55 protein-coding genes and 1 riboswitch (1 of these 56 running past the window's edge) are annotated in these 55,364 nt (G+C 62.9%); of the genes, 27 read left to right on the forward strand and 28 right to left on the reverse strand.

Annotated features, from left to right (window positions below):
- Positions 1-115: 115 nt before the first annotated feature.
- The 4 genes from ACN0YJ_RS09540 to ACN0YJ_RS09555 all read right to left on the reverse strand — a co-directional run bounded on the left by ACN0YJ_RS09540 (position 116) and on the right by ACN0YJ_RS09555 (position 3,848).
- Positions 116-244 (reverse strand): hypothetical protein, encoded by a 129-nt coding sequence (locus ACN0YJ_RS09540; protein ID WP_417490166.1) that lies wholly within the window; start codon positions 242-244, stop codon positions 116-118.
- 2 nt (positions 245-246) lie between these two features.
- Positions 247-1,623: a hypothetical protein gene (locus ACN0YJ_RS09545; protein ID WP_417496058.1), complete on the reverse strand. Its 1,377-nt coding sequence runs from the start codon at positions 1,621-1,623 to the stop codon at positions 247-249.
- Between the two features lie 84 nt (positions 1,624-1,707).
- A complete protein-coding gene (locus ACN0YJ_RS09550; protein ID WP_417490164.1) occupies positions 1,708-2,301 on the reverse strand; it encodes a TetR/AcrR family transcriptional regulator in 594 nt (197 codons plus the stop codon).
- A gap of 47 nt (positions 2,302-2,348) precedes the next feature.
- Positions 2,349-3,848: a UbiD family decarboxylase gene (locus tag ACN0YJ_RS09555; RefSeq protein ID WP_417496059.1), complete on the reverse strand. Its 1,500-nt coding sequence runs from the start codon at positions 3,846-3,848 to the stop codon at positions 2,349-2,351.
- A gap of 262 nt (positions 3,849-4,110) precedes the next feature.
- Here ACN0YJ_RS09555 and ACN0YJ_RS09560 point away from each other — a divergent pair, with 262 nt between their 5' ends.
- Entirely contained in the window at positions 4,111-4,554 is a 444-nt protein-coding gene (locus tag ACN0YJ_RS09560; protein ID WP_417490162.1) for a BLUF domain-containing protein, read from the forward strand.
- Here ACN0YJ_RS09560 and ACN0YJ_RS09565 read toward each other — a convergent pair.
- The 5 genes from ACN0YJ_RS09565 to ubiA form a co-directional block, all read right to left on the reverse strand.
- Entirely contained in the window at positions 4,551-5,924 is a 1,374-nt protein-coding gene (locus ACN0YJ_RS09565; RefSeq protein WP_417477634.1) for a serine hydrolase domain-containing protein, read from the reverse strand. The genes ACN0YJ_RS09560 and ACN0YJ_RS09565 overlap by 4 nt on opposite strands.
- Positions 5,925-5,958: 34 nt before the next feature.
- Positions 5,959-6,729: an enoyl-CoA hydratase gene (locus ACN0YJ_RS09570; protein ID WP_417496060.1), complete on the reverse strand. Its 771-nt coding sequence runs from the start codon at positions 6,727-6,729 to the stop codon at positions 5,959-5,961.
- Between the two features lie 96 nt (positions 6,730-6,825).
- Positions 6,826-7,257 (reverse strand): MarR family winged helix-turn-helix transcriptional regulator, encoded by a 432-nt coding sequence (locus ACN0YJ_RS09575; protein ID WP_417477632.1) that lies wholly within the window; start codon positions 7,255-7,257, stop codon positions 6,826-6,828.
- Positions 7,258-7,299: 42 nt separating this feature from the next.
- Complete coding sequence (locus ACN0YJ_RS09580; protein WP_417477631.1) at positions 7,300-7,959, reverse strand: class I SAM-dependent methyltransferase; 660 nt, start codon at positions 7,957-7,959, stop codon at positions 7,300-7,302.
- On the reverse strand, positions 7,960-8,886 hold the full coding sequence (gene ubiA / locus ACN0YJ_RS09585) for a 4-hydroxybenzoate octaprenyltransferase (RefSeq protein WP_417489805.1): 927 nt from the start codon (positions 8,884-8,886) through the stop codon (positions 7,960-7,962). It lies immediately after the preceding gene.
- Between the two features lie 43 nt (positions 8,887-8,929).
- Between ubiA and ACN0YJ_RS09590 the strand changes: the two genes are divergently transcribed.
- The 3 genes from ACN0YJ_RS09590 to ACN0YJ_RS09600 all read left to right on the forward strand — a co-directional run bounded on the left by ACN0YJ_RS09590 (position 8,930) and on the right by ACN0YJ_RS09600 (position 13,163).
- Positions 8,930-9,730 carry a 16S rRNA (uracil(1498)-N(3))-methyltransferase gene (locus ACN0YJ_RS09590; protein WP_417496061.1) on the forward strand — a complete coding sequence of 267 codons (801 nt, stop codon included), beginning with the start codon at positions 8,930-8,932 and terminating at the stop codon, positions 9,728-9,730.
- A gap of 111 nt (positions 9,731-9,841) precedes the next feature.
- The gene (locus ACN0YJ_RS09595) at positions 9,842-11,218 is read left to right on the forward strand and encodes a glutamate--cysteine ligase (protein WP_417496062.1); all 1,377 of its coding nucleotides are present in this window, start codon (positions 9,842-9,844) and stop codon (positions 11,216-11,218) included.
- 229 nt (positions 11,219-11,447) lie between these two features.
- Entirely contained in the window at positions 11,448-13,163 is a 1,716-nt protein-coding gene (locus tag ACN0YJ_RS09600) for a peptide MFS transporter (RefSeq protein ID WP_417477760.1), read from the forward strand.
- 76 nt (positions 13,164-13,239) lie between these two features.
- Here the strand turns inward: ACN0YJ_RS09600 and ACN0YJ_RS09605 are convergent, their stop codons facing one another.
- The 3 genes from ACN0YJ_RS09605 to tldD all read right to left on the reverse strand — a co-directional run bounded on the left by ACN0YJ_RS09605 (position 13,240) and on the right by tldD (position 18,146).
- A complete protein-coding gene (locus ACN0YJ_RS09605; protein WP_417496063.1) occupies positions 13,240-14,223 on the reverse strand; it encodes an aspartyl protease family protein in 984 nt (327 codons plus the stop codon).
- 234 nt (positions 14,224-14,457) lie between these two features.
- Complete coding sequence (locus ACN0YJ_RS09610; RefSeq protein ID WP_417496064.1) at positions 14,458-16,575, reverse strand: TonB-dependent receptor plug domain-containing protein; 2,118 nt, start codon at positions 16,573-16,575, stop codon at positions 14,458-14,460.
- Positions 16,576-16,733: 158 nt separating this feature from the next.
- Positions 16,734-18,146 (reverse strand): metalloprotease TldD, encoded by a 1,413-nt coding sequence (gene tldD / locus ACN0YJ_RS09615; RefSeq protein ID WP_417496065.1) that lies wholly within the window; start codon positions 18,144-18,146, stop codon positions 16,734-16,736.
- A gap of 395 nt (positions 18,147-18,541) precedes the next feature.
- On the opposite strand from tldD, the gene coxB reads away from it, so the two are divergent.
- The 10 genes from coxB to ACN0YJ_RS09665 all read left to right on the forward strand — a co-directional run bounded on the left by coxB (position 18,542) and on the right by ACN0YJ_RS09665 (position 26,615).
- A complete protein-coding gene (coxB, locus tag ACN0YJ_RS09620; RefSeq protein WP_417477625.1) occupies positions 18,542-19,378 on the forward strand; it encodes a cytochrome c oxidase subunit II in 837 nt (278 codons plus the stop codon).
- A 14-nt stretch (positions 19,379-19,392) separates the two neighbouring features.
- Positions 19,393-21,021 carry a cytochrome c oxidase subunit I gene (gene ctaD, locus ACN0YJ_RS09625; RefSeq protein WP_417477624.1) on the forward strand — a complete coding sequence of 543 codons (1,629 nt, stop codon included), beginning with the start codon at positions 19,393-19,395 and terminating at the stop codon, positions 21,019-21,021.
- Between the two features lie 5 nt (positions 21,022-21,026).
- Entirely contained in the window at positions 21,027-22,022 is a 996-nt protein-coding gene (locus ACN0YJ_RS09630) for a heme o synthase (RefSeq protein ID WP_417477623.1), read from the forward strand.
- Positions 22,019-22,276, forward strand: a complete 258-nt coding sequence (locus ACN0YJ_RS09635; protein ID WP_417496066.1) for a hypothetical protein — start codon at positions 22,019-22,021, stop codon at positions 22,274-22,276. The genes ACN0YJ_RS09630 and ACN0YJ_RS09635 overlap by 4 nt, the downstream gene beginning before the upstream one ends.
- Complete coding sequence (locus ACN0YJ_RS09640) at positions 22,273-22,836, forward strand: cytochrome c oxidase assembly protein (RefSeq protein WP_417477621.1); 564 nt, start codon at positions 22,273-22,275, stop codon at positions 22,834-22,836. Before ACN0YJ_RS09635 ends, ACN0YJ_RS09640 begins: the two co-directional genes overlap by 4 nt.
- A gap of 70 nt (positions 22,837-22,906) precedes the next feature.
- On the forward strand, positions 22,907-23,746 hold the full coding sequence (locus tag ACN0YJ_RS09645) for a cytochrome c oxidase subunit 3 (RefSeq protein WP_417489800.1): 840 nt from the start codon (positions 22,907-22,909) through the stop codon (positions 23,744-23,746).
- Between the two features lie 77 nt (positions 23,747-23,823).
- Positions 23,824-24,120, forward strand: coding sequence for a DUF983 domain-containing protein (locus tag ACN0YJ_RS09650; protein ID WP_417477619.1), 297 nt, complete (start codon positions 23,824-23,826; stop codon positions 24,118-24,120).
- 48 nt (positions 24,121-24,168) lie between these two features.
- On the forward strand, positions 24,169-24,852 hold the full coding sequence (locus ACN0YJ_RS09655; RefSeq protein WP_417496067.1) for an SURF1 family protein: 684 nt from the start codon (positions 24,169-24,171) through the stop codon (positions 24,850-24,852).
- 51 nt (positions 24,853-24,903) lie between these two features.
- Positions 24,904-25,482, forward strand: a complete 579-nt coding sequence (locus tag ACN0YJ_RS09660) for a GNAT family N-acetyltransferase (RefSeq protein WP_417477617.1) — start codon at positions 24,904-24,906, stop codon at positions 25,480-25,482.
- On the forward strand, positions 25,479-26,615 hold the full coding sequence (locus ACN0YJ_RS09665; protein ID WP_417496068.1) for an EAL domain-containing protein: 1,137 nt from the start codon (positions 25,479-25,481) through the stop codon (positions 26,613-26,615). The genes ACN0YJ_RS09660 and ACN0YJ_RS09665 overlap by 4 nt, the downstream gene beginning before the upstream one ends.
- Before the next feature lie 4 nt (positions 26,616-26,619).
- On the opposite strand, the gene ACN0YJ_RS09670 is transcribed toward ACN0YJ_RS09665, so the two are convergent.
- Positions 26,620-27,207: a YqgE/AlgH family protein gene (locus tag ACN0YJ_RS09670; RefSeq protein ID WP_417477615.1), complete on the reverse strand. Its 588-nt coding sequence runs from the start codon at positions 27,205-27,207 to the stop codon at positions 26,620-26,622.
- Between the two features lie 99 nt (positions 27,208-27,306).
- Between ACN0YJ_RS09670 and ACN0YJ_RS09675 the strand changes: the two genes are divergently transcribed.
- The 4 genes from ACN0YJ_RS09675 to ACN0YJ_RS09690 all read left to right on the forward strand — a co-directional run bounded on the left by ACN0YJ_RS09675 (position 27,307) and on the right by ACN0YJ_RS09690 (position 32,732).
- Positions 27,307-27,789, forward strand: coding sequence for a peroxiredoxin (locus ACN0YJ_RS09675; protein WP_417477614.1), 483 nt, complete (start codon positions 27,307-27,309; stop codon positions 27,787-27,789).
- 63 nt (positions 27,790-27,852) lie between these two features.
- Entirely contained in the window at positions 27,853-28,785 is a 933-nt protein-coding gene (locus tag ACN0YJ_RS09680; protein ID WP_417489803.1) for an SPFH domain-containing protein, read from the forward strand.
- Between the two features lie 27 nt (positions 28,786-28,812).
- Positions 28,813-29,277 carry an NfeD family protein gene (locus ACN0YJ_RS09685; protein ID WP_417477612.1) on the forward strand — a complete coding sequence of 155 codons (465 nt, stop codon included), beginning with the start codon at positions 28,813-28,815 and terminating at the stop codon, positions 29,275-29,277.
- 98 nt (positions 29,278-29,375) lie between these two features.
- Positions 29,376-32,732 (forward strand): ATP-binding protein, encoded by a 3,357-nt coding sequence (locus tag ACN0YJ_RS09690; RefSeq protein ID WP_417496069.1) that lies wholly within the window; start codon positions 29,376-29,378, stop codon positions 32,730-32,732.
- 12 nt (positions 32,733-32,744) lie between these two features.
- On the opposite strand, the gene rnhA is transcribed toward ACN0YJ_RS09690, so the two are convergent.
- The 3 genes from rnhA to ispH are packed head-to-tail and all read right to left on the reverse strand — an operon-like array spanning position 32,745 to position 34,579.
- Positions 32,745-33,194: a ribonuclease HI gene (gene rnhA, locus ACN0YJ_RS09695; RefSeq protein WP_417477610.1), complete on the reverse strand. Its 450-nt coding sequence runs from the start codon at positions 33,192-33,194 to the stop codon at positions 32,745-32,747.
- Positions 33,195-33,201: 7 nt separating this feature from the next.
- Positions 33,202-33,627: a DUF1801 domain-containing protein gene (locus ACN0YJ_RS09700; protein WP_417477609.1), complete on the reverse strand. Its 426-nt coding sequence runs from the start codon at positions 33,625-33,627 to the stop codon at positions 33,202-33,204.
- A gap of 4 nt (positions 33,628-33,631) precedes the next feature.
- Positions 33,632-34,579 (reverse strand): 4-hydroxy-3-methylbut-2-enyl diphosphate reductase, encoded by a 948-nt coding sequence (gene ispH, locus ACN0YJ_RS09705; RefSeq protein WP_417496070.1) that lies wholly within the window; start codon positions 34,577-34,579, stop codon positions 33,632-33,634.
- Between the two features lie 122 nt (positions 34,580-34,701).
- On the opposite strand from ispH, the gene ACN0YJ_RS09710 reads away from it, so the two are divergent.
- The 8 genes from ACN0YJ_RS09710 to ACN0YJ_RS09745 all read left to right on the forward strand — a co-directional run bounded on the left by ACN0YJ_RS09710 (position 34,702) and on the right by ACN0YJ_RS09745 (position 43,132).
- Entirely contained in the window at positions 34,702-35,265 is a 564-nt protein-coding gene (locus ACN0YJ_RS09710) for a hypothetical protein (RefSeq protein ID WP_417477607.1), read from the forward strand.
- 4 nt (positions 35,266-35,269) lie between these two features.
- The gene (gene argS, locus ACN0YJ_RS09715; RefSeq protein WP_417477606.1) at positions 35,270-37,033 is read left to right on the forward strand and encodes an arginine--tRNA ligase; all 1,764 of its coding nucleotides are present in this window, start codon (positions 35,270-35,272) and stop codon (positions 37,031-37,033) included.
- 72 nt (positions 37,034-37,105) lie between these two features.
- Positions 37,106-37,495, forward strand: a complete 390-nt coding sequence (locus ACN0YJ_RS09720; protein WP_417477605.1) for a hypothetical protein — start codon at positions 37,106-37,108, stop codon at positions 37,493-37,495.
- A gap of 177 nt (positions 37,496-37,672) precedes the next feature.
- A riboswitch (glycine riboswitch) is annotated at positions 37,673-37,762 on the forward strand.
- Between the two features lie 168 nt (positions 37,763-37,930).
- Positions 37,931-39,028, forward strand: a complete 1,098-nt coding sequence (gcvT, locus tag ACN0YJ_RS09725) for a glycine cleavage system aminomethyltransferase GcvT (RefSeq protein ID WP_417477604.1) — start codon at positions 37,931-37,933, stop codon at positions 39,026-39,028.
- A gap of 38 nt (positions 39,029-39,066) precedes the next feature.
- Complete coding sequence (gene gcvH / locus ACN0YJ_RS09730; protein ID WP_417477603.1) at positions 39,067-39,432, forward strand: glycine cleavage system protein GcvH; 366 nt, start codon at positions 39,067-39,069, stop codon at positions 39,430-39,432.
- Between the two features lie 10 nt (positions 39,433-39,442).
- Positions 39,443-40,786 carry an aminomethyl-transferring glycine dehydrogenase subunit GcvPA gene (gcvPA, locus tag ACN0YJ_RS09735; protein ID WP_417496071.1) on the forward strand — a complete coding sequence of 448 codons (1,344 nt, stop codon included), beginning with the start codon at positions 39,443-39,445 and terminating at the stop codon, positions 40,784-40,786.
- Entirely contained in the window at positions 40,786-42,375 is a 1,590-nt protein-coding gene (gene gcvPB, locus ACN0YJ_RS09740; protein WP_417496072.1) for an aminomethyl-transferring glycine dehydrogenase subunit GcvPB, read from the forward strand. Before gcvPA ends, gcvPB begins: the two co-directional genes overlap by 1 nt.
- Positions 42,376-42,838: 463 nt before the next feature.
- Complete coding sequence (locus ACN0YJ_RS09745; protein ID WP_417477600.1) at positions 42,839-43,132, forward strand: hypothetical protein; 294 nt, start codon at positions 42,839-42,841, stop codon at positions 43,130-43,132.
- Between the two features lie 88 nt (positions 43,133-43,220).
- On the opposite strand, the gene ACN0YJ_RS09750 is transcribed toward ACN0YJ_RS09745, so the two are convergent.
- From ACN0YJ_RS09750 to ACN0YJ_RS09790, 9 genes are all read right to left on the reverse strand, one after another.
- Positions 43,221-43,724: a F0F1 ATP synthase subunit B gene (locus ACN0YJ_RS09750; RefSeq protein WP_417477599.1), complete on the reverse strand. Its 504-nt coding sequence runs from the start codon at positions 43,722-43,724 to the stop codon at positions 43,221-43,223.
- 12 nt (positions 43,725-43,736) lie between these two features.
- Entirely contained in the window at positions 43,737-44,336 is a 600-nt protein-coding gene (locus tag ACN0YJ_RS09755; RefSeq protein WP_417477598.1) for a F0F1 ATP synthase subunit B', read from the reverse strand.
- Between the two features lie 43 nt (positions 44,337-44,379).
- A complete protein-coding gene (locus ACN0YJ_RS09760) occupies positions 44,380-44,604 on the reverse strand; it encodes a F0F1 ATP synthase subunit C (RefSeq protein ID WP_091769191.1) in 225 nt (74 codons plus the stop codon).
- A gap of 48 nt (positions 44,605-44,652) precedes the next feature.
- Positions 44,653-45,414 carry a F0F1 ATP synthase subunit A gene (locus tag ACN0YJ_RS09765; RefSeq protein WP_417496073.1) on the reverse strand — a complete coding sequence of 254 codons (762 nt, stop codon included), beginning with the start codon at positions 45,412-45,414 and terminating at the stop codon, positions 44,653-44,655.
- The gene (locus ACN0YJ_RS09770; protein ID WP_417478137.1) at positions 45,415-45,804 is read right to left on the reverse strand and encodes an AtpZ/AtpI family protein; all 390 of its coding nucleotides are present in this window, start codon (positions 45,802-45,804) and stop codon (positions 45,415-45,417) included.
- A gap of 117 nt (positions 45,805-45,921) precedes the next feature.
- Positions 45,922-49,368 (reverse strand): chromosome segregation protein SMC, encoded by a 3,447-nt coding sequence (gene smc, locus ACN0YJ_RS09775; RefSeq protein WP_417496074.1) that lies wholly within the window; start codon positions 49,366-49,368, stop codon positions 45,922-45,924.
- 67 nt (positions 49,369-49,435) lie between these two features.
- On the reverse strand, positions 49,436-50,185 hold the full coding sequence (locus tag ACN0YJ_RS09780) for a DsbA family protein (RefSeq protein WP_417478139.1): 750 nt from the start codon (positions 50,183-50,185) through the stop codon (positions 49,436-49,438).
- A 4-nt stretch (positions 50,186-50,189) separates the two neighbouring features.
- A complete protein-coding gene (locus ACN0YJ_RS09785; RefSeq protein WP_417478140.1) occupies positions 50,190-50,963 on the reverse strand; it encodes a thioredoxin domain-containing protein in 774 nt (257 codons plus the stop codon).
- A gap of 18 nt (positions 50,964-50,981) precedes the next feature.
- The gene (locus tag ACN0YJ_RS09790; RefSeq protein WP_417478141.1) at positions 50,982-51,515 is read right to left on the reverse strand and encodes a DUF721 domain-containing protein; all 534 of its coding nucleotides are present in this window, start codon (positions 51,513-51,515) and stop codon (positions 50,982-50,984) included.
- Between the two features lie 47 nt (positions 51,516-51,562).
- Here ACN0YJ_RS09790 and mutY point away from each other — a divergent pair, with 47 nt between their 5' ends.
- Complete coding sequence (gene mutY, locus ACN0YJ_RS09795; RefSeq protein WP_417496075.1) at positions 51,563-52,627, forward strand: A/G-specific adenine glycosylase; 1,065 nt, start codon at positions 51,563-51,565, stop codon at positions 52,625-52,627.
- A gap of 13 nt (positions 52,628-52,640) precedes the next feature.
- Here the strand turns inward: mutY and ACN0YJ_RS09800 are convergent, their stop codons facing one another.
- The 3 genes from ACN0YJ_RS09800 to ACN0YJ_RS09810 all read right to left on the reverse strand — a co-directional run.
- A complete protein-coding gene (locus ACN0YJ_RS09800; protein ID WP_417496076.1) occupies positions 52,641-53,720 on the reverse strand; it encodes a site-specific DNA-methyltransferase in 1,080 nt (359 codons plus the stop codon).
- A 118-nt stretch (positions 53,721-53,838) separates the two neighbouring features.
- Positions 53,839-54,420 carry a ribonuclease HII gene (locus tag ACN0YJ_RS09805; RefSeq protein ID WP_417496077.1) on the reverse strand — a complete coding sequence of 194 codons (582 nt, stop codon included), beginning with the start codon at positions 54,418-54,420 and terminating at the stop codon, positions 53,839-53,841.
- Between the two features lie 76 nt (positions 54,421-54,496).
- Positions 54,497-55,364, reverse strand: partial view of a hypothetical protein gene (locus tag ACN0YJ_RS09810; RefSeq protein ID WP_417496078.1) — the 3' portion only. It continues 314 nt past the right edge of the window; the window shows 868 of its 1,182 coding nt (coding positions 315-1,182); its start codon lies beyond the right edge, outside the window; it ends in the stop codon at positions 54,497-54,499.

The following is a 55,364-nucleotide window of genomic DNA, read 5'->3' on the forward strand; positions in this document are numbered from 1 at the left end:
CGTGATACCGGCGGTGACAGACAAAACGGAGTAACTCGGAGCTTGACAGAAAGGGCCGCGATTAGACAACACGCACCGGCGAAGCCGGAGCATGTCCCGGGGGGGGCGGGTGTGGCTAAAGCTTCAGCCCGAGTTCCGCCCACATCGCGTCCACCTTCGCCTTCGTCGCCTCATCCATATCCAGCAATTCCCCCCATTCGCGCTGGGTCTCATTGCCCATCTTGTTGGTGGGTGCGTGTTCCATGGTCAGTGTCCTTGCAGGCTGTCGAGAACAGCGGCGAGCACGGGGTCGTGCCCGGTCCGGTAATCGGAAAAGCGGTAGGGGATGGTCACGTCCGGTGTGCGGAAGCGGCGCGTGTCGGAGGCGGCGACCGTCTGGTAGTACTCGCTGGCATGCAGGATCGGCAGATGGCTGTTGGGCGTGATGAAGATATTGGTCTCGCCATTATGATTGGGCCGGTCAGCCGTGGCCTGGCCGTAGAAACGGGCATGGGTCTGTTGTTCGAGTTTGGAGACCAGCATGATGGCGGCTGAATGGGTCATGCGGCTGGTCAGGACGAAAAGATGACCGGGCCGGTTGATCTGCGGATTGTCGCGGATCACCGCCACCAGATCGTCATTGAGCGAGCCGTCGCCGCCGAGCGATTGGCGCAGATCGATCACCAGAACCGGGTTGGCCAGGCTTTCGGCCTGATCCACCGCTGTTTGCGCCAGACCGGCATAACCGCCCGGCTCGCGCTCGGCGATCTGGTTGATCTGCAGATAAGCAGCATTGTCGAGCGTGACCGTCCAGCCCAGAGGATCGGTCGGCTCGCGCCAGAGTGGCGTCGCGGCGGCAGCGGTGTACCAGTCGAGCGCACCGTCCGGACCCGTGGGCCCGCCATCGCTGGAGAATATCCAGTCATATTGCATCGCTGCCGGCAGGGCTTCCAGCGCCAGGGTTTCGCGGCGGCCATTGATTTCCAGCGTCAGCCTGACCGGCTCTCCCGGTGTGGCGAGGCCGAGCGTGTTGAGGATTTCGCGCTGCATCAGCCATTCGGCGACAAATTCAGATGAGAGATTGACCGCATCGCGCGGCAGCATCGTCATTGCCCGATCCACAGCGGCCTGTGTGCCGGTATCGCCGATGGCGATGATGCGTGCGCCGAGAGCGGCGCGGTGTGCCTGTGTGGCGCCGACGATGAACAACCCTTCTTCGAACCATTCAAAACGCACCGGCAGGGATGAAAACGCCGGCCCTGGCGGCATGCCGTCAAAGGGCAGGGCGTGCATCGGCATCCAGGTGTGGCCATCGCCGACCAGCGCCACGATCCGGGCCAGACCGACAATGCGTTCGCTGCGGTTCATGGTCTCGAGCTCGGCCAGATAGGCCTCGAAGGCGGCGCGGAATTCCGGCTCCGGCGTGGCAAAGAACGGGTCTTCATGTTCGGCCAGCAGGACGGCGAGAAAGGCCTCCGCATCTTCGCGCCACAGGGCGGCCTCGCTCGTCGCCTCTGACGCGGCGGTCTGCGTGGTCGGTGCCGGCTGCGCTTCAACGGCGGGGACCGTCGCACAGGCCGCGATAGCGCCGAGCGTCAGGGCGATGCCAAGACGGCGGGGGCGTGAAAAAACTGAGTGTCGCATAATCGGGTCCTTGAATGTGGACTTGAGTCCAAATTGATATGACCTTTAGATGCAGCGGGTGGTGCGGTTGGATGCAGATTAATTTCAGCGCGGCGCAATTCCTTGAATCACCACATCAAATCGCGCCAACAGGCCGGCGCTTAGTGAGATGGTCTGGCCGGAATTGACCCAGGCTTGCGCCGTATTCGTCAGGATTCCGAGCAGGAATTCGGCGAGGAAGGCGGGCTCGATCTCGTGACGGATCTCGCCGCTGGCCTGCCCCTGGTCGACCGCCTCGCGCAGGAAAGTCAGCATTTCATGGTCGACCTCGCGCTCGGTTTCCCCCAGCGGTCCGCTCGGCATGGTGAGCGCGGCAATCTCGGCGATCAGCGCCTTGTCCGCTGTGGCAGCGGCGTCGAGGGCGGCGAACAGGGTTTCGACCTGCCCACGCAGCCCTGGCGCCGCGATCTCGCGTGCCGCAGCAATGACCTGGCGCGTGAAGCGGCGATAATACTCAGCTAGGAAAAGCGCTTTGCCGGGGAAATGATTGAACACGCTGGCCCGCGCCACGCCGGCAGCCCGGGCAATATCCTGCATCGTGGTCGCGCCAAACCCGTCGCGCCGGATCAGCGCGATCGCCGCCTGGTAGATTTTCTCGCGATTGGCAAGGCTGCGGCCGGTCGGGGTGGATGAGGACATGCGGCCAGTATCCGGCGGAAATGGACCGGGGTCCATATGGAGCAGTGCTAGAGCCCCAACTCCGCCCAGATCGCGTCCACGCGTGCCTTCGTTGCCTCATCCATATCCAGCTTCTCGCCCCACTCGCGGCTGGTCTCATGGCCCATCTTGTTGGTGGCATCGAGGCCGATCTTCGAGCCCAGGCCTGAGACCGGTGAGGCAAAATCCAGATAGTCGATCGGGGTGTTTTCGACGGTGACGATGTCGCGGGCCGGGTCCATGCGGGTGGAGACGGCCCACATCACGTCCTTCCAGTCGCGCGGATCGATATCCGCGTCCACCACGATGATCCATTTGGTGTACATGAACTGGCGCAGGAAGGACCAGGCGCCCATCATCACGCGCTTGGCATGGCCGGCATAGGCCTTCTTCATCTTGATGACGGCGATGCGGTAGGAGCAGCCCTCGGGCGGCAGCCAGAAATCGAGGATTTCCGGATATTGCTGCTGCAAGAGCGGGATGAAGACCTCGTTGAGGGCCTCGCCGAGCACGGAGGGCTCGTCCGGCGGGCGGCCGGTATAGGTCGACAGATAAATCGGATCGGAACGCATGGTGATGGCGCTGATCTTGAAGACCGGGAAATGCTCGACGGAATTGTAATAGCCGGTGTGGTCGCCATAGGGGCCTTCCGGGCCATATTCGTCGAGCATGACATGGCCCTCGAGCACGATCTCGGCCTGGGCGGGGACTTTCAGCGGCACGGTCTTGCAGTCGACCAGCTCGACCTTCTGGCCGCGCAGAATGCCGGCGAACTGGTATTCCGACAGCGTGTCGGGGATCGGGGTAACGGCGGCGAGAATGGTGCCCGGGTCGGCGCCGAGCACGACGGCGCAGGGCAGGGGCTCGGGCTTGGTGTCCTTCCAGCGCTGATAATGCTGCGCCCCGCCGCGATGCTTGAGCCAGCGCATCAAGGTCTTGTTCTTGCCCAGCTTCTGCATGCGGTAAATGCCGAGATTGAAATCGTCCTGTTTGTCGTTTGACGGACCCTTGGTGACCACCAGTGGCCAGGTGATCAGCGGCGCCGGTTCGCCGGGCCAGCAGGTCTGGATCGGTAGCCGGTCGAGATCGATCTCGTCGCCGGTCAACACGATGTCCTGGCAGGGCGCGCGCTTCACCGTCTTCGGCCGCATCGACATCACCGTCCTGGCCAGCGGTAACAGCTCGATTGCGCCCTTGAAATCGCGCGGCGGTTCCGGCTGGCGCAGGAAGGCGAGCAGTTCGCCGACCTCGCGCAGTTCGCCGGCTGTCGAGCGCGGCTTGCCGCCGAGCGTCACCGCCTGGGCGACGCGGCGCACCGTGCCGAACAGATTGACCAGGACGGGCATTTCGCTTTTGACGCCATGCTCATTGACGACATTCTCGAACAAGAGCGCCGGGCCGCCGGCATGCAGGGTGCGCTTGTGGATCTCGGTGATTTCCAGATCGGTCGAGACCTGGGTTGAGATGCGCACGAGATCGCCATCACGTTCGAGCTGGTCGATGAAGTCGCGCAGGGATTTACAGGCCATGTCAGGGTCTCGCTTGCACCGGGCGTGGAAACTGCAACTTCGCTGCGCAAAATGCCAGTGCGCGATGTGCCGCAACGCCAGATGTGCTGATGGGAAAAAATCGAACAGGGCCACGCATTTGCCCGCCGGCATGCCCCGCCAATCGCCGGTTTGTCTCTGTTTTTAATGGTGTTTGACTGAAATTGTCGAATTTCCGGAGACAAAGCGTTCAAGCCTTGCCGCTACTCAGCGGCGAACGGAATTCATACGGGCAGAAAACACGATGTTGCACAGGGCAGTGATGGTCTCGAAGGCCCGGGTTGATCTGGGTGTCGGTGCGCTCAACGGCGAGTTGGGCAGTGTTCTGGCCTGTTGCATGAAAGCGAGTACGGACCGCCATATGACGGGCGGTCTGATCTGGGATAGCGGCTGGTTCATGGAAGTGCTGGAGGGGCGCCATGATGCTCTGGAAGGTTTCTGGCAGCACATCATCAAGGATCCGCGCCATGCCGACCCGCAGCGTCTCGAATTTGTGCCCCTGTTGAAGCGCAGCTATGAAACCTGGTCGGTCGCCACACCGCGGCGCGGCCCGGCCAATCATTCCCTGCTTCGAAACCTCCGCAGTAATGTCCCGACCGCCGGTGAGGTGCGGACTCACGTCCGCACCGTCATCGTCACAGGTCTTGTTGCGGAATCGCCGCCGCTGGTCTGCGCCGCCGGAGCCTAGTCAGCCGGAGCGCTGGCGGGCGCTTGCAGCGCGGCGACAACTTCGCGCGCCAGCCGGCCGGAGCGTGAACTGACCCCGAGCGTGGCGCCAAAGCGCACAATCACCAATTCCTGCTCGGGCATGACATAGCCCCACTGCCCCTGGAACCCGCTCATCATGATGGTTTCAGGCGGCAAGCCCGTGGCTTCGGTCGGCAGCCAGAACCCCATGCCATAACCACCACCCGAATTCGGCGTCGGTTCGGCGACAATGCCATACCAGTCTTCCGGCAGGATGCGCCTGCCGTCCACGACGCCATTATCGAGATAGAGCTGGCAAAGGCGTGCCCAGTCCTGGGCCGTGGCATACATGTAGGACGAGCCCTGGAAGACGCCATTCTCGCCCGGCTCCAGGATGGCGGAATATATGTCCAGTGGTTCAAAGATGCGCGCCCGCAAGGCTGTGACCTGTTCGGGCAAGGTATCGCCGAGCCGGCGCTGCAGCGCGTCCGAGGCCAGGATGGTATTGCCGCTCATATATTGCCAGTGCTCGCCGGGCGCATGGAGGCGCTGCCGCGTCGCAGCGAAATGCGGCATGTCCGACTGGGTGAAGAGCATCTGAGAATTGGGGTCCGTGCCATTATTGAGCTCGGCAATCGCCAGTCCGCCGGTCATGCGCAGCAGGGCCTCGATCGTGATCGCGTCGAGGCGTGGATCACCGACCGCCGCCAGGGCCGGGATCTCGCCCTCGGCCCGGATATCAAGCCCGCCGTCCTGCGCCAGGCTGCCGGCGAGTGTGGCGATGACGCTCTTGGTCATCGACCAGCCATGGAAACGCGTCTCCCGGCTGGCACCCGAGGCGTAAAGTTCAGCAACGAGATGGCCTTGATGCAGGACGGCAATGCCAAGCGTGCCGCGGCCGTCCTCGTGGTTCTTGTCAAAGGCGCTGGCCATCGCCGCATCGAGGGCCTCGGTGTCGAAGACGGCCTCGCGGTGCTCCCAGTCGAGCTGCATCGGCATGAAGTCACGCGCAATCGGAACCTCAAGCTCCGGATCGAAGTCATGTCCGCCATGCACCAGCGTACAGCCAAGCCCGTCGCGCCAGACAGCGCGCTGGGTCCAGAACAGGCCGAGCAGGGAGGCGCTGACCTCGCGATTCTCCTCATCGATCGAATAGCTCAACACGCTGTCGGCACCGCCGAGCAGGGGGTCGAGATAGAGTGATTTGGCCCGGTCGGGGGCAAGGCCGGAGACCCAGGTCAGCGAGCACATTTGCTTGGCGACAATGCCCGTCGCGGAGGGCAGGTAGATCTGGCCGATCGGTGACAGGTTGAGTGCCACAATGGCCGCCGTCAGGACTGCGCCGCCGGCGCCGAGTATGATGCGTAACATGTCTGCTCTCCCCCAAATCCCCGATGCGTTCAGTCTAGCCGAATTTCGAGAAATCCGGCTTGCGGCGTTCCATGAAGGCCGTGGCCGCTTCGGAGAATTCTTCCGAGCGCAGCAATTCGGCGAACATGCCGCCTTCCATGGAGATGCGATCATCAAGCGCCTCGGCTGGACGGCGCATCAGTGCCTTGGCGGCGCGCAGGGAGCCGGGTGCCTTGGCGGCGAGATTGGCGGCGCTGGCGCGGGCCAGGGCCTCGACATCATCGGCGACATCATTGATCAGCCCGTGGCGGGCGGCCTTGTCGGCATCCCAGGTCGAGCCGAGCAGCAGAAGATCGGCTGCGATGACATGGCCGAACATGCGCGGCATGACCTGGCTGGAGCCGTATTCCGGTGCCAGGGCGAGATCGACGAAGGGGGTCTTGAAGCTCGCGCGCGGCGAGGCATAGACGAGGTCGCAATGCATCAGCATCGTCACGCCGATCCCGATGGCGAGACCGTCGACGGCCGCGACCACGGGCTTTTTCGCGTGCAGCAGGGCGCGCATGAAATGCTCGACCGGCGGCGTTTCACCGCCTCCGACATGCGGCGGGGCCTGCATGAAATCGACCAGATCATTGCCGGCGGTGAAAATGCCGCCGGCACCGGCGATGATGAAAACCCGGATCGCCGGGTCGGCATCGCCGCTCTCCAGCGCTTCGGCCGCGGCGGTATACATCGGCCGGGTCAGGGCGTTTTTCTTCTCGGGGCGGTTGAAGCGTATCGTGCGGACACCTTCGGCATCCTCGACCAGTACCAGCTCGCTCATCGCAGTCTCCCAATTGGTTTTGGCGCAGACTAGAGCATTGCGCGGCCGCTTGGCCAACGCTTTTGCGCTTACCTATACGTCAAGCAGGCTTGGCAATCAGGCTTCTGTGGCGAGCCGGGTGAGGACGCGGTGCAGTGTGTCGCTATCGTCCTCGCCGAGCCGGGTTTCCAGCTCGGTATTGAGGCCGCGCAGGCTGATCTCGGCGGCATCGCCCAGGGCGCGGCCCTTCTCGGTCAGGGAGACCACGGCGGAGCGGCCATCGGTCCTGGAGGCCGCCTTCTTGACCAGGTCGAGCGCTTCCATACGGCTGACCAGGCCGGTCACGGCAGGCGGGTTGAGCGATAATGTATCGCCGATCTCGCCCATGCGGCGCTCGCCGCGCCGGGCCAGCAGGAAGAGCACGGCGGCCTGGGCCGAGGTGACGCCGGCCTCGGCCTTCAGACGCGCATCGGCATCCCGGTTGAGACGCCGGGCGGCGATTTCGATCAGGAGGAAGAGCCGCCGGTCAACGGCGCGGATACGAGCCATGAAACTGAAACTGAATTGATTCTGGCCGTCAGGGGAGAGCCGTTACCGGAATTTCCAGACCTTGGCATAGCGCACTTCACGGTCTTCCAGGTCGCGGGTCACCGGAACGGTGTATTCGGCCAGTTTCTCCAGCCGGTCCTGCGGCAGGAAGGAGCGCCCGGGATCGCCGATCAGCACGGTCGCACCGCGCTGCGCGAGAGCCTGAAGCCAGCCACCGATCAGACGTGCCGGCGCGTCCTCGTAGAAGACATCCCCGGCCAGCACGACATCCCAACCCTCGTCGCTGCCGACCAGATCGCCGAGCCGGGTTTCCAGCGTGACGGCATTGACGCCCGCATTGGCCTTGATCGCGGCAATGGCGAAGGCGTCGAGCTCACAGGCCAGCACGGATGCCGCCCCGGCCTGTTTCGCGGCAATGCCCGAGACGGCGCCGCCAGCTGCAAAGTCGAGCACGCGCTGGCCGGTCACAATCCCTGGATTGTCGAGGCAATAGCGCGCCAGAGCCTGCCCCCCAGCCCAGGCAAAGGCCCAGAAGGGCGGCGGCAGGCCCATCGCGCCCAGAGCCTCTTCGGTCTGCTCCCAGATCGCCACGGTCTCGACCGCCAGGTGAAGCTGGATTTCGGGGACCAGGGGCGGCGCCATCAGGGCCGTGTGGGCACGAACGAAGGCGACGGGGTCGAGGCTAGCGCTTGCCGGGCTCATTCAGAGCAGGGCGGCGAGGGCGAAGGTCGCGACCAGCAAGAGCCCGGCCGTCCGGTTGGACTTGAAGATCGCCAGGCACTGGTCGCCATTCCCGGTATCGAGCAGGCGGACCTGGTTGAACAGGTGCGCCGTGTAGAGCGTGTAGGGGATCACCACAAAGGGCGTTGCCGAACTGAGCCAGATCGCGAGGCCGACGAGCACGGCATTGAGGCCGTAAAAGCCGGCGACCCAGAGCTGCGAATTATCGCCGAACAGGCGCGCGGTGGATTTGACCCCGACCAGGGCGTCATCCTCGACATCCTGGTGCGCATAGATGGTGTCATAGCCCAGCGTCCAGCAGACCGCCGCGGCATACAGGACCACCACGGTGAGATCGATCCGTCCGGTGGCGGCGATATAGGCGACAGGGATGCCCCAATTGAAGGTCAGCCCGAGCCAGGCCTGTGGCCACCAGGTGATGCGCTTCATGAAGGGATAGGCGGCCACCAGCAGCAGGGCTGCGAGCCCGACGCCGATCGCCGGCAGCGGCAATTGTATGAGCACAAGCAGGCCGACGAGCGCCTGGGCCGCGACGAAGAGCCAGGCCTGTTTCAGCGTCACCGTCGCGGCCGGCAGGGGCCGGTTGGCGGTGCGGGCAATGCGGGCATCGAGATCGCGGTCGACAATGTCATTATAAGTGCAGCCGGCACCGCGCATCGCCACCGCGCCGACCGCGAACAGCACGGCATACCAGAGATCGATCCAGCCCAGCCCCTGGCCGATCCGGGCCAGCATCAGGCCGTGCCAGCAGGGCAGGCCGAGCAGCCAGAAGCCGACCGGACGGTCATAGCGCGCCAGGCGCAGATAGGGGCGCAGCGCCACCGGCGCGGTATCTACCCAACTGCTTGGAAGGGAGTCTGCGACTCGCCGATCGAAATTCAATTGCATCCGCAAAGGTGTGACAAAGCCGGACGGCCAATTCAAGGCAGGCTTGACGGCAAGACGCAGTGCCGCCAAAGCCAAGGGCATGTCGACCGATCCACGCCTCTTCCTCGATTCGCCCTTTGCTGCCGCAGCCCGTCTTGCCCTGAGTCGGGAGGACACGCATTACGTCCTTAATGTGATGCGTCGCGGCGAGGGCGATGGTGTGCGTCTGTTCAATGGCCGTGATGGCGAATGGACAGCCCGGATCGCGGATGCCCATCGCAAGGGCGCGGTGCTCGAACTGGTCGCCCGGACCCGGGCGCAAACCAGCGTGCCGGATCTGTGGCTGCTCTTTGCACCGGTCAAGCGGCAGAAGACCGACCTGATTGTCGAGAAGGCCACCGAGCTCGGCGTGCGCGAAATCCATCCCGTCACCACGCGCCGTACCCAGGCCGACCGCAGCAAGCCGGAACGTTTTCACCTCATCGCCAAGGAAGCCGCCGAGCAGACCGAACGGCTCGACCTGCCGGTGATCGCGCCAATCGAGCGGCTTGAGCGCTTGCTGGAGGGCTGGGATCCGGCGCGTCTTTTGTATTATTGCGACGAGGCTGGCGATGATGGCGGCGAGCCCTGGGGCGGCGATACCGGCCGCGCCGGACCGATGCTGGACGTGCTGCGCGCCTACCCGGCCGGCCCCGCAGCCCTGCTGATCGGGCCGGAAGGTGGATTTACGCCGGAAGAACGCACCCGGCTGCGCCAACTCGATTTCGTCCGCGCCGTCTCGCTGGGGCCGCGCATTCTACGTGCCGAGACAGCTGTTATCGCGGCGCTGGCTCTGTGGCAGGCCGCGCGCGGCGACTGGGCCTGAGCCTCACGTCCGCGTGAAACGCAGACCCTCGCTCTTGTTCAATGCCTCTCACCTCCATATTTGAAACCTGAATTGTTGCACGCAGATTGTTTTGCGCTTGGGGATCTTGCTATGAGCGGCACGTATAATCAGGGCGGCGAAGGTGCCCCCATCGAACATAGCGACCAGCTGGCCGCCTATCTCGCCGCCGGTTGCAAGCCGCGCGACGCCTTTCGCATTGGCACCGAGCACGAAAAATTCGGCTTCGCCCTGAACGATCACACCCCAATTCCCTATTCTGGTGACGGGCCGAGCGTGAAAAAAATGCTCGAAGGCCTTATCCGCTTTGGCTGGGAGCGCGTTGAGGAGGACGGCAAGCTGGTCGCCCTCAAGCGCGAGTCTGGTTCAATCACGCTGGAACCCGGTGGCCAGTTCGAACTGTCCGGCGCGCCGTTGGAAACCGTGCACCAGACCTGCGCCGAGGTGAATCTCCACCTGTCCGAAGTGCGCGAAGTCGCCGACGAGATCGGTGCCGGTTTTCTCGGCCTCGGCTTTTCGCCGAAATGGTCACTGGAAGAGACGCCGATGATGCCCAAGGCCCGCTACGGGTTGATGAAGGCCTATATGCCCAAGGTCGGCACGATGGGGCATCAGATGATGTTCCGCTCCTGTACCGTCCAGACCAATCTCGATTTCTCCAGCGAAGCCGACATGGTCAAGAAATTCCGCGTCTCGCTGGCCCTGCAGCCGCTGGCGACGGCGCTGTTCGCCAATTCGCCGTTCAAGGATGGCGGGCTGAACGGCTATCTCTCCTATCGCGGCCATGTCTGGACCGATACCGACAAGCATCGCACCGGCATGCTGCCCTTCGTGTTTGAAGAGGGGATGAGTTTTCAGCGCTATGTCGACTGGGTGCTCGATGTGCCGATGTATTTCGTCAAGCGTGGCGGAAAATATCTCGACGCGACTGGCCAGAGCTTCCGCGATTTCCTTGATGGACGTCTGCCGGCCCTGCCGGGCGAAAAACCGGTGATCAGCGATTGGGAAGATCATATCGGCACCATGTTCCCCGAAGTACGCCTCAAGACTTTCCTGGAAATGCGCGGCGCCGATAGCGGGCCATGGAACACGCTCTGCGCCTTGCCGGCTTTCTGGGTCGGGCTTTTGTATGATGACAGCGCGCTCGATGCGGCCTGGGATCTGGTCAAGGGCTGGAGCGCTGATCAGCGCGAGGGCATGCGCCTGGCCGCGGCCGTCCACGGCATGCGCGCGGGTTATGATGGTGACCGGTCGATGCGGGATCTGGCGAAGGAAGTTCTGGCGATTTCGCGCGCGGGTCTCAATGCCCGGGCACGCCTGAATAATTACGGAGAGAATGAAGCCCATTTCCTCGACGATCTCGACGAAATCGCGGCCTCCGGTGTGACGCGCGCCGATCAGCTGATCGAACGCTTCAAGGGTGAGTGGAAGGGGTCGATCGAACCGGTCTTCACCGAGTGTGCCTACTAGGTTTTCGCCGGCTTCACGTAGATTTGTAATCTAGATGAATGACGCAAGCGGCAAGTGAGACTTGAGCCTGCCCCGTTGCCGTGGTCAATTGCGGCAATATTTTGACCCGCATCAAGCGGGAAAAGGGGAGGTTTGCGTGACTGATACCAATGCCACGCCGTCGACGGGGTCCGCGGACACGTCATTCTTTGGTCACCCGAGAGGGTTGGCGATTCTGTTTTTGACCGAGATGTGGGAGCGCTTTTCCTATTACGGGATGCGTGGCCTGCTGGTCATTTACCTGACTCAGCATTTCCTGTTCTCTGATGAACGCTCGACCCTGATCTATGGTGCCTATACGGCACTGGTCTATGTCATGACGATCATTGGCGGCACGCTTGCTGACCGTTATCTCGGGCAGCGAAAGGCGGTCACTTTCGGCGCGATCCTTCTTGTCTTTGGTCACGGTATGATGGCGTTCGAAGGCGAAGGCTCGCGTGAGATCTTCACCTATGAAGGCGCTGCCTACGAGTTTACGCTCGATGGCCGCGGTGGCGATGCCAATCAGTTGATCGTCTCCGAGACGGGCCAGTCCCTGATCACATTCGCGGATGAAGGCACCCGCCTGGTCATCGCTGACCCGGATGCGGTTGGTCTGCCAGCTGAATTGCCATTCTCCAGCGATATGACCCGCATCGAGCAGGATCCGCTCTACGTCAATATCCTCTATTTCGCCCTGGCCTTGATCATCGCCGGCGTCGGCTTCCTGAAAGCCAATATCTCGACCATTGTCGGCGCGCTCTACGGGCTCGGCGACACACGGCGCGATTCCGGCTTCACCCTGTTCTATATGGGCATCAATATGGGCGCCTTCCTGTCGTCGGTCACCGTCGGCATTATCGGGATCGTCTATGGCTGGGCCTGGGGCTTCGGTCTTGCCGGTATCGGCATGTTGCTCGGCCTGTTTACCTTCCTCTTCTTCCAGGGCTGGCTGGGTGGCCGCGCAGAGCCGCCAAACCCGGAAAAGCTCAAGGAAAAAGTGTTCGGACCGATCAATGTCGAGATGGCCTGCTATCTCGCCGGCCTCGGCATTATCGGCGTTGCCATGCTCGCCGTCATGAATCCGGAGTATATGGGTGGCGTTCTCGGGCCGCTGGGCGTGATCATGTTCGTCGTCCTGGTCGGCTATGCGCTGCTCAAGACCAAGGGTGCGGAACAAGGCAAGATGTTCGCGGCGATCTATTTCGTGCTGGCGCAGATCCCGTTCTGGGCCCTGTTCGAGCAGGCCGGTTCGTCACTGACCCTGTTCACCGACCGTTTGGTGGATCGCACGATGTTCGGCATTTCGGTGCCGTCGCCGGTCTTCCAGGGGCTCAATGCAGCCTTCATCTTCATCTTCGCACCGCTGATTGCCTGGCTGTGGATCTGGCTCGCCAAGCGCGGCCGCAATCCATCCACACCGGTCAAGTTCGCACTGGGTGTGTTCATGGCGGGCCTGGGCTTCTACGCCCTGGTTGGCGGCATGGGTGTCAGCGGCGGAACCGGCCTGACGGCCGTCTACTTCGTCTTCCTGATCTACTGGATTCACACCATGGGTGAGCTGATGCTCTCCCCGGTCGGATTGTCGGCGGTGACCAAGTTGGCACCACCAGCCGTCGTCGGCATGACGATGGGCGCCTGGTTCCTGTATTCGGGCCTGTCCAACTTCCTCGCCGGTGTCATCGCCTCATCGACCGGCGCGGAAACCATTGGCGGTCAATTGACCGACGTGGCAGCCGCCAAGGCGACCTATATCGAGATCTACTCCCAGGTCGGGATGATCGCGATGGCGATCGCCGTCGTGATGCTGTTGATCTCGCCAATCATCAAGAAAATGATGGGCGATGCCGACGGCACGATGACGCCGCATCCAACCGAGACTGAAGCGGGTGGTCCATCGATGGATCGTTCCTCCGGCGCCCCGTAGGCACCGGATCAATACCAATAGAAAAGGCCGCGGAGCGATTGCCCCGCGGCCTTTTTTTCTGCGCGGAAACTGGCGTCTAGCGCCGGCGGTCCGGCTCCGGTGCCTCGGCCTGCGCGCGGCCATTGCGGCAGACATCGCGCGCTTCGGCGGCGCTGATCTCGAAAACGCCCGCTTCGCGATCGACGGTGAGTGTTGCGTATCGGAGCACATCCATGCCGATCACCATGGCCGGCATCCGGCTCCAGTCGAGCGCTTCGAAAATGTCGAGATCCGCCTGCAGCGCCACGACCGAGTTCAGGCACAGCCCGCCCAGCTGGAGATTGCGCAGGAGGACGGTCTCGGCCTCGGCCACGGTTTCGTCCTGCAGCCGTCCCTCAATCCCGTTGATGCTATAGGTGATGCCGCCGGCATGGTTGTGGACCTGGTTGAGCAATTGTTCATTGACCAGTGTCCGGGCGCTGCCGGAATCGACCAGGACGCGCACGCCGCGCATTCCGCGTCGGAGATCGGCCTGACCGAGAAGCAGGTTTTGCGGATTGACCCAGCCATCGGCATGGTCCGGCGCGGCGCTGTCAAGGGTCAGCGTCGCGGCGGCGAAATCGAGCCTGTAGCGATCGGTCGGCAAGGCATCGGCCCCCAACAAACCCGCCACTGGATGGGGCTGGGTGGGGTCGACCGGGATCACGACGCTATTGAGCGAAACCGGCTCCAGGTCGCCGAAGCGCAAGTCGTGCAGCGCAAAGCGCTCCGCGGAGAAGCGGGTGGTCAAAGACTGGACATCGCCATAATTCTCCCACACCGAGTGGAAGCCGAGTTCCTCCGCGACCGGCTGGGCGATCGCGGTATTGCTGGCCCCGGTGTCGACCAGGAATGTATAGGGACCACTGTCCCCGATCTCGACCTCGACGATCAGATGCCCGCTTGGCGCGCGTTGCAATGTCACCGGCTCAGCCAGGCCGATGGCCGGGATCAACAGCGCGGCGAGGCCGGCGAGCAGGGTCTGGCGCGAGCGGCGATGGGGGCGTGCAGGAGGCTGTGTCAGGCGTTCTTTCAATGGCATCGAGCGTGTCCTCGGGTCGTGAGACGGGCCGGGGCGGCAATGCGGTCGAACTCCGGACTGGCCGCGTGCCGTGAGCGGTTGAACAGGCATGCACGTCTGCATTCGCGTCCGGATGGGCTCACGCTAGCCGTGAACGCTGCTGCGCGCCACACTTTGCCCGCCCGGCTCTCGCAGACGTGATCACCTGGCAGCCGGGCCGGGAGTGCCGCCCGGCTGCCGTGGCGAAGCTTGGCGTCAGAAGGTTCCGCGTACCCGCAGATACCAGATCGAGCCCGAGCTCTCCGTGCGGTATTCGGTGTTCGTCACCAGGCCTGCGGCGCGGGAGCCGTCATAGAAGACCCGTTCGCGCTTATCACCGGTATTGAGTACGCCATCGACGCCAAGCCGGGTCGTGACACCGCCCCATCGGGTGGTCTCGATATAGAGATCGAGATCACCATCGGTATTGTCATAGAGGCGGAATTCCTGGGCGCGGTAGACCTCGCCATCGGAGACCCAGTGATAATCCCAGCCCCAGGCGAGCTGCTGCGCCGGGAAGGTCTGGCGGTAATCAAGGCCGAGTTCCCATTCGCGGGTGCCGGAGAAGGCGCGATCCTGGCCCGTGAGCGGGTCTTCGACATTGGTATTATACCACTCGCCGAACACGTCGATCACGGCATTGCTCAGGCCGAAACGGTCGAGTGGTGTGGTCAGATTGACGGTGACGCGCAGATTGGTGCCGTCGCCAATATTGCCTGGCGCATCGAACACGCCGGTCGGCGTGGTGATCGGCACCCAGCCATCGAGATCCTCGATCCAGTCATAACCGACCTGGAGCGAGGCTGAGCCGTCATCCCCGAAACGGCGTTCCCACTCGGCCTCCAGCGTCCAGGTGCGCTGGGGGACATAATCGGGATTGCCGAGGGTGGCGTTATTGTCGGCAATATCGATCGAGCTGGCGAATTTGCCGAAATCCAGCTGATCGACATCGCGCCTTGCGGTCAGGCGCAAGCGGTTGTGCTCGTCCTGGCGCCAGTTCAGCGTCAGGCTTGGCTTGGGGTAGGCGAAGGAGCGTGACTGTTCGGAATCGCCGGTCTGCACGATCTCCGAGAATTCATAACGCAGACCGCTCTCCAGGCTGAGCCGGTCGCTGACCGTCCAGGTATGATTGACGAAAATCTCGCTGCGCGTCTCCTCGACGCGGGTATTGGCGACCGGCAGCACGATCGGCGTGACGGTCACACCATCATCCTCGAACAGGGCCAGGCCGGTCGCGCGGGCATTGACCGCGATCTCGGCACCAAATTCGAAGGCGTGGCGCTCGTCCGGGGTCCAGGCGAGGGTCTGGCGCAGGGCCGTTTCCTCGGTCTCGCCATTGGCCTCGACGATGATGGCATCGACAAAACCGGATACGGGATCATAGGTCTCATAGGCTTCCGGACCGTCATCCCAGGTCTCGCGGTCGAGCAGCGCCATCGTCTGGATCGAGATGGTGGGGCTCAGCTCGCGCGCATAACTGACCGAGCCGAGATAGGAATTGCCGTGATTGCTGGTCGCGTTCTGCTCATAGCGCAGCGGCACATGGCCAGAGCCGGACGGTGCGTCGATGAAGGAAACCTGGGTGCGCTTCCAGTCCCAGACAGTGCCCTGGAGGTCGAAGCGGAGGCTGGACCGGTCATCGATCTGCCAGTTCAGCGAGAACGAGGGCTCGGCTTCGCGGTAATGGCGCTGATCATTGTCGCGCTGGATCTCCACCAGGGTATCGCTGGCATCGAGCAGGGTGCGGCGGCGATGGATCCGGTTGCCTTCGGTGCCGACATCGAGGCCGAAGCTCAGTTCGACCGGGCCCGCGACCGTCGCGTAGGAGATGATCCCGCGCGGCCCCAGCCGGCCCGATGGCGACATCCGCAAGCGCGCGTCAAACGATCCGGAATTGCCCGCGCCCTCGACGAGGATGATATTCACCAGCCGCGAATGGCCGCGCATATTGTATTCCGGCAGGGCTTCCTGGATCAGTTCCAGCTGCGCGACATCGGCAATCGGGATGCGTTGCAGCACCGTGTCCAGCGACAGGGATTTATTGGACGGGCGGGTGCCATTGATCAGCACATTGCCGAAACTGTCGCCCAGGCCGCGCCGGCTGGTATCACCATCGGACAGGGAAAAGCCGGGAATGCGCTGCACCATGTCCAGCGCCGTGACTGGAGAGAAGGCATCGAAATAGGCCTTGCTGAAAATCGAGCGGCCGTCCTGGCTGTCGGCCTCGAGGCTTTCACCCGCGACCGTCTCTGCCTGAATGACGGCCCATGCCGGTGTGCCAAGTGTGGCGAGACAGGCTGTGCCCGCGATCGCCGATGTCAAAAAATCTCGCATATGTCCCCACAAGATGCGCCTGCCCCAAACCATGAAGCGGGAATACCAACGGACCGTTCACGAGAACACGTAATGATTGGTAATAAAGCTCACAGCGACGCGTGCGGCAGTGCGTCGCACCTGCCGTCACAGGGCTTCGCGCCAACATTGCTTTTCAGTCAGGCAGCGCCGCCGACGGTCAGACCGGCGATTTTCAGGCTTGGCTGGCCGACCCCGACCGGCACGCCCTGGCCACCCTTGCCACACATGCCAACGCCCGGATCCATCGCGAAATCATCGCCGATCATGGTGATCTGGGTCAGCGCCGTCGGGCCATCGCCGATCAGGGTTGCGCCCTTCACAGGGGCCTCGATCTTGCCATTGCGGACCCGATAGGCCTCGGTGCACTGGAAGACGAATTTGCCCGAGGTGATATCGACCTGGCCGCCGCCGAAATTGACCGCATAAATCCCGTCCGTCAGGCTGGCGACCATTTCCTCCGGCTTGTGCTGGCCGCCCAGCATATAGGTATTGGTCATGCGTGGCAGGGGTGGATAGGCGTAGGATTGCCGGCGGCCATTGCCGGTCGGTGCCTGGCCCATCAGCCGCGCATTCATCCGGTCCTGCATATAGCCGACCAGAATCCCGTCCTCGATCAGCACGGTGCGCTCGGTCGGCGTGCCCTCATCATCAATGGTGAGCGAGCCGCGACGCTTTTCCATCGTGCCGTCATCGACAATGGTGACGCCGCGCGATGCGACGCGCTCGCCCATGCGGCCGGCGAAGGCCGAGGAGCCCTTGCGGTTGAAATCGCCTTCCAGCCCGTGACCGACGGCTTCGTGCAACAGCACGGCAGGCCAGCCAGGGCCAAGCACCACATCCATCACACCGGCGGGAATATCGATGGCGTCCAGATTGACGCGCGCAATCCGCATCGCCTCATTGGCCAGGCCTTTCCAGGCGTCCGGCGCGATCCACTGATCGAACTCGGCGCGCCCGCCGGCACCGGCCGAGCCGGTCTCGCGGCGGCCATCACGCTCGACCGTGACCGAGACATTGAGGCGGACGAGCGGGCGGATATCGGTTTTCATATCGCCATCGGCGCGCAGGATGGAGATCGAGCGTGTCGAGCCGGCGATCGAGGCGCTGACCTGGACCACGGATGGATCCTTGGCGCGGCAATAGGCGTCGATCTCCTGCAACAGGGCGGATTTGACCTCGAAGGCCGGATTGGCGACCGGGTCAATCGCGTCATAGAGCTTGCGGTTGGTGCCCGCAGGCGGCGGCGCGAGGATGGCCGCCGGGCCGCGCTTCACGGCCGAGGCCGTCTCGGCGGCGCGCTTGACCGCGTCCAGTGTCGGGTCCGAGGAATGGGCATAGCCAAAGGCTTCACCGGAGACGCAGCGCAGGCCGAAGCCGCGGCTGGTGTCAAAATTGGAGGCCTTCATGCGGCCATCATCGAAGACCAGCGATTCCGAGGCCGCGGTCTCCAGAAACAATTCGCCATCATCGGCACCGGACATCGCCTCGGCGAGCACAGGCCGGACATCGTCAGCATCGAATTCGAACTGGGAGATCGGTTCGTCGGACATGATGGGCCTCACTTCTGCTTCTTCGGATGGGTTAGACATAGTTCAGCGCGTGCCCTGAGGGAATAAGCACGGGTCCGGGCAATCGCAGCGTTTCGCCGATTCGAGCCCTGCCATGCCTGCCCAGACTGAGACGATTGGACGCACGCGCGCCGCCGCCCGGCCGTGAAACCGCAAATCCGATAGTGATTTCATGTGGAAAGCCAGCCTATGACAGTCCGTAGCCGGGCCGGTAAGCGACTGAACAGCTTGAATTTTTCTGAAAATTGGACCAAGCCCTGCTCAACGCGCTACAAAAAGTGTGCTTGGTGACCTGACAGCGTCAGTGACCACCTCTATATTCCGCCGCCATCGGTGAGGGTTTCCTCACCTTCACGCCTGACTTGTATGGGGAAGCCATGCGTTTCTTGACCGCAATTGTGCTTACTTGGATCACCGCATCCACTTCCGCCCTGGCGCTGAATGTGCCGGCGGACGGGGGATTGAACCTCCCGCGCGCCGTGACGCCAATCATGGAGCGGATCGGCGAGTTCCACACCTTGCTGCTGTGGATCATCATTCCGATCACGCTCTTCGTCATGGCCCTGCTCGTCTGGTGCATGTGGCGTTACAATTCGAAGAATAACCCGGTCCCCAGCAAGAGCAGCCATAATACGATGCTCGAAGTGGTCTGGACCGCTCTGCCGGTTGTGATCCTGATCGCCATTTCGGTCTTCTCCTTCCCGCTTCTTTATTATCAAGAAGAGATTCCTGACGCCGATTTCACCATCAAGGCGACCGGAAACCAGTGGAACTGGACCTATGAGTATCCCGACCAGGGCGCGATGGAATATCTCTCCATCATGGTTCCTGAAGCGGATCTCCAGCCGGGTCAGCACCGCAATCTCTCGGTCGATTACCCGCTGGTCGTGCCGATTAATGCGGTCGTCCGTCTGCAGGTGACCGCGACCGACGTGATCCACAATTTCGCAATGCCGGCCTTCGGGACCAAGATCGACGCCATTCCTGGCCGCATCAATGAGTCCTGGTTCCAGGTCACAGAGGAAGGCACTTTCTACGGTCAGTGCTCGGAATTGTGCGGCCTCGGCCATGCCTTCATGCCGATCGAGGTTCGTGTCGTATCCCAGGACGTGTTTGACGCCTGGATCGCGGCAGAGCCGGGTACGGATGAATCGAATGCCGTAATTGCCGCATACGAAGCCGCGCGGGATACGCGCCTGGCGCAACTCGATTAGGAATGGGCTGAACCATGTCTGCTGACGCCGCAAATCACGACGCTCACATCCCAAGCATGTGGGACTGGAAGCGCTGGGTATTCTCGACCAATCACAAGGACATCGGCACGATGTACCTGATCTTCGCGATTCTCGCGGGGATTATTGGTGGCGGAATGTCCGGACTGATCCGTTGGGAACTGGCCGAGCCGGGCTTGCAGGTCTTCGACGGCATGGCGTTCGGCGGTTTCTTCGGCGATGCCCAGGGCTATAACGTCATCACCACGATGCACGGCCTGATCATGATCTTCTTCATGGTTATGCCGGCGATGATTGGCGGCTTCGGCAACTGGTTCGTGCCGCTGATGATCGGCGCGCCGGACATGGCCTTCCCGCGCATGAACAACATCTCCTTCTGGCTGCTGCCCTTCTCCTTTGCGCTGGCCCTGATGTCGATGTTCGTGCCGGGCGCGGGTGGTGCCAATGGTTTCGGTGGTGGCTGGGTCATGTATCCGCCGCTCTCGACGATGGGTCATCCGGGCCCTGCGATGGATCTTCTGATCCTGTCGCTGCACATTGCCGGTATCAGCTCCATCCTCGGTGCGATCAATTTCATCACCACGATTTTCAACATGCGCGCGCCGGGCATGACCATGCACAAGATGCCCTTGTTTGCCTGGTCGATCCTGGTCACCGTCTTCCTGCTTCTGCTCTCGCTGCCCGTGCTGGCCGGCGCCCTGACCATGCTGCTGACGGACCGTAATTTCGGCACCGCTTTCTTCGATCCCGCCGGTGGCGGCGATCCGGTGATGTATCAGCACCTGTTCTGGTTCTTCGGACACCCGGAAGTCTACATCCTGATCCTGCCCGGTTTCGGCATGGTCTCTCACATCGTCTCGACCTTCTCCAAGAAGCCGATCTTCGGCTATCTCGGCATGGCCTATGCCATGGTCTCGATCGGTGCGATCGGCTTCATTGTGTGGGCGCACCACATGTTCACCGTCGGTATGCCGGTTGACCTGAAAGCCTATTTCGTCGCCGCCACCATGGTGATCGCGGTGCCGACCGGCATCAAGATCTTCTCCTGGATTGCCACGATGTGGGGCGGTTCGATGGAATTGCGCACGCCAATGCTGTGGGCGATCGGTTTCATCTTCCTGTTCACCGTTGGTGGCGTGACCGGCGTCGTGCTGGCCAATGCCGGCATCGATGTCTCGCTTCACGACACCTATTACGTCGTCGCCCACTTCCACTATGTGCTGTCACTCGGCGCCGTGTTCGCGATCTTTGCCGGCTGGTATTACTGGTTCGAGAAGATCTGGGGCGTGAAATACAACTCCATCCTGGCCCGCTTGCAATTCCTCTTCTTCTTCGTGGGCGCCAATGTGATCTTCTTCCCGCAGCACTTCCTGGGTCTGCAGGGCATGCCGCGCCGCTATGTCGACTACGCAGACGGCTTTGCCTTCTGGAACGGCGTTTCGTCCTGGGGCTATGTGATCATGCTGGTGGGTATGGTGCTGTTCTTCGCCGTGCTGATCGAGGCGGCACTGCGCCGTCGCAAGGCTGACGCCAATCCATGGGGCGAAGGCGCCACCACGCTGGAGTGGACCTTGTCCTCACCGCCGCCTTTCCATCAGTTCAACGAGCTGCCACGGATCAAATAGGCGCCATGGCGGATACTTCCACCAACTCCGGCGTTCATCGCACTGAGGGCGGGGCCGTTTCAACGGCCTCGCCCCGCGATTATTTTGACCTGATGAAGCCGCGTGTGATGACGCTCGTCGTCTTCACCGCCTGCGCCGGTCTGGTCGCTGCTCCGGTCGATATGGATCCGGTTCTGGCAGCGATCGCGATTCTCAGCCTGGCCGTGGGTGCCGGTGCGGCCGGTGCGCTCAACATGGCCTATGACGCCGATATCGATGCCATCATGCAGCGCACCCGCAAGCGGCCCATCCCGCGCGGGGCTGTCAGCAAGGCCGATGCCTATGGCCTGGGCATTATCGCCTCCATCCTGTCGGTATTGATGATGGCGCTGGCGAGCAATTATCTTGCCGCCGGCCTTCTCGCTTTCTCGATCTTCTTCTACGCCGTCATCTATTCGATGTTTCTCAAGCGCTCGACGCCGCAGAATATCGTCATTGGCGGCGCCGCCGGCGCTTTCCCGCCGATGATTGGCTGGGTCGCCGCGACCGGCCATATCTCGCTCGATGCCTTCATTCTCTTCATGATCATCCTGCTGTGGACGCCGCCGCATACCTGGGCGCTGGCGCTCTATAAATGCGGCGATTATGCCGCCGCCGGCATTCCGATGATGCCGGTCGCCAAAGGGCCGAAATCCACCCGGCTGCAAATCCTGCTCTATTCCATCGTGCTGGTTGTCTTCGCCGGTGCACCTGTGCTGACCGGCCTTGGCGGTATCGCCTATGCCCTGACTTCGCTCGGCGGCGGGGCCCTCTTCCTGCTGCTCGCCTGGCGGGTGTTCAACTCACGCGCCGGTGAAGCCGGTTCGGCCGAGGAGGGCGCGCTCTATGCCGTCCGCGCCGGCGACAAGGCTGCGCGCGACCTGTTCGCCTATTCCATCGGTTATCTCACCGTCCTTTTTGCCGCATTGATTATTGAGCACGGATTTGGTGCCTATATGTCGGTCCCGGGAGTAGGTGGATGAGCGATATCAAGGACGACACTCTGAAGACTGACGCGCCGGCGGCGACGCCGCCTGAGCCGGCCAGCCAGTCTGTGTTCCAGGCCCATGAAGGCGTGCCGACCGGGGAATTCGTCGCGCTGACGCCCGAGCAGACCGCAGCACGCAAGCGCCGCAATATTGCGATCGGCCTGAGCCTGCTGGCTTTTTGCGCCCTGGTCTTCGTCGTCACCGTGATCCGGATCGGGCAGAATTTCGCCGAGGCGGGTGCGGTATGAAGGCGTCCCTCGACAAGAATGCGCGCGTCGCGCTGTTTGCCGGCGTCGCAGCTGTGACCATGGTCGGCGCTGCGTTCGCGTCCGTGCCACTCTACAGCCTGTTCTGCCAGGTGACCGGCTATGGCGGTACAACCCAGGTCGCGCTTGGCGAAGCGGGTGAAGTGCTCGACCGCGAAATGACCGTCCTGTTCGACGCCAATACGGGCCGCGGCCTGCCCTGGGAGTTCGAGCCGGTACAGCGCTCGCTGACCCTGAATGTCGGCGAGAGCGGCCTGGCCTACTACCGGGCGACCAATACCTCCAATCACCGTATCACCGGCGTGGCGACTTATAATGTGGCGCCATTCAAGGCGGCGACCTATTTCTCCAAGATTGAGTGTTTCTGCTTTACAGAACAAACGCTTGAGCCCGGCGAAAGCATTGATATGCCGGTCCTGTTCTTTGTCGATCCGCTGATCGCCGAAGAGCGTTTCCTGGATGATGTTCACACCATCACCCTGTCCTATACGTTTTTTGAAACCGATGAGGCTGCGTCTTCGCCAAGCGATGCCGCGCCTTAGCATTGAACCTTTGTCCCGTCGCGGTTATCACCGCCCGACAGGACTGATTTGAAGTCGCAGGAGATTCGCGATGGCTGGGCATGCCGTAAAGCACGATTACCACTTGGTCGATCCGAGCCCGTGGCCGTTTGTCGGCTCGCTGGGCGTATTCCTTCTGGCGCTTGGCGCCGTGGGCAATATGAAAGGCCTTGTCGGTCCCGATCATCCGCTCGCCATCCTCTATGCTGATGGCGGTTGGGGCGGTCTGATCCTCGGCTTCGCCGTGGTCATCTACACGATGATCGGCTGGTGGGGCGATGTGATCAAGGAATCCAACCGCGGTGATCACACGCCTGTGGTGGATATCGGCCTTCGCTACGGCATGATCATGTTCATCGCGTCTGAAGTGATGTTCTTTGTCGCCTGGTTCTGGGTCTTTTTCGAATACGCGATCTTCCATGAAGTCCGCATCGATCCGGCCCTGGCCTCCTGGCCGCCGGCCGGGATCGAGACTTTCGACCCCTGGCACATCCCGCTGATGAACACGCTGGTCCTGTTGCTCTCCGGCACGACCGTGACCTGGGCTCACCATGCCCTGCAGCATGATGATCGCAAGGGTGCCAAGCTCGGCCTCCTTTTGACCGTCATTCTCGGCCTCTGCTTCACGGCGCTGCAGGCGATCGAATACGCCGAAGCCGGCTTCTCGATTTCCGGCAATCTGTATGGTTCGGCCTTCTTCATGGCGACGGGCTTTCATGGCGCCCACGTCATTATCGGCACCATCTTCCTGGCCGTCTGCCTGTTCCGCCTGATGGCGGGCCAGATGTCCGCCAAGAAGCATTTCGGTCTCGAGGCTGCGGCCTGGTACTGGCACTTCGTTGATGTGGTCTGGCTCTTCCTGTTCACCTTCGTCTACGTCGTTTACCAGTAACCGGAACGGATATGGAAAAACCCTCCCCCTTCGCCGCCGGCCTCTCGGGTCGCTGTCCGAAGTGTGGGGAGGGGGCCATGTTCAAGGGCCTGTTGGCGCTCGCGCCGCGTTGCGATGCGTGCGGCGCCGATTTCGAGAGCGCCGATGTCGGTGATGGTGCGGCGGTGTTCGCGCTCTTCATTGTCGGTTTCCTTGCCATCGTGCTCTTCCTGCTGACGGCGGTCGCCTTCCGGGGCCTGCCCTGGTGGGGGCATATGATCATCCAGGTCCCGTTTATCTTTGGCGCGTCCATTCTGTGTCTGCGTCCGCTCAAGGGCCTGCTCTTTGCGCTGCAGTTCGAGCATGACGCACAACAGGGCCGGCTCGACGATTAGGCCAGGCTCCGGCCCTGGCTCGCACCCGGGGAGGTGAGGACGACCCTCATGCCATATTTCAGACCGCTCCCCGTCCTGACCGTCTTCAGCGCGCTCGCGCTCGCCCTGCTCCTGACACTGGGCGTGTGGCAGATGCAGCGCATGGAGTGGAAGGCGCAGCGCATCGCCGCCTATGCCGAACGCGGCGCTGTGACCTCCTTCCGCGAGGCGCTGTGTGGCGCGCATGCCGGTGTCTTCGGCCCGAGCATCACCGCCCCGGCACCCCTGGCCGGGCCGCAATTGCGCTATTACGCCCTGCGCGGCCAGCCGGGCTGGGTCCGGATCGGACGGATGCCCGCACCCGCCTGCACTCCGGACGAGCCGCAGCGCTATCTGTTTGTGGAATCGGGCTTTGAGGATCTGGACGGCACTATCATCGCCCGGCCACAAGCCTGGCGCCTGGAAGTGTTTCCCAGGCCGGGACGCTTCGCCAGCGGAAACGATCCGGATACCAATCAGTGGTATATCTTTGATCGGGACATGATGGCGCAGGCCCTCGACACGGACCCCGGCCAGGTGCTCGAAGTCTGGGCCCGGGCCGATCTGGGTCTGCCGACCAGCCTGAGCCAGACGCCGCCGTCCAAGCATCTGGGCTATGCGGTGACCTGGTTTGGATTGGCGGCGGCATTGATTGGTGTGTATCTGGCTTTGCACATCGCCCGCGGGCGATTGCGGCCAGCAGCCAGGCCGTAGCAGACGACGCGTAAACAGCCGGCAGAGAAACGGCAGGACAGGAGCAGGCGAGTGGCAGTTTGGCGCGACGTGGAAATCGAACAATCCCTGATGGCCCAGGGCATCCGCCTGAGCGCGCCGACGCTCGAGGATTATGAAAACTGGGCCAAGCTACGTGGCGCCAGCCGCAGTCATACCGAGCCGTGGGAGCCTGCCTGGACAGCCGATGAGCTCAGTCGCAGCGCGTTCAAGCGCCGCCTCGAACGCTATCAGATCGACCGTCAATCGGGGGCCGGCTACCCCTTCTTCGTTTTCCGCAGCCGCGACAATGTCCTGCTCGGCGCCTGCAATCTCAACAATGTCCGCCGCGGTGTCCAGCAGAGCGCCGATATCGGCTATTGGATCGGAACTCCTTATATTCGTCAGGGACATACGCGCATGGCCGTGCGGCGTATCATGGCCTTTGCCTTTGACAATCTCGGCCTCCACCGGGTCGAGGCGGCCTGCCGTCCGGAGAACAGGGCCTCACGCAAACTGCTCAAAAGTATCGGTTTCCAGTTCGAGGGCCGCGCGCGTGCTTTCCTCAATATTGCCGGCGAATGGCATGATCATGATCGTTTCGCGCTGCTCAATACCGATCCGAGACTATGACATCGGTTGATTTCGAGAGCGGCGCACGCGCCGCCGGAGCGGTCGCCTTTGCGATTGAACTCGATCGGGGTGGCCAGATCCGCTTTACCGGGGCACTCGAACCCTTCGGGCTGGAGCAGACCACATTCAACTGGAGCGCATTTTGCGCTCGGCTCGGCCCCGCCGACCATGCCAGGCTTGATGCGGCGCTTCGCGGCGACCAGCTCGACCTGCGTATCCGGCTGATCGGCGAGACGGGGGGCGTGGCCTATGTTCGCCTGCTCGGACGCCGCGTCGGCGGACAAAGATTTGAAGGCCTTATGACGCCCGCCGGCCTGAGCGGGGAGGGTGTATTGCGCATCCGTGAAGAACACGCCCTGGCCAATGCCGTCGCCGCCGGTGAAGTCATCGCCTGGTATCAGCCCATTATTGCCCTGGAGACCGGCCGCCTGGCAGGCTTCGAAGCGCTGGCGCGCTGGGAGCGCCCCGGCGTCGGCGTTCTGGCGCCGCAGGACTTCCTCGCCATGGCCGATGATCTCGACCTGCTCGACCGGATCAGTACCGAAGTGCGGGCCTCGGCGATCGCCGACCTGTCGCTGTGGCGAACGGTTTGCGAGGGCGGCAGCGAGCTATTCGTCGCGGCCAATGCGACGGTGAGCGAATTGGTCTCGCCGGCATTCCCCGATGCCCTGCTGGAGGCCGTGCGCCAGGCGGAATTGCCCGCCGGGGCCTTCAAGCTCGAGATCGCCGAGACCGAAATCATGCGCGACCCCGATCTCGCTGCGGGTGTTATGGCGCGTCTGTCGGCCGGGGGTATCGCGCTGGCGCTGGATGATTTCGGTACCGGCTATTCATCGCTGGCCCGGCTGGAAATGCTGCCCTTCGATGTCGTCAAGATCGACCGCTATTTCGTCCGCGCCATGGCCGCCAATGAGAGCGCCGGCACAGTGGTGCAATCCGTGATCCAGCTGGCCCGGCATTTCGGCATGAAAGTCGTCGCCGAAGGCATTGAGAGCGCCGAGAGTGGGGACGGCCTGCGGGCGATGGGGTGTGATTTTGGCCAGGGCTATCGCTATGCCGGCGCCTTGGCCCCCGATCAGGCCCTGCTCGCCGTACGTCATGGGCTGGAAGGCCGCTTCCTGCCGCCGGCCTGACGGGTCAGGCAGTGCCGGATGCACCCGACAAATGCTCGGGTGTGACGCCCAGTACAGCCAGCGCGTTTTCCCACTTCCCCTCGATATCCGTACTGAACACCAGCGCTTCATCAGCATCGGCGACCAGCCAGGCATTGGCCGCGAGCTCGTCCTCGAGCTGTCCCGAACCCCAGCCGGCATAGCCCAGCGCCAGCATCGCACAGCGCGGCGGCGTGTTCGAGGCCATCGCATCGAGCGCATCCTTGGTCGAGGACAGGCCGATATCGGCGGTCACGGCGAGCGTCGAATCAATGGTCTCGAAGTCATTGGTGTGCAGCACAAAACCGCGTTGCCGCTCGACCGGACCGCCCTGCAGGACCGGCCGGTCAATCGTGTCTTCGGTGGTCTCGACGCCGAGCTGTTTGAAGACTTCGGGCAGGCGCAATCCGTCGACGCGCTTGTTGAGCACGATGCCCATCGCGTGTTCCGCCGAGTGGTCACACATCAGGATCACCGAGTGGTCGAAGCGCGGGTCGCCAATGCCCGGGGAAGCGATCAGGAGTTTGCCGTTCAGGAAGCCGTCGGGCGGCGAATTTGAATCATCACTGCTCATAACCTCATGATGCAGCCAAAAAGGGGGATGCGTCCAGCCGCGTTCCCGCTATCTTGCCGTGCGCAATCGCGACTAGTCTTATCAGCAGGAGAAACAGCCATGACCATTTCGGTGGGAGATCGCATTCCGGACGCCAGCTTCATGACCATGACGGCGAGCGGCCCGAACCGGGTAAGTACGGACGATGTATTTGGCGGCAAGACCGTCGCGCTGTTCTCGGTGCCGGGCGCCTATACGCCGACCTGTTCGGCCAAGCACCTGCCGGGCTTTGTCGAGCACGCCGCTGAGATCAAGGGCAAGGGCGTCGACACGATTGCCTGCATGTCGGTCAATGATGTCTTTGTCATGAATGCCTGGGGCAAGGACCAGGGCGTGGGTGAAGACGTCATGATGCTGGCTGATGGCAATGGCGATTTCGCCAAGGCCCTTGGTCTGGAAATGGACGGCACCGGCTTTGGCATGGGCACGCGCGCGCAGCGCTTCTCCCTGATCGCCAGGGATGGTGTTGTCGCTGAATTGAATGTCGAGGCGCCGGGTGAATTCAAGGTGTCGTCGGCCGATCATATCCTCGGCCAGCTCTAGTCTGGGTTGAGGCATAACGGACCGGGCAATCGCCCGGTCCGAAACGGCCAAGGGAGGGCTCTCATGGAACTCATCGTCACCGGCGTATTGCTGATGCTGGCACTGGCGGTTATCGCCTCGGTCATCAAGACCGTGCCGCAGGGCAAGGAATTCACCGTCGAGCGCTTCGGGCGTTTCACGCGGACCCTCAAGCCCGGTCTCCATTTCATCATGCCGTTCATCGATGGCGTCGGCTATAAAATGAATATGCGCGAGCGCGTCCTCGACGTGCCCAACCAGGATGTCATCACCAAGGACAACGCGACCGTCTCGGTCGATGCGGTGATCTTCATCCAGGTGCTTGATGCGCCGCGCGCGGCGTATGAGGTCGACAATCTTGATTTCGCAATCCTCAACCTCTGCCTGACCAATGTCCGGACCGTGATCGGTTCGATGGATCTCGATGAGACCCTGTCGAAGCGCGATGAGATCAATGCCCGCCTGCTGATGGTGCTCGATTCAGCGACCAATCCCTGGGGCGTCAAGGCGACCCGGATAGAGATCCGCGATCTGTCGCCGCCCCATGACATCACCGAAGCGATGGCGCGGCAAATGAAGGCCGAGCGCCTGAAACGTGCCGAGATTCTCGAGGCAGAAGGGTCCAAGCAATCGGCGATCCTGCGCGCCGAGGGCGAGAAGGAAGCCGCGATCCGTGAGGCCGAAGGCCGCCGGGAAAGTGCCTTTCTGGACGCTGAAGCGCGCGAGCGTGAAGCCGAAGCCGAGGCCAAGGCGACCGAGCTGGTCTCCAACGCTATCGCTGCCGGCGATGTCTCCGCGATCAATTACTTCCTGGGCCAGAAATATATCGAGGCCTTTGGCAAGCTGGCGACCAGCGAGCAGCAACGCACCGTCATCATCCCGGCCGAATTCTCGAATATCCTCAGCACGATCACCGGGGTCGGCGAGCTCGGCAAGGCGGCACACGAAGCGATCCGCGAGACGACCCGCAAGCCGTAAGTGGCGAATTGAAAACGGAGGTCAGTGATGGATTTTTTATTATCCCTGCTTGAGCGTCTGAATCTGTGGATCTGGTGGGCCTTCGCAGGCCTCTTCCTGATCGGCGAGGTGCTGACCGGGACAACATTTCTGCTATGGCCCGCCGCGGCGGCCGTCCTGACCGGTGTGCTCGCGCTGGACATGCTCGGCACGAGCTGGCCTGTCCAGCTGAGCGTGTTCGCGATATTGACGCTTGTGCTCGTGTGGGCAGGCGATCGCTGGGTGCGCCCGGCCATGAATCGCGGCGATCAGAGCGGCCTCAATGACCGCGCTGCGCGGATGGTCGGCCAGCGCGTTGTGGTCGTCAGTGACTTCTCAACAGGCCGTGGCCGCGTGCATTTTGATGATGGCGAATGGGGGGCACAGACCCTCGACGGATCGGACCCTGTCCGCGACAGCCATGTGATTATCGACGAGGTCAGGGGAGCGACACTCATCGTCCATCCAGCCTGATCCCGCAGGCCGGTTCATGCGCCGTAAACCCTGACCATGCAGGATGAACCGTTATATCGCTGCAGGGGAATCCCGCCGCGAGGGAAAGCGGAGCGGGCATGGAGCGGATCGAAGAGGACAGGCGCGTCGCAGCGCTGCACGAACTCAACCTCCTGGATACGGGGCCGGAGGACGGATTCGATTCGATCACCAAACTGGCCGTTACCCTGACTGGCGCCTCGATGGCCGCGATTTCGCTGGTTGATCGCGAGCGCCAATGGTTCAAGTCGAGCGTCGGTCTGGATGTCAGCGAGATGCCGCGCGACATCACCTTCTGCAATCATGCGATCCGCCAGGCCAAGACGCTCTACGTACCCGATGCGCGCCTGGACGATCGGTTCAAGAATAATCCGCTGGTCGCGGGCGAGCCTCATCTGCGCGGCTATGCCGGCGTGCCGTTGCAGGTCGAAAACGGCTACCGGATCGGGACGCTTTCGGTGTTTCACGATCAGCCGTTCGAGTTTGACAGCATGATGCTGCAACAACTCAGCGTGTTGGCGCGGGTCGTGGAAGAACAGATCCGGACACGCAGCCAGAGCGCCGAGGCGCGGCGCGCCAATCAACTGCTCGCCGATATTGCCGCGATTCAGCGCGAATACATGACCGATGACTCGTCGATTGATCAGGCTTTCGACCATTTACTCGCCGCGGCGCTGGAATTCACCGACAGCACGGTGGGCTTTATTGGCGAAATCGTCGAAGACGGGAGCGGGCGCTATCTCAAGACCCAGGCCATCAGCGATATCGGGGTTGGCGCGGATGCCGGCGAAGGCCGCCCGGCGTCGCTGGAACTTCGCGATCTCGACACGATTATCGGGCACACGATCAAGACCGGGCAATTGGTGATCGCCAACGACCCGGCGCAGGATTCGCGGGGCCGGAAGATTGTCGAAGCCCTGCCGCCACTCCAGGCCTATCTGGGTGTGCCGCTGCTGGAACAGGGCAAGCTCGTCGCCATGATCGGGATCGCCAATCGACCCGGCGGCTATTGCAAAGACCTGGTCGGGGCGTGCGAGCCGCTTTTCGTCACGGCCAGCAATCTCATCCGGGCCCGCCGCACGGAAGTGGCGCGAGACCGGGCGTTGGCCGAACTGGCCTTGAGCAAGGGACGCTATGATCTCGCTATCGCTGGCAGCGCGTCGGGGATCTGGGAAATTGATTTTGAAGGGGGCAGCATGTTCGCCTCCGAGCGTTTGCGCGAACTGGTCGAACGCTCGCCGGGCGACCCGGCAGCGAGCGGCAAAGTCGATCTGCGGGACATGAATGAGTTCTTCGACCGGGTGCATGAGAAGGATCGGTCGCGGGTCCAGGCCGCGCTGCGCGCCCACCTCGTGGATCGCATACCTTACGCCCTCGAATATGATTTCCGGCACAGCGCCGGGCATTATCTGCGCGTGTTCGCGTGCGGACAGGCTGAGTGGGACGAGGCCGGACAGGCGATCCGGATGGCCGGGTCGATCGAGGACATTACCGAGCGTTCGCTCCTGATTGCTGAACGCGAAAGCACTGCGGCCCGCCTCGCCGAGGTGACCAAGCTTGGCGGTATCGGCAGCTGGGAAGTCAATCTCGATGCCGACACGGTGTTGTGGGATCCGATGACCCGAAAGATCCATGAAGTCGGGGACGACTATCTGCCCGATCTTGCCAGCGCGGTCGAATTCTATCCGCCCGCGGCCCGCGAAATCCTTGAGGCCACTATCAGTCGGGCGATCAATCTCGGTGAGGCCTGGGACCTGGAACTCCCCTTCGTCACGGCCCGGGGCAATCATGCCTGGGTGCGTGCTGTCGGACGCGCCATTGCGGTTGATGGTCACGTCACCAAACTGGTCGGCTCTTTCCAGGATATAACCCGCCGGCGGGCCCGCGAGGAAGAGGCCCAATCTCTCTCGACGCGTCTCGCGGTCGCGCTTGACGCGTCCAATCTCGGCGTCTGGGAATATGACACCCGGACCCGGATAAACACCGGCGACGAGCGCATGATGGCCCTGCTCGGGCGCTCAGGGCAGGTATCCCTGACATTTGACGAGTGGGCCGCCGCGATCCATCCCGACGACCGCGAGGCGATCATCGCCGGCACCCGTACGGCGATGGAGGTGGGAACGGAATTTTCCCACGCCTACCGGATTGTCCGTCCGGATGGCTCAGTCCGGCATGTCCGGTCACGCGGCTTGTTGTGCGAACGGCTCGATGGCAGCGCGACGGTGATCGGCGTGACCGATGATGTCACAGATGACGTCCAACGGGCCGAGGAACTCGATCGCCAGCGTGCCCTGGCGGAGTCCGCCAGCCAGGCCAAATCGCAATTCCTGACCAATATGAGCCATGAAATCCGCACGCCGCTCAATGGCGTTCTGGGCACTTCGCAATTGCTCCAGCTGACGTCCTTGTCAGATCAGCAGGCGCACTATGTCCGGACATTGCAAACATCCGGCGAAGCCTTGCTCGAACTGGTCGAGGACATTCTCGACATCTCCAAGATTGAATCCGGAACCGTACAGCTCGCTGAGGAGGCATTCGAGGTCCTGCCCGTTGTCGAATCGATCATGGACATGCTCGAGAGCCTGGCACGCCGAAAGGCGATCACGATCTGTTTCGAGCCGGCACCGGGTTTGCCGCAACGGGTTGTCGGCGACCAGAAGCGATTGCGTCAGGTTCTCATCAATATCATCGGCAATGCCGTGAAATTCACCAGCGAAGGCTCGGTCACCATTCAGGTCGAGCCCCGGGCCGACAGCCGGATCCGGTTCTGCATCACGGATACCGGCCCGGGAATCGCGGCCGATCAGCTGGAGCGGGTCTTTGATCGTTTCGCCCAGGTCGACGCCTCGCTGACCCGCCAGCACGGCGGCAGCGGGCTTGGACTGGCAATCTGCCGTGATCTCGTCCGGCTTGCCGGCGGTGAAATCGGCGTGCGCAGCCAGCTGGGCGAGGGTGCGGTATTCTGGTTCGAACTGCCGCTGCCTCCGGCTGAAGGCTCGGCTGTGGTCCCCGTGTCCGCTCCTGCCAAGCTGGCCCGGCCTGGTGTCCGACGCCCAGGGCCGGCGCGGATTCTGGTCGTTGATGACGTGATGACGAACCGTCTCGTGGCCTCAGCATTGGTCGAGAATGCCGGCCATCAGGTCAGGCTTGCAGGCAATGGACGCGAAGCGATCGATGCGCTCGACAGCGACCGGTTCGACGCCATCCTGATGGATATTCAGATGCCCGTGATGTCTGGCGATGAAGCGATCCAGTGTATCCGGGCCAGCGGCAAGCCCTACTCCACGATCCCGATCTATGCCGTGACGGCTGATGCCACCAGGGGAGCCCGCGAGCACTATCTCGAGATCGGTGCCACCGGCTATCTCTCGAAACCACTGGACATCAAGGCAATATCCGCCGCACTGGACGAGGTCTTGCGCGGCGCGATGCATTGATCCGACAGGCGCTCAGCGCTTGTTGGCCCGTGCCTCGCTCAAGCCCTGGCGTGCCAGTTCATCGGCGCGCTCATTGCCCGGATCGCCGGTATGGCCGCGCACCCAGCGCCAGTCGATCTTGTGGCTCTGTGCCAGCACATCGAGGCGTTGCCAGAGATCGACATTCTTGACCGGTTTCTTGTCAGCTGTCTTCCAGCCGCGTTTCTTCCAGCCATGGATCCATTTCATGATCCCGTCGCGCAGATAGCTGCTGTCGGTGATCAGGATGATGTCGTGATGATTGGCCTTCATCGCCTCTAGCGCCTGGATCGCCGCCATCATCTCCATGCGGTTATTCGTGGTATCGGCCTCGCCGCCGCAGATCTCCTTGCGGTGTCCATTCCATTCCAGAATCGCGCCCCAGCCGCCCGGGCCGGGATTGCCGGAACAGGCGCCGTCGGTATGGATCGTCACTGTGCTCATCTCGGGCTCATTTCGGGTATTTCCGCGCCATATCATCGAGGCCAGCCTGGATCAGCTCTTCCAGGACATCCATGTCCACATCCGCCAGCTTGGTGATGTAGAGACAGGACTTGCCCTCCTTGAACTTGCCAAGCCGGTCGAGAATGAGGGTGTAATTGGCATAACCCGGGATGATGTAGATCACCTGTCCGGACTTGCGCGGCGAGAAGCCGGTGCGCATGAAATCGCCTTCGCGCCCGCTTTCATACCGGTAGTGATACTGGCCAAACCCGATCATCGACGGCCCCCACATGCGGGGCTCTTCGCCACTCAGCCGGCGCATCATCTCCAGCAGGACTCGTGCATCAGCCTGGCGCACCTTGTGTTCCACGGTAGCGATATAGGCTTCCGGGTCGATTTCGGTCGGTTGCGTCTTGTTCTCGGAATCGCTCATCGGGTCAGGCCACCACGCGCGGAAGTTTGAAAATCACGTCTTCATCGGTCACGCGAATATCCTTCTGGTCGACGTCATAGCGCTCGCGGAAAGCGGCGATCAGGCCCTCGACCAGATCCTCCGGCGCCGAGGCACCGGCCGTGATGCCGACGGTTCCGATCGGGCCAATGGCGGCCCAGTCGACATCCTCGGCGCTGGAGATCAGTTGCGCGCGCGCGGCACCGGCGCGTTTGGCGACTTCGACCAGGCGGACCGAATTGGACGAATTGGGCGCCCCGATCACGAAAACAATATCGCAATTGGGCGCCAGCGCCTTGACGGCCGACTGACGATTGGTCGTGGCATAGCAGATATCTTCCTTGTGCGGGGCCTCGATCTGCGGGAAGCGCGTCTGCAAGGCGGCCACGATGGCAGACGTGTCATCGACCGACAGCGTCGTCTGGGTGACGAAGGCCAGGCGCGAGGCATCCTGTGGTGCGAACTGCATCGCGTCCTCGACGGTCTCGATCAGCGCGATCGCGCCGTCCGGCAATTGTCCCATCGTGCCGACGACCTCGGGATGGCCGGCATGGCCGATCAACACGATCTCGCGCCCATTGGCATGCAGCCGCTGGGCCTCGACATGAACCTTGGACACCAGCGGGCAGGTGGCATCGACATAGATGAGATTGCGTCGTGCGGCCTCTTCCGGGACCTGTTTGGGGACGCCATGAGCGGAAAACACCACCGGGCGGTCATCGGGACACTGATCGAGCTCCTCAACGAAAACCGCGCCGAGCGCTTCGAGTCGCTCCACGACATGGCGGTTGTGGACGATCTCGTGGCGCACATAGACCGGGGCGCCAAAGCGCTCCAGCGCCCGTTCAACGATCTGAATCGCGCGGTCGACACCGGCGCAAAACCCACGCGGGGCAGCCAGCAGGACAGTCAGGGGTGGGCGATTGCCGCTCATCGGGTTCAGTTCTCCATCAGCGATACCGTTGCGCACGTCTCGTACGCATCGTATGACCGTCCTAACAAAGGGGCTTGGCGCTATCCAGAGGCCGGGCGGGTATTCAAGTCAGGTAATGCACTATGCGTTCTTTTGCCATTCTCGCCGCGGCCGCCATCTTACTCAATGGCTGCCAGACCGTCAGTGATGTATTTGAGACGGAGCAGCCCAATATCGGCCCGTGCCCGTCGGCGATGTCATTGTATGATGCGCACCGCATCGTCGAGCTTGATAGCGGAGATGTCCGCTTTGAAAATGTCGGCTTTACCGGCGAAATACTCGGCGTGCGTTCGCTGTGCAGCTATTATGGCGAGCGGCCGATCATCGCCAATCTCGAGCTGGACATGGCCTTCGGCCGCGGCCCGGCTGCCCAGGGCGACACGCATGTCTACGAGTATTTCGTCGCCGTGACGCGTCGCGATATCGGTGTCATCGAAAAACAGGTCTTCCCGATCAATGTCCGGTTCCGGGCCGGCGAGGACCGGGTCTACCTGACCGAAACGATTGATGCGATTTCGATCCCGCGCGCCAATGCCGACACGTCGGGAACCAATTTCGAAATCCTGACCGGTTTCGAACTGACGGCCGAACAACTTGCTTTCAATCGCAGTGGCCAACGCTTCCGCGTGGGTGCCGGCCAGGACTGATTTCATGCCTTCAATAGCCGATCAGCTCAGTGCGAAACTGGGCGACGCGTTCGCTTCACTCCAGCTGCCGCGCGAGCTGGGCCGTGTCACGCCTGCGACCAAGTCCGGAACGGCGCCCTTTCAGTGCAATGGCGCCATGCCGGCGGCCAAGCAGGCGAAGACGAATCCCCGCGAGCTGGCGCAGAAAATCGTCGACGCGATTGCCGGCGATCCGCTGATCGCCGCCGCCGAGATTGCCGGACCGGGCTTCATCAATCTGACCCCGGCCCAGGACGCCTATGATGCGCGCGCCGCCGAGATCGCCGGCGATGATCGCGCCGGTGCCCCGGTGACGGACGCGCCGCGCAAGGTGATGATCGATTTCGGCGGTCCCAATGTCGCCAAGCCGATGCATGTCGGCCATTTGCGCTCCTCGGTGCTGGGCGACAGCCTGCAGCGTCTGCTGCGCTTTCGCGGCGATGATGTGGTGTCCGACATCCATCTTGGCGATTGGGGCCTGCAAATGGGCCATCTCATCACTGAATTGCGTGAAGAACAGCCCGGCCTTCCCTATTTCGACGCGAATTATTCCGGACCCTATCCCGACGAAGCGCCGGTCAATATTGATGATCTGGCCCGGCTCTACCCGCTTGCCTCGAAGAAGGCCAAGGATGATGCCGACCGCCTCGAACTCTCGCGCAAGGCAACAGCCGAGCTGCAGGCCGGACGTGCCGGCTACCGGGCGCTGCTGAACCATTTCATCGCGGTCTCGATCGCGGCACTGAAGCAGGATTTCGATGCGCTCGGCGTGCATTTCGACCTGTGGAAGGGCGAGAGCGATGTCGATCCGCTCATTCCGGCCATGGTCGAGGACTTCAAACAGCGTGGCGTTGCCGAGCTCAGCGATGGCGCCTGGGTGGTCCATATCGCCCGCGAGGACGACAAGAAGGAATTGCCGCCGCTCATCCTCGTCACCTCCGGCGGTGCATCGCTTTATGGCACCACGGATCTGGCGACGATCCTCGACCGCAAGGCGAGCTTCGGGCCCGATTTGACGCTCTATGTCGTCGACAGCGCCCAGGGCAATCATTTCCAGCAAGTCTTCCGTGCCGCCGAGAAAGCCGGCCTGGTCAAGGACGGCGCCCTCGAGCATGTCAATTTCGGCTCGGTCAATGGCAGTGATGGCAAGCGTTTGCGCACCCGCGATGGCGGCACATTCCGGCTCGCCGACCTGATCGCTTCCGCCATTGAACGCGCCGGGCAACGCCTCAAGGAAGCGGGTCTGGCCGCCGATGTCGGGCCAGAAGAGCATGACCGGGTGGCGCGCATGGTCGGACTGGCGGCGATCAAATTCGCCGATCTGCAAAATTACCGCACCACGAACTACGTGTTCGACCTGGACCGTTTCACCAGTTTCGAAGGCAAGACCGGTCCCTACCTCCTCTACGCGGCCGTGCGGGTAAAATCGCTCATGCGCAAGGCCGCGGACGCCGGAGTGAAGCCCGGCGCGATTTCGGTCGAGGCCGATGAGGAACGCGACCTGGTGCTGGCGCTTGATGCCTTTGGTTCCGCGATTGATCAGGCGATCGACAACCGGGCCCCCAATGCCCTGTGCGATCACGCCTTCTCGCTGGCCCAGGCCTTCTCGAAATTCTATTCCGCCTGCCCGATCCTCGGGGCTCCCGATGAGGCGACCCGGTCCTCGCGGCTGGCGCTGGCCGAAGCGACATTGAAACAGCTCGAGCTCAGCCTGCACCTGCTCGGGCTGGAAGCTCCCGAACGCATGTAGCGCTCCCCTGAACGGGGGAGGGTGAGCGCCGCGCACGCCGCTATTCTTATGCTTCAGCCTTGAGGATGAATCATGATGTTTGCCAGCCTGGTCCTATCGCTTGCCGGACTCGCCCAGCCCGTTTTTGCCGATGATCCGGCGCAGTATTCTGACTGGCTGCAACATGGTTGCCGCATTCAGCAAGTCGGGCATAGCGGCGGCGAGCCGGTGGATCACACGGCATTCTGTGCCTGTTTCGACGCCCGTGTAAGTGAGGCGGGCGGCGGCGGGATCTATCGCGCCTTCGCGCTCGGCATGCAGGGGGCGCTACGCGAGCAATCCCTGATCGAGGACTGGGAGGCGGCGCGCGATACCGCGGCGGCCGAGGCCGGCGCCATGAGTCTGGAAACCCAGACCGGCTTCTCGCAAATCCTCCAGAACTCGCTCCTCGCTTGCGTGCATCTGTCCTATCAGGGCGAGTGACGGCCCTCACAGGCGAGCCGGTCGCCAAGCCTGCCATCTGGAAGTCACGCCGAGGCCACCGCCTTTTCTGCGGGAAAAGCGAGGCGTCACCCGTCTTCGCGCATTGACTCCGGCGTCCGGGATACTAAGAGTGCGCACCAACTTCCAGGCCCGTCGCGAGACGCGCCTGGCGGGCTATATCTCCTCGCGGGAGAGACCGGCGAACAGGCCGGCGCCGAAGGCGCAACCGCCCCGGAAACGCTCAGGCAGACGGACCGCGAGAGAGACAAACGCTGGAAAGTGAGTGGGGCCGAAAGGCTTTAACTCCACCGACGGAGCAAGCGTGTCTCGCAAGGGCGGGTTCGCGCGGAATCTCTCAGGTCACGGGACAGCGGGGGCGACGACTTGCCGGCGGATCACCGCAGGCAGGATCAGCGCTCTTGTCAGGACCCGTCAATGACCGAAATTCTCCACAAAACTCCACTCCATGCCCTGCATCTCGAACTGGGCGGCAAAATGGTGCCGTTCGCGGGCTATGACATGCCGGTCCAGTATCCGCTCGGCATCATGGGTGAGCACAAGCAGACCCGCGAGAAGGCCGGCCTGTTCGATGTCTCCCATATGGGGCAGGCGCGCTATACCGGCGATGAGGCCGCGCTCGAGGCGCTGCTGACCTGTGATCTCGCCCTGCTTGGTGCCGGCGAACAGAAATACACCCTGCTCCTGAATGACGAGGGCGGGATTCGCGACGACCTGATGGTCTCGCGTCCGGATGGCGACGGGATATTCCTCGTCGTCAATGCGGCGATGAAGGACCAGGATTTCGCCCATCTCGAAGCCGGAACGGCCGGCAAGGGCAAGCTGGTCCGGCTTGAGGACCGCGCGCTTCTGGCGCTGCAGGGCCCGGCCGCGAAAGACGTGATGGCGCGGCTTTGCCCCGACGCCTGCAAGCTGGTCTTCATGCAGTGCGGCGCCTTCACCCTCGATGGCGTCCAGGTGTTGATGTCGCGTTCGGGTTATACCGGCGAGGACGGGTTCGAGATCTCCATCCCGCAAGCCGATGCGGTCCGTATTGCACGGCTCCTGCTGGCCCAGGACGAGGTTGAGGCGATTGGCCTGGGCGCGCGCGACTCGCTGCGTCTGGAAGCCGGGCTCTGCCTGTATGGCCATGACATGGACACGACGCGCACGCCGGTCGAGGCCTCGCTGATCTGGGCTTTGGCCAAGACCCGCCGCGAGCGTGGCGATTTTCCGGGCGCCGCCGTCATTCAGCAACAGATCGACGCCAAGACCTCACAAAAGCGCATCGGCCTGACCCTGTCCGGCGCACCGGCGCGCGAAGGCGCCGAGATCGCGACCAGGGACGGCAAGATCATCGGCGTCGTCACCTCTGGCGGTTTCGGCCCGACCTTCAATGGTCCGGTCGCGATGGGCTATGTCGAGCGCGACTTCATGGCTGAAGGCACAGAGCTCGATCTCATCGTGCGCGGAAAGCCACGCCCGGCGATGGTGACCAAATTGCCGTTCGTGCCAAATAATTTCTTCCGGGGCTAAATCAATCAATCCAGATTATCTGGGGCAGGAGACACACCATGACCACGCGTTACACCGAAGACCATGAATGGATCACCGTTGAGGGCGATGTCGCAACCGTCGGCATCACCGTTCACGCCGCCGAACAGCTCGGCGATGTTGTATTCGTCGAATTGCCCGATACCGGCAAGACGCTGGCGAAGGGCGATGAGTTTGCCGTCGTCGAATCGGTCAAGGCCGCCTCGGAAGTCTATGCCCCGATTGATGGCGAGATCATTGCCATCAATTCCGTGCTCGACGATGCACCTGCCACCGTCAATGAAGACGCCGCCGGTGCCGGCTGGTTCGTCAAGATCAAGATGTCGGACGCCTCCCAGCTCGACGGTCTGATGGACGAAGCTGCCTATAACGCCCACATCGCTTAAGGCTCATCTCATGCGCTACCTCCCCCATATCGATTCCGACCGCAAGGCGATGCTCGAGGCGATTGGCGTCGCTTCGATTGATGATCTCTTCACCGATGTGCCCGAAGCGGCCCGTCTGAACGGCCTGGTCGATCTACCGCTCAAACAGGGCGAACTCGCCGTTGAGCGCGCCATGTCGGCCATGGCCTCGCGCAACATCTCGGCCGGATCGGTACCGTTCTTCCTGGGGGCAGGGGCCTATCGCCACCATATCCCGTCGACGGTGGATCATTTGATCCAGCGCTCCGAATTCCTCACCGCCTACACGCCCTATCAGCCGGAGATCAGCCAGGGGACTTTGCAGACCCTGTTTGAATTCCAGACCCAGGTCGCGCTTCTGACCGGCATGGATGTCGCCAATGCCTCGATGTATGACGGCTCCACCGCCTGCGCCGAAGCGGTGATGATGGCGGCGCGTGTGACCAAGCGCGACAAGGCCGTGATGGCCGGCACAGTGCATCCGCACTATGTCGAGGCGAGCAAGACGCTGGCGAAATACTCCGATGTCGAGATCGCTGTGACCCAGCCGGCGGTCGGCGGGCTGGACGAGCTGATCGCGGCGATCGACGAGACCACCGCCTGTGTCGTGGTGCAGACGCCGGACATTTTCGGGCAGCTGCATGATCTGCGGGCCATCTCGGAGATTGCCCATGCCAAGGGCGCGCTGGTGATCGCGGTCTTCACCGAAACCGTGTCGCTCGGCCTGGTCGAGGCGCCCGGCGATATGGGCGCGGATATCGCGGTTGGCGAAGGCCAGTCGATTGGTGTCGGTCTCAATTTCGGCGGGCCCTATGTTGGCCTGTTTGCCTGCAAGAATGAGCGCAATTTCATCCGGCAAATGCCCGGCCGCCTGGCCGGCGAAACCGTCGATGCTGATGGCCGCCGCGGCTATGTGCTGACCCTGTCGACACGCGAGCAACATATTCGCCGCGAGAAGGCGACGTCCAACATCTGTACCAATGCCGGCCTGTGCTCGCTGGCCTTCACCATCCATATGACCTTGCTCGGTGAAGCCGGTCTGCGCACCCTGGCGCGTCTCAATCACGAGACCGCCTGCGATCTGGCCGACCGGCTTGGCTCGATCGAGGGCGTTGAAGTGCTCAATTCCAGCTTCTTCAATGAATTCACCCTGCGCCTGCCGAAACCGGCGGCTGAAGTGGTCGAGGAGCTGGCCCGTATCGGCGTGCTCGGCGGCGTGCCTGCCAGCCGGCTCTATCCCGGCCAGTTCGAGGACCTCCTCCTCGTCACGGCGACGGAAACCAATACCGAGAGTGATATGATCGTGTTCGAAAAAGCCTTGCGGGGTGTCCTCTGATGGCAATGAATACTCAAGGGCGTCCGACCCGCATGGCCGAGAATGTCGCCACCGGCGGCTATGGCGACACTGTTTCCGGCTCACGCGGTCTGGAACAGGCCGAACCGTTGATCTTCGAGCGCGGCGGTGTTGAAAACACCGGCGTTGATTTCCCGGCCCCGAAGGGCAGCAAGACACGTCTTGGCGGCCTCGAGCGGACGGCCCCGATTGGTCTGCCTGGCCTCTCCGAGCCGGAAACCATGCGCCATTATGTGCGTCTGAGCCGGAAGAATTACGCGATCGATCTGGGCCTTTACCCCCTCGGATCGTGCACGATGAAGCATAATCCGCGGCTCAACGAGAAAGTCGCGCGCATGCCCGGCTTTGCCGATGTCCACCCGCTGCAGCCGGCCTCGACCGTGCAGGGCGCCTATGAAGTCATGGACGTGCTCGCCCATTGGCTTCTGAAACTGACCGCCATGCCGGCCGTCGCCCTGTCGCCGAAAGCCGGCGCGCATGGCGAGTTCTGCGGCATGATGGCGATCCGCGCCCGTCTCGACGCTGATGGCCAGACCCATCGCCGCCGTGTCCTGGTGCCGGAATCAGCCCATGGCACCAATCCGGCGACCGCGGTCCAGTGTGGTTTCACCGTTGACGAGATCCCGGCCGATGCCGGTGGCCGCGTCGATATGGAAGCGCTCAAGGCCAAGCTCGGCGATGATGTCGCCGGTATCATGCTGACCAATCCCAACACCTGCGGCCTGTTCGAGCGTGACATCAGGGAAATTGCCGACCTGATTCATGGCTGCGGCGGGTATTTCTACTGCGATGGCGCCAATTTCAACGCCATTGTCGGGCGCGTCCGCCCCGGCGATCTCGGCGTTGATGCCATGCATATCAATCTGCACAAGACCTTCTCGACGCCGCATGGCGGCGGCGGTCCCGGTGCCGGTCCGACGGTGTTGTCCGAGGCGCTCGCCCCGTTTGCACCGCTGCCACTGCTGATGATTGATCGAGACAATCCCAAGGGCATGGCGATCATGCATATGGCCGAGCATGAGAGCGAGCTGGACGGCAAGGATCTGCATCCTTTCGGCCGCATGGCGGCCTTCCATGGCCAGATGGGCATGTTCACCCGCGCGCTCACCTATATGATGAGCCATGGTGCCGACGGCCTGAAACAGGTCGCCGATGATGCCGTACTCAATGCCAACTATATCCTGGCGGGCCTGAACGGTGTGATGACGCAGGCCTTCGAAGGACATTGCATGCATGAAGCCCTGTTCGATGATCGTTTCCTGAAGGGGACGGGCGTCACGACACTCGATTTCGCCAAGGCGATGATCGATGAGGGCTATCATCCGATGACGATGTATTTCCCGCTCGTCGTCCACGGCGCCATTCTGATCGAGCCAACCGAGACCGAGTCCAGGGGCGGTCTCGACCGTTTCATCGAGGTCATGGAATCCCTCGCGCTAGCGGCCAAGGCCGGCGAGACCGGCCGCTTCGCAGCAGCCCCGGTTCACGCCCCGCTCAAACGTCTCGACGAGACCCGTGCAGCACGCCAGCCGGTCCTGCGCTGGACACCGGCTGCCGACGCTGCGGAATAGCTGCGTAAAACACCCCTCTCTCCGGCCGGGTCACTTCACCCGGCCGGGGGGAGGGGTTTCACGGATTTGCGCCAGCCGGTCGGGGCCGGGCGACGACGTGACAGATCTTTCATGCGAAAATCGGTGCACGCATCTTGTGTTCGCGCCAGCGAAGCCGCATCTGAAGAGGGCTGCGGGTGATACCGGCTGCGGTAAATTATGAGTTCTGATATCCGGCTTTCGGCGGGCAGGGCGCACGCTGTACCGGAATGACGGGATGATTGTTTGCCCTGGCAGGTGATCCTCGCGAATCCGGTGCGCATATACAACAGCTGCAATATGAGTCGCAGACGCTGCCTGATTTTCGGCTCTTTTGCCTCGCATTGGGGCCAAGTTTACGAATTAGATGTTATCTATTCAGTCCTGAAACCGGCCCGGTGCCGGCACCATACCGGGCAGATGGGTTTATAAGGATGGTCACCACATGAATGAGGCACTGAACGGATTGGCACGCTCGAACGCATTCGGTGCGGCGATCGTGTTCGTGATCCGCACCATTGTGATTTCGATCGGTGTGATCCTGATGATCCTCGCCGTGCCGGTTGCCTTCGTGACGCCGCTTATCCCGGTTGGCCTGCCGATGGGCCTGTTTGGTCTGGTGCTGGTGGCCGCCGCCTCCAAGACCGCGCACACTTTCATCACGGATGGCCTGCGCCGTTTCCCATGGGTCTGGAAGCGCGTCCGCTTCGCCTTTGGTGAAAAGGACGCTGCCGAATAGGCCGCTCCCGCCGATGGGATCCAGGCAAAGAAAAAAGGCCCGCAGCGATCGCTGGGGGCCTTTTTGCTGTCTGTGATCCGGGTCTGACCTAGTTGAACTGCGTGCCGACCAGCTTGATGTCGGCATCGACCAGCTTGTTCAGATCCGCCTTCTTCATTGAAGCGGTGAGCAAGTGCTCGGCGGCCTTCGTCGCCAGATCGGCAGCGGCAGCGCGGACATCAGCCGCGGCAGACGCTTCGGCCTGGGCAATGCGCTGCTCGGCCAGGGCCGTGCGACGCTCGAGGCGTTCCGCCATCTCCTCGCGAGCCTGCTTCTTCAGCATTTTGGCTTCATTCTTGGCCTGGGCGACAATCGCTGCAGCCTCTTCAACGGCGTCCTGCTGGCGGCGCTGGAAGCTGGCGAGCAATTCCTGGGCCTCATCGCGCAGGCGGCGGGCTTCGGCGATCTCGTCGGCAATCCCCTGGGCGCGGGCGTCCAGTTGCTTGGCGACCAGGCCCGGTACGCGGACATAGATCAGCCCACCGATGACGATGAAGAATGACAGGGCGACCCAGAAGGCCGCTTCGTTTGGATGGATCCAGTCGAATGTCATGATGTCCGTCCTCTAGCGGCCGTCACTGACGGCGGACTGGATCGACTTGTCGTCGAGTTCGGTCCCCGTCAATTGAACGATAATCGCCCGTGTGGCGTCGACAGCGATCGTTTCGACATTTGCCAGCGCCTTGGTCCGCATGTCGGCAATGCGCGTCTCAGCGGCATCCTGACGCTTGGCGATTTCGAGATCGGCCTGGGCTGCCTCGGCAGCCATGGCCTTGTCGACCTCGACCCGGTTGCCCAGGGCCAGGGCGTGAGCCTTGGCGCGGGCCTCCAGGAGCAGGCGTTCGTATTCAGCCGCCGAATCGTCGGCTTTCTGCTTGAGGTCGGCGGCCGCATCGAGATCGTCTGCGATACGGTCACGCCGTTCTTCAATGGCATTGCGGATGCGCGGAAGGACAACCTTCCACATCATCACATAGAGCAGGGTGAAGGTGACCGCCAGCCAGAACAATTGTCCTGGCCAGGTCGAGACGTCCAGCTGCGGCAGGCCGCCGCTGGCATGTGCCTCGGCGGCATGTTCGACCGCCGCATGAGCCGGATCGGTTGCGGCTTCGCCATGCGGCTGCGCCTGGCCGACCAGCCATGTGGATTCGGAGAAATTGATCATCTTCAATGCTCTTTGAACGGCAATGGGAGCGGGTGGAGACGGATCAACCGAAGAGGATGATCATCGCCACGACGAAACCCAGAAGACCGGTGAACTCGGTCAGGGCGAAGCCGATCAGGAGAGTCGTGAACTGACCTGCTGCGGCAGACGGGTTGCGCAGTGCGCCCGAAAGATAGCTGGCGAAGATGGTACCGATACCGACGCCGGCGCCTGCGAGGGCGAGAGCTGCAATGCCTGCACCGATTTGCTTGGCTGCTTCGATTTCCATGGGATGGCTCCTGTTGAATAAGGTGTGTGGCTGGAAGGGTGAAAAACTTTAGTGAGACGGATGCAAGGCATCATTGAGATAGATGCAGGTGAGAACCGCGAACACATAGGCTTGCAGGAAGGCAATCACCAGCTCAAGCGCGGTGACGGCCGTCGCGACGGCCAGCGGCAGCACTGCGCCGGCAATGCCGATCGCGCCCAGGCTGGACAGGGAGAGCACGAAGCCGCCGAACAATTTGAGCAGGGTGTGACCGGCCATCATGTTGGCGAACAAACGAATGGCCAGGGAGAAAGGCCGGCTCAGGAAGGAGATGAATTCGATCGGGACGATCAGGATATACATCACTGGCGGCAGGCCGGCCGGTGCGAAGAGCTTGAGAAAGCCGAAACCATTCTTGATGAAGCCGGTGATCACCACCAGGGCAATCGAGGTCAGCCCGAGGGCGAGGGTCACGACCAGCTGGCTGGTCACCGTATAGCTGCCGGGCAGCATGCCCAGCAGGTTGGCGACCAGGATAAAGATGAAGAGCGTGAAGACATAGGGGAAGACCGCGCGGCCTTCCTCGCCCATGATCGAGCGCACCATATCGGCGACAAAGCCATAGAGTATCTCGGCGATCGACTGCGACCGCGTCGGCACCATGGCGCCGCGCCCGGTCAGCAGGATCAGGCCGAAACTGGTGACCAGGGTCGTCGCAATCATGAAGAGCGCCGAATTGGTGATCGTCAGGTCGATTCCGAACAGGGTCGGCAGCTCCAGGACGGGCTGCACGACGAATTGGTGCATCGGATCTGTTTCGAGCAAGGCCATCTAGTCTTCTTTCGTCGCGTCAGAACCCGGCATGGCGCCGGCGTCACATCCAGTCGTTTCGGCCTTGGCCGCATTCTCGGCATTCGCCGCAGCTGCCTCGCGCATGATATTGCGCAAGCCGGCCGCAAAACCCAGTATTACTCCGACCAGCATGCCCCACGGCGCGATATCGAAAAACTTGTCCGCTGCCCAGCCCAGGGCCGTCCCGACCAAAACGCCACCGGCAAAGCCGCTACCGTATTTGACGCTGACACTCCAGGCATTGCTCGTCTCGGTCTCTGGTTGGGTCTTTTCGCGGTGCCGGGCGATCTTGTCGCTCAGGCGCCGGTCAAAATCCTTCAGATCCTCGCTACGATCGGGTGTTTTCGGTCTATCGTCTCGTTCAGACATGGAAATCGGTCCGCCCGCCGGGCCTCCCAGCAGGCGCGCGCAAACTAGACTCGGCCCCTTGGAGTGTCAAGCAATGGAGCTGGGGCAATAAATCTTTGAAAAACTTGCGAAAAACTGTCATTCCGCGGCGACCAGCTGTTCGGCGCCGACGAGGTCGACCGATACAAGCTGGGAAACCCCGCGTTCCGACATGGTCACACCATAGAGCCGGTCCATCCGCGACATGGTGAGCGGGTTGTGGGTGATGACGAGAAAGCGGGTATCGGTCATGCGCCGCATCTCGTTGAGCATGCGGCAATAACGATCGACATTGGCGTCATCGAGCGGGGCATCGACTTCGTCCAGCACGCAGACCGGCGCGGGATTCGACAGGAAGACGGCAAAGATCAGCGCCGAGGCCGTCAGCGCCTGTTCGCCGCCGGACATCAGCGACATCGTTTCCATCTTCTTGCCGGGCGGGCAGGCGAAGATTTCCAGTCCGGCTTCGAGCGGATCATCATTTTCGGTCAGGCGCAGCTCGGCATGACCGCCCTCGAACAGGGTCGCAAACAGGGTGCGGAAATGCGCATCGACGACCTCGAAGGCCTCCAGAAGCCGGGCGCGGCCCTCGCGTGACAACTGGTCGACCGCCTTGCGCAGGCGGTCAATCGCGGCGAGCAAATCATCGCGCTCGCGGCTCATATCCTCGACCCGCTTGGCGAGTTCCTCGGCTTCCTCATCGGCGCGCAGATTGACGGCGCCGAGCCGGTCACGGGCCTGGCGGGCCTCGTCGAGACGGCGTTCGACATCGCCGGTGCCCGGCGAATCAATATCCTCGTCAGTGACCCTGCGCGACAGCGCCGCCGGGTCTTCGCCGGTCGCGTCCTGCAGGCGTTCCGTGGTCTCGCCCAGCCGGTCGCGCGCCGAGCCGAGCCGCGCTTCGGCGGCGGCGCGGCCTTCGCGGGCGGCCGACGCCGCATTCTCCGCAGAACGGGCCGCGCTTTCGGCGGCCTTGAGTTCATCCTCGGTACCGGCCGGGGCCTCGCGCGCTTCACTCGCCGCACGTCCGGCGCTTTCCAGCCGGTCTGTCAGCGCGTGCAGGCTTTGCTGCAGCGTTTCGGGGCGGGCGATGGCCTGTTCCAGTGCTGCCTTGGTGTCAGAAACCTGACCGGCAATCTGTTCGATCCGCTCGGCAGCGGCCTGGCAGCGCTCCGCCCAGGCATCGCGGTCACGGCGGGCGGCGAGGTGACGCTGGCGGCGCAGCTCCGATTCCCGGCGGACGCTTTCCAGCGCCGCGCGGGCATCGGCGGCCGCGCGGCGGGCCTTGTCCGCGCTCTCACGCGCACGCTCGAGGGCTGCAGTGTCTTCGCCGGCAAGGGCGGCCGTTTCGACGACCGCCTGGGCCGCGGTCAGCGCCGTTTTGCCGTCAGCTGCCTCAAGGGAAAGGCGTTCGAGCCGCTCGCCCAGCGCGTCGGCGCGCGCCGAGGCCCGGGCCGCGGTCTCGCGCAAACCGGTAATTCGGGTCTGGGCCTCACGAATGGCCCGTTCGGCCGGTGCAATGGCGGCGCGGGCGGACTGTTCCGCCTGCCGCGCAGCGGCCAGTCCGGACTGCGCCGTGTCGCGCCGGGCGGTGGCGTCGGCAAAGCCGGCCTCGCTGGCGGCGAGGGTCTCGCCAACGGCATCGAGACGATTGCGTTGTTCCAGCCGGGCCACGGCAGCCGAGGGTGCGTCGGCGCGGGCCACCAGTCCGTCCCAGCGCCACAGATCGCCTTCGCGGGTGACGAGGCGCTGACCGGGCTTGAGTTTCGCGGCCGCGGCGGCAGCCTTTTCAGGCTTGATCACGCCGACCGCATCGAGCCGCGCGCGCAGGGCTGCGGGCGCCTCGACATGGTCGGAGAGCGGCACGCAGCCACCGGGCAGTGCGTCGGCGTGACAATCGGTCTTGTGCCAGTGCCGCGCCGCGCTTTCATCGAGCGAGGCGTCGAGATCATCACCCAGTGCGGCCGCCAGCGCATGTTCATAGCCCGGACGGGCGCGAACCGCATCGAGGGCCGGTGAGACATTGTCCTGCAGCGCGCTGGCCAGCAGACGTTCGATCGTTGCGGCCTCGCGTGCCAGGCTGTCGCGCTCGGTCGAGAGCTCGCGCCAGGCTTCGATCGCGACCTGTTGTTCGGCCTCGGCATCCTGGCGCGCCAGCTCGGCAGCATTGAAGGCCGTCTTTGCGGCCTCATGCGCGGTTTCTCTGGTGTGCAGGGCGGCTTCCGCGGTCTCCAGCTCGGACAGGGCCGACGAGGCGAGCAGGGCTTCACGCTCCCGGGCCGCGGTTTCGATTTCTCGGTCGATCTGGCCCAGCCGGGCGGCCAGGCGTTCGGCATCGCGGCGCGCGCTTTCGAGCCCGGCCTGGCGCGCGGCCGCATCGCCGGCCTTGGTGTCGAGCAGGGCTTCCTTGCTGCGGCGCTGGGTGTCGGCATCGAGCGCTGCAGCCTCGGCCCCGGCCAGGCTGGTCTTCTCGCGCGCCATTTCCGCCTCAAGCCGCTCGACTTCCTTCGCGGCCTCGTCCCGGCTGGCGGTGGCATCATCGACAATATGCTGTTCGCGCCCGGCCGCGGAGGCAAGTTCATCGAGCCGGGATTCCAGACTGGCGATCGAGCGCTGGACATCGGCGGCATCGCGTTCGATCCGGTCGCGCTCGCGCTCCAGATGACGCAGCGCGGCAGCCGCTTCGGCCTCTTTCAAACGCGCCGGCTCGCGCATGGCGGCCAGAATTTCGGCCTGGATACGGGCTTCGGACGCCGCCGCTGTGGCGGTCTCGGCGCTTTCGCGCTTTTCCACCAGGATCGCCTCGCTCTCCTCGACGAGGCTGGCGGCCGCGCGCCAGCGATTGAGCCAGACCGTGGCCTCCAGCGTCCGGATGCTGGCCGAGAGCTTGCGATAACGGGACGCCTGGCGGGCCTGTTTCTGCAGGGAGGTGTGGCGGCTGCCGATCTCGTCGATCACTTCCTGCAGCCGGTCGAGATTGGTTTCCGCGCCGCGCAGGCGCAATTCGGCCTCATGGCGGCGGGCGCGCAAACCGGCGACCCCGGCGGCTTCTTCGAGAATGCGGCGGCGATTTTCCGGCTTGGCGGCGATCAGCTCGCTGATCTGGCCCTGGCGCACCAGGGCGGCGGAATTGGCACCGGTGCCGGCGTCGGCAAACAGCAGCTGGACATCCTTGGCCCGCACTTCCTCGCCATTGATCTTGTAGGCTGAACCGGCCCCGCGCGTGATGCGGCGGCTCACATCGAGGCTGGCGGCGTCATTGAAGCGGGCCGGAGCGAGCTTGTCTGAATTATCGACGGTGAGCAGGACTTCGGCGTGATTGCGCGCCGGGCGGTTGTCCGTGCCGGAGAAGATCACATCCTCCATACCGCCACCGCGCAGGGATTTGGCCGATGTGGCCCCCATCACCCAGCGCAGGGCTTCAAGCAGGTTGGATTTGCCGCAACCATTGGGTCCGATCACGCCAGTCAGTCCGGGGTCAATCCGCAATTCGGTCGGATCAACGAATGATTTGAAACCGGTCAGCCGGAGCTGCGTGAACTTCACCCGACCTCCATCGCGTTATTGATCGCCGTCAGCCGGCAATCGGGTTCTCCACTCGAGTCAGCCGCCCCTAATGCGCGGAAACCGCCCCGTGATCGATGCCTTCAGCGGCATCATCGAGGAAGTGAAGGATGATTCGGCGGAACGTGTCTCCGTCCAATTGAGCGGGGACCCTGTCTCCATTGATCAGTAGCGGTGCCTCGCCCCAGTTGAAAATCGCGCCTTCCGGGGTCATGGCCAGGCTCATCACCTTGCCGCCGATGATGAAACTTGGCGTGCCGGCGATGCCGTCCTGATTGGCCTGGACAGCGAGGGCATTGACCAATTCCGTCATGGCCGGGTCGGCATAGCAGGCCGACAGGGCTTCGGGGGAAAGCCCGACAGCGGCGCCGATCCGCTCATAGACCGCACCGACATTGCCCTGGGCCTGGGCCGCTTCGAATATGGCCGATTGCTCGGCGAACAAGAGGTCCGTCGCACTGAAGAACCGGTCATCCTCGGCACAGGCGGCCAGCACGATGCCAATCGCCGCGATTTGTGGCGGGCTGGTCAGCATGGGCCGGAAAACATAGCGCACCTGGCCGGTCTCGACGAATTCCGACCGGATGGTTGGCCAGGCGTCGGTCTGGAAATGCGCGCAGTGCGGGCAGGCATAGGAGGCGTATTCCACGATCACCAGACCGGCATCGATTGCGCCGATGGCATTGTCCCCCGGCCGTTCGGCCTGGGCGGGATGCTCGGCTGTGGCGGCGGCCGTCAGCCCGCCCCATGTGCAGGTGGCCAGAACGAGGCTGCAAACAAGGCGGGCTATGGGTTTCAAGAGCTTAGTCCTCAGTGCTGGCCGGATCGGCTGGTGCGGACGCCGCGCCCTCGACCTGGCTCAAAAGATGGTCGATCAGGATGCGGAATGTTTCGGCATCGACCATGCCGGGCAGGGGCTCGCCATCGATCATGACCTGGCGGCTGCCCAGGAAATAGGTGTATTCTGACGCACCGGGCGCGCGGCGTGCTTCAAGCAATTCACCATTGAACAGGAAGCGTGGCGTGCTGTTGATACCCTCGGCCAGGGCGCGTTCATGGGCCGCAACGATTTCGGCATTGATGTCCTGGTCATTGAGGCAGGCGTCGAACGCCGCTTCGCTCATCCCCATCGAACGGGCAATGGCGAGGTATTGGCTGCGCGCGCCGCCGGGCTGGCCAGCGGCCTGGAAGATGGCCCGCTGCTGCTGGAATAACAGGTCGAGCATGTCGAAATAACGTTCGGGCGCGACACAATGCGCCAGTGCAAAACCGGCGATCGCGAATTGCGGCGAGCCGGTGATCATTTCGCGGAACACATAGCGCATGCGGCCGGTCTCGACATAATTGGTGTCGATCATCGGCCAGACTTCTTCGTGGAAGGCAGCACAGTGGCCACAGGCGACCGAGGCGTATTCAACCATGGTCAGCGAGGCATCGGGGCTGCCAATGGCGCGGTCGCTGCCGCGCTCATACGCGGTCTGGTTGGCGCCGGCCGGGTCGGTTTCGCCGCCACAGGCAGTCAAGGCCAGGCTTGCTGTAAGGGCGATGGCGGAAAATACGCGTCGGGTCAGTTGCATTGCGGGTGTCCCCCTGGGTCACAAATCGGTGGCGTTGCGGCTTTTGACACTATGGCCGAAACGATCAAGCGCGGACAATAGCCGCGTCTCGAGGCTTTGCTCCACCCCCTCGCTCACTTGTGATGCGGATGGCGGCTTTGTCATCTTGGGCGTTGCGGGCAAAGGCGCGCGGGTTGCGCCCTGCAAAACGCGAAGGCGAGTCGGTGAACGCTCGCCGGCAAACAGGCGCACGCGCTCAAGTATACGGCGGCTTTCTGCCTGCAAGACGGCAGCAGCCGGGCCGCGGGCACGGATCACCAGGACCCGGTTGCCGCCTGCGTTCTGGATCGCCTCCGGCATGCACCATTCCGCCAGTCGCGCACCGACAATCTCCGGCCAGTGCTCGACCAGCCGCTCGACCCCGACGCCGAAACGCCGCGCCAGCGGTTTGAGGATACGCTCGGCCGCCCGTCCAGCCGGCGGCGCGGCGCGGATCGAACGGCGGCCGCGATGCGTTTCCAGGAAACGGCGCGCCTGACGTTCGAGAGTTGACGAAGGGGGTTTGGAGACCATGCTGGTATTCTCGCCTCGTTGGGGCCTCGCTGCAAGTTACGGAACATATGGCCGCGCCGACGAAAATTACCGCCCTGCGACAGGCCTTGCTCGATTGGTATGACCGCGAAGGCCGCACCTTGCCCTGGCGTCTGCGTCCGGAGGACCGGCGCGAAGGCCGGGTGGCTGACCCCTATGCGGTCTGGTTGTCGGAAATCATGTTGCAGCAGACCACCGTGCCGCACGCGACGCCCTATTGGTTCCGCTTCCTGGAATTATGGCCGACGGTCGGGGATCTGGCGGCCGCGCCGCGCGAGGATGTGATGCGCGAATGGGCCGGTCTGGGCTATTATGCCCGCGCCCGGAACCTGCATGCCTGCGCTATGGTTGTCGCCCAGCAGTTGAATGGCAGGTTTCCAGCAGACTTGCCGTCACTTCGCGCGCTACCAGGGATAGGCGAATACACAGCCAATGCGATCGTCGCTGCCGCCTTCGACAAACCGGCCAGCGTCGTTGATGGCAATGTCGAACGCGTCCTGACCCGCTTCTACCGCATCGAAACAGCAATGCCGAAAGCCAAGCCGGAAATCCGTCGCTTGGCCGCTGAGCTGGCCAGCCCTGACAGGGCTGGTGATTACGCCCAGGCGATCATGGATCTCGGCGCCACAATCTGCACCCCGCGCAGCCCCGATTGCGAGGCCTGCCCCTGGAGTTTCGCCTGCCAGGGCCGGGCCCGGGGCGACATGCTCAACTATCCGAGAAAGCTCAAGAAAATTGCCCGACCGGTCCGCCACGGCACGGCCTGGCTGGTGCGCCGCCAGGGACAAATCTGGTTGCGGCAGCGTGCCGACAAAGGCCTGCTCGGCGGTATGATGGAAGTACCCTCAAGCGCATGGGGCGAGGTAGACATGACGGGGGCGCCGCCCTTCGATGCTCAATGGGAGGATCGCGGCGAAATCCGCCATGTTTTCACGCACTTCGAATTGCGCCTGAGCGTCCGTGAAGCCGAAGCCGGCCCGGATTGGGAGCCGCAAGACGGCATTTGGGCCGACGATAATGCCCTGCAGGATCACGCGCTTCCGAGCGTGATGCACAAGGTCGTGTCGCGGCGCAAACCCGCCGGTGGTACCTAGTTTTCCACCGGAGTCAGTTTTCCAGGGTCGCCCGCACCTCGGCCCGCATCACATCGATCGGGGCCAGGCCCTGCTTGGTCCGGATATGCCAATAAGTCCAACCATTACAAGAGGGTGCGCTCTGGATCTGGGCGCCAACCTGGTGGATCGAACCGGAGCGTTCACCGGCAATGATCGAGCCATCGGCACGAACCCGGGCCGTATGGCGGCCCTTGGGGCAGTAAAGCGTATCGCCCGGCTTTACCATGCCGCGCTCGACCAGCGTGCCGAACGGGATGCGTGTCTGGGTACGCGGGGATTGGGTAACACACATCGCATCGCGGCTCGCCGGCTGGATTTCGGCCAGACGGGCCTTCGCGACCTTGAGATACTCGGCATCGCGTTCAATACCGATATAATGGCGGCCGAGGCGTTTGGCGGCCGCCCCCGTGGTACCGGTGCCGAAGAATGGATCCAGCACGACATCGCCCGGATTGGTGGTCGAAAGCAGGACGCGGTGCAGCAGGGATTCCGGCTTTTGCGTCGGGTGCGCCTTCTTGCCGTCATCGCCCTTGAGGCGTTCCCCGCCGGAACAGATTGGCAGCGACCAGTCAGAGCGCATCTGCACGCCGTCATTGAGGGCTTTCATGGCCGCATAATTGAAGGTCGGACGGCCGTCCTTTGTCTTGGCGGCCCAGATCAGGGTCTCGTGCGCATTGGTGAAGCGCGTGCCCTTGAAGTTCGGCATCGGGTTGGTCTTGCGCCAGATGATGTCATTGAGGACCCAGAAGCCGGCATCCTGCAAGATGCCACCGACCCGGAAGATGTTGTGATAGCTGCCGATCACCCAGATGGCGCCATTCGGCTTGAGCACGCGGCGCGCCTGCTCCATCCACTGCCAGGTGAAGAGATCATAATCGTCAAAGCCGCCGATCTGGTCCCAGTCATTATCGACCGCGTCGACCTTGGAATTGTCGGGACGGTGAAGATCGCCGCCGAGCTGGAGATTATAAGGCGGATCGGCGAAGACGAGATCGACGCTGGCATCGGGCAGCGATTTCATCACTTCGACGCATTCGCCTTCCAGGATCTGATCAATCGGGGACTTCACCATAACGCACCACTCCACTCGTCTGCATGAGGGGCAGTTCTCAGCCCTTCAGGCCTAACGGGTCGTTAAGCGCGAATCAAGTTATCCACATGGAGTCCGGATTTGCCCGTCGAGTCCGATTCTACGCTTGGCGCTTTTCGAGCGCCGCGCGGACCGGCGCATAGCTGAAACGATGAATCGGGCAAGGGCCGAGCGCGATCAGGGCGTTGCGATGGATCGTGCTGGGATAGCCCTTATGCGCTTCAAATCCATATCCGGGAAAACGCAGCGCCGCATGCAGCATCAAGCCGTCACGAACCGTCTTGGCGATAATCGAGGCCGCGCCAATTGCCGCTTCCGAGGCATCGCCCTTGATGATCGCTTCGGCCGGGCAGGGCAGGCCCTCAGGCACGCGATTACCGTCGACCAGGACATGGCCGGGCAGCCGCGGCAGATTGCGCACGGCGCGCGCCATCGCCGTCATCGTCGCCTGCAGGATATTGAGCCGGTCGATTTCTTCGGGCTCGGCGATACCGACCCCAACCCAGGCGCAATGCCGGATTTGCAGCGCGAGGCTGGCCCGCCGCTTCTCGGAAATCACCTTGGAATCGCCCAATCCTATGATTGGCCGGGCCGGGTCGAGGATCACTGCCGCGGCCACGACAGGGCCGGCCAAGGGGCCGCGCCCGGCTTCATCGACGCCGGCAATCAAGGTCTGGGGCATGGATATTTCGGCTTTCCGGTGAGCGTTTGCCAAGCCTATCCCGGTGTTCGACGAAAATCATGCCCGGGCATCATTCTCATTCGGCCCGCCCTTCCATCCGCTTTTCAGGCGTTGTCTTGCGGGTCGGTCCGCCCTTCATTCGTCGGTACCAGAAGAAGAGGGCTCCGATCGGTACGCAAACCGAGATGACCCAGGGGCCGAGGCCCTCGCGCAGAATGCTCGCGCCGAACACGAGAAAACCAATCAGGTTGAGATTTACGCCGGATTCGCTGGTCTGTATGGCGGGGGAGGCCAGCCACCAGGCGCCGGTGGTCCAGTTGATCGCAAACTGTGGATAGCAGGCGAGGACAATGAAAAGCGTCCACAGGATGCGGCGTTTGATGCGTGGCGTCCGGAACATGGCGATCAGCGTGAACAGGATAAACAGCGGCACCACGATCGCTGCGCCGCCAAAAATCTTGTGGCTCAGGCTCAGCTCGCTGAAGGCGGGCGAAGTCGCGACTTCCCCAGCGGAGGGGCTGGTGAACCGGAACGAGTTGATCATCCATTCTCCGCTTTCCTCGGAGGTCATCTCCAGGCGCAGCAGGAGCACTCGCTCGTCCCAGGTCAGCGTGTGCACCGTTGAGAGTGTGCGCTGCGACCCGGTATTGAGGGTCGTGCTCGCGCTGAGGTGGGCGTAGGTGAGCGCGACTTCTCGCGGCGCGCCCTCGGGCAGGACTTCGAGAATTTGCGGCAGGGTGGAGTCGACGGCCGCCTGATCGATTTCCGGGTTGAGATAGGGACGGAAGGCCTCCAGATCGTGGTCCGAGACCGCAGCGACCAGTTCGGCCAGAACGGGTTTTGCATCGTCCGGGACGATACTGGACACCATATCGTTGAGGCTGCAGCCACTGAGAACAAGGGCGCAGAGCCCGAGACACAGATTCCGGACAAGTTTCATGATG

This window comes from Maricaulis sp., assembly GCF_048270095.1.
In the GTDB taxonomy this organism is placed as follows: Bacteria; Pseudomonadota; Alphaproteobacteria; order Caulobacterales; family Maricaulaceae; genus Maricaulis.

What these genes read in the sequence shown, in the direction of transcription:
- ACN0YJ_RS09785 (WP_417478140.1), bottom strand. Translation starts at nt 50,963, where the DNA reads ATGCAACTGACCCGACGCGTATTTTCCGCCATCGCCCTTACAGCAAGC.
- ACN0YJ_RS09565 (WP_417477634.1), bottom strand. Translation starts at nt 5,924, where the DNA reads ATGTTACGCATCATACTCGGCGCCGGCGGCGCAGTCCTGACGGCGGCC.
- ACN0YJ_RS09600 (WP_417477760.1), top strand. Translation starts at nt 11,448, where the DNA reads ATGTGGGAGCGCTTTTCCTATTACGGGATGCGTGGCCTGCTGGTCATT.
- argS (WP_417477606.1), top strand. Translation starts at nt 35,270, where the DNA reads ATGCCTTCAATAGCCGATCAGCTCAGTGCGAAACTGGGCGACGCGTTC.
- ACN0YJ_RS09690 (WP_417496069.1), top strand. Translation starts at nt 29,376, where the DNA reads ATGGAGCGGATCGAAGAGGACAGGCGCGTCGCAGCGCTGCACGAACTC.
- ACN0YJ_RS09765 (WP_417496073.1), bottom strand. Translation starts at nt 45,414, where the DNA reads ATGGCCTTGCTCGAAACAGATCCGATGCACCAATTCGTCGTGCAGCCC.
- ACN0YJ_RS09645 (WP_417489800.1), top strand. Translation starts at nt 22,907, where the DNA reads ATGGCTGGGCATGCCGTAAAGCACGATTACCACTTGGTCGATCCGAGC.
- ACN0YJ_RS09580 (WP_417477631.1), bottom strand. Translation starts at nt 7,959, where the DNA reads ATGAGCCCGGCAAGCGCTAGCCTCGACCCCGTCGCCTTCGTTCGTGCC.
- ACN0YJ_RS09750 (WP_417477599.1), bottom strand. Translation starts at nt 43,724, where the DNA reads ATGACATTCGACTGGATCCATCCAAACGAAGCGGCCTTCTGGGTCGCC.
- mutY (WP_417496075.1), top strand. Translation starts at nt 51,563, where the DNA reads ATGGCCGCGCCGACGAAAATTACCGCCCTGCGACAGGCCTTGCTCGAT.
- ACN0YJ_RS09700 (WP_417477609.1), bottom strand. Translation starts at nt 33,627, where the DNA reads ATGAGCGATTCCGAGAACAAGACGCAACCGACCGAAATCGACCCGGAA.
- ACN0YJ_RS09675 (WP_417477614.1), top strand. Translation starts at nt 27,307, where the DNA reads ATGACCATTTCGGTGGGAGATCGCATTCCGGACGCCAGCTTCATGACC.
- ACN0YJ_RS09635 (WP_417496066.1), top strand. Translation starts at nt 22,019, where the DNA reads ATGAGCGATATCAAGGACGACACTCTGAAGACTGACGCGCCGGCGGCG.
- ACN0YJ_RS09760 (WP_091769191.1), bottom strand. Translation starts at nt 44,604, where the DNA reads ATGGAAATCGAAGCAGCCAAGCAAATCGGTGCAGGCATTGCAGCTCTC.
- ACN0YJ_RS09800 (WP_417496076.1), bottom strand. Translation starts at nt 53,720, where the DNA reads ATGGTGAAGTCCCCGATTGATCAGATCCTGGAAGGCGAATGCGTCGAA.
- ACN0YJ_RS09605 (WP_417496063.1), bottom strand. Translation starts at nt 14,223, where the DNA reads ATGCCATTGAAAGAACGCCTGACACAGCCTCCTGCACGCCCCCATCGC.
- ACN0YJ_RS09560 (WP_417490162.1), top strand. Translation starts at nt 4,111, where the DNA reads ATGTTGCACAGGGCAGTGATGGTCTCGAAGGCCCGGGTTGATCTGGGT.
- ACN0YJ_RS09745 (WP_417477600.1), top strand. Translation starts at nt 42,839, where the DNA reads ATGAATGAGGCACTGAACGGATTGGCACGCTCGAACGCATTCGGTGCG.
- tldD (WP_417496065.1), bottom strand. Translation starts at nt 18,146, where the DNA reads ATGTCCGACGAACCGATCTCCCAGTTCGAATTCGATGCTGACGATGTC.
- ACN0YJ_RS09555 (WP_417496059.1), bottom strand. Translation starts at nt 3,848, where the DNA reads ATGGCCTGTAAATCCCTGCGCGACTTCATCGACCAGCTCGAACGTGAT.
- ACN0YJ_RS09630 (WP_417477623.1), top strand. Translation starts at nt 21,027, where the DNA reads ATGGCGGATACTTCCACCAACTCCGGCGTTCATCGCACTGAGGGCGGG.
- gcvT (WP_417477604.1), top strand. Translation starts at nt 37,931, where the DNA reads ATGACCGAAATTCTCCACAAAACTCCACTCCATGCCCTGCATCTCGAA.
- ispH (WP_417496070.1), bottom strand. Translation starts at nt 34,579, where the DNA reads ATGAGCGGCAATCGCCCACCCCTGACTGTCCTGCTGGCTGCCCCGCGT.
- ACN0YJ_RS09655 (WP_417496067.1), top strand. Translation starts at nt 24,169, where the DNA reads ATGCCATATTTCAGACCGCTCCCCGTCCTGACCGTCTTCAGCGCGCTC.
- ACN0YJ_RS09550 (WP_417490164.1), bottom strand. Translation starts at nt 2,301, where the DNA reads ATGTCCTCATCCACCCCGACCGGCCGCAGCCTTGCCAATCGCGAGAAA.
- coxB (WP_417477625.1), top strand. Translation starts at nt 18,542, where the DNA reads ATGCGTTTCTTGACCGCAATTGTGCTTACTTGGATCACCGCATCCACT.
- ACN0YJ_RS09650 (WP_417477619.1), top strand. Translation starts at nt 23,824, where the DNA reads ATGTTCAAGGGCCTGTTGGCGCTCGCGCCGCGTTGCGATGCGTGCGGC.
- ACN0YJ_RS09685 (WP_417477612.1), top strand. Translation starts at nt 28,813, where the DNA reads ATGGATTTTTTATTATCCCTGCTTGAGCGTCTGAATCTGTGGATCTGG.
- ACN0YJ_RS09770 (WP_417478137.1), bottom strand. Translation starts at nt 45,804, where the DNA reads ATGTCTGAACGAGACGATAGACCGAAAACACCCGATCGTAGCGAGGAT.
- ACN0YJ_RS09595 (WP_417496062.1), top strand. Translation starts at nt 9,842, where the DNA reads ATGAGCGGCACGTATAATCAGGGCGGCGAAGGTGCCCCCATCGAACAT.
- ACN0YJ_RS09710 (WP_417477607.1), top strand. Translation starts at nt 34,702, where the DNA reads ATGCGTTCTTTTGCCATTCTCGCCGCGGCCGCCATCTTACTCAATGGC.
- ACN0YJ_RS09570 (WP_417496060.1), bottom strand. Translation starts at nt 6,729, where the DNA reads ATGAGCGAGCTGGTACTGGTCGAGGATGCCGAAGGTGTCCGCACGATA.
- ACN0YJ_RS09805 (WP_417496077.1), bottom strand. Translation starts at nt 54,420, where the DNA reads ATGCCCCAGACCTTGATTGCCGGCGTCGATGAAGCCGGGCGCGGCCCC.
- ACN0YJ_RS09640 (WP_417477621.1), top strand. Translation starts at nt 22,273, where the DNA reads ATGAAGGCGTCCCTCGACAAGAATGCGCGCGTCGCGCTGTTTGCCGGC.
- gcvPA (WP_417496071.1), top strand. Translation starts at nt 39,443, where the DNA reads ATGCGCTACCTCCCCCATATCGATTCCGACCGCAAGGCGATGCTCGAG.
- ACN0YJ_RS09670 (WP_417477615.1), bottom strand. Translation starts at nt 27,207, where the DNA reads ATGAGCAGTGATGATTCAAATTCGCCGCCCGACGGCTTCCTGAACGGC.
- ACN0YJ_RS09755 (WP_417477598.1), bottom strand. Translation starts at nt 44,336, where the DNA reads ATGATCAATTTCTCCGAATCCACATGGCTGGTCGGCCAGGCGCAGCCG.
- ACN0YJ_RS09680 (WP_417489803.1), top strand. Translation starts at nt 27,853, where the DNA reads ATGGAACTCATCGTCACCGGCGTATTGCTGATGCTGGCACTGGCGGTT.
- ACN0YJ_RS09575 (WP_417477632.1), bottom strand. Translation starts at nt 7,257, where the DNA reads ATGGCTCGTATCCGCGCCGTTGACCGGCGGCTCTTCCTCCTGATCGAA.
- ACN0YJ_RS09790 (WP_417478141.1), bottom strand. Translation starts at nt 51,515, where the DNA reads ATGGTCTCCAAACCCCCTTCGTCAACTCTCGAACGTCAGGCGCGCCGT.
- ACN0YJ_RS09545 (WP_417496058.1), bottom strand. Translation starts at nt 1,623, where the DNA reads ATGCGACACTCAGTTTTTTCACGCCCCCGCCGTCTTGGCATCGCCCTG.
- gcvH (WP_417477603.1), top strand. Translation starts at nt 39,067, where the DNA reads ATGACCACGCGTTACACCGAAGACCATGAATGGATCACCGTTGAGGGC.
- ACN0YJ_RS09720 (WP_417477605.1), top strand. Translation starts at nt 37,106, where the DNA reads ATGATGTTTGCCAGCCTGGTCCTATCGCTTGCCGGACTCGCCCAGCCC.
- gcvPB (WP_417496072.1), top strand. Translation starts at nt 40,786, where the DNA reads ATGGCAATGAATACTCAAGGGCGTCCGACCCGCATGGCCGAGAATGTC.
- ACN0YJ_RS09665 (WP_417496068.1), top strand. Translation starts at nt 25,479, where the DNA reads ATGACATCGGTTGATTTCGAGAGCGGCGCACGCGCCGCCGGAGCGGTC.
- ACN0YJ_RS09540 (WP_417490166.1), bottom strand. Translation starts at nt 244, where the DNA reads ATGGAACACGCACCCACCAACAAGATGGGCAATGAGACCCAGCGCGAA.
- ctaD (WP_417477624.1), top strand. Translation starts at nt 19,393, where the DNA reads ATGTCTGCTGACGCCGCAAATCACGACGCTCACATCCCAAGCATGTGG.
- ACN0YJ_RS09610 (WP_417496064.1), bottom strand. Translation starts at nt 16,575, where the DNA reads ATGCGAGATTTTTTGACATCGGCGATCGCGGGCACAGCCTGTCTCGCC.
- rnhA (WP_417477610.1), bottom strand. Translation starts at nt 33,194, where the DNA reads ATGAGCACAGTGACGATCCATACCGACGGCGCCTGTTCCGGCAATCCC.
- ubiA (WP_417489805.1), bottom strand. Translation starts at nt 8,886, where the DNA reads ATGCAATTGAATTTCGATCGGCGAGTCGCAGACTCCCTTCCAAGCAGT.